Origin of the sequence: Microbacterium resistens NBRC 103078 (assembly GCF_001552355.1) — a bacterium.
Lineage (GTDB): Bacteria > Actinomycetota > Actinomycetes > Actinomycetales > Microbacteriaceae > Microbacterium > Microbacterium resistens.
In genome coordinates this window covers 1-55,626 of the sequence record NZ_BCRA01000021.1, presented here as the reverse complement: position 1 = coordinate 55,626, position 55,626 = coordinate 1, and the positions used below count along the sequence as shown (strand labels likewise).

The following is a 55,626-nucleotide window of genomic DNA, read 5'->3' as shown; positions in this document are numbered from 1 at the left end:
GGTCGAGATCACCTACGTTCGCGACGGACGCGAGCAGAAGACCACGGCGACATTGGGGACGCTGTCGCTGTGACCGGTTGCGGTCCTGTGCTCCCCCTGGGGACCGCTCCGGACTGACCGATGGTCAGAATCGAGGACGCCACCCCGCGATAGGCTCGCGGGGTGGCGTCCTTCTCCTTCCGCACGGGCAACGCCGGCAAGCTGCTGCGCGCGCCGCTGTACGCCGCGGGACGCCTGGCGAACCTGGTGATCCCGCGCAGCGGGGGATGGGTGATCGGCTGCGGGGCGGGGATCGGGGACGGCGCGCTCGCCCTGTGGCGCGTGGCCCGCGCGCATGGCGTGGATCCGCTGTGGCTCACCTCATCGGACCGTGAGGATCGCGAGGCCGCGGCGCACGGGATCCGCACCGCGCGCAAGGGCGGCATCCGCGGATGGTGGGCGACGGCCCGCGCGGGCGTCGTCGTCGTCACCCATGGCCTCGGCGACGTGAACCGCTACGCGTCCTCGGGGGCGTTCGTCGTGCAGCTCTGGCACGGCATCCCGCTCAAGCGCATCGGCCTGGACTCCCCGGCGACCGTGCAGAGCGCGTTCCTCCCGCGCTCCCGGCTGCTCCCACGGCTGCTGGGAGTGCTGTACCGCGAGTCGGTGCGGCGGATCCGGGTCCTTCCCGCCGCCTCCGAACGCGCGCGTGGGCGCTTGGAGTCCGCCTTCGGGCTCGGGGTGGAGCAGGTGCTCGTGACCGGCGAACCCCGTGTGGACGTCCTCTCGCACGGCGACCCCGAGGAGCGCCGTGCGTCGGCCGCCGCACTCCGTGACGCGGCGATCGGGCGGCTCCCCGACGGGGCGCGCACGATCCTCTATGCGCCGACGTGGCGGGACGGGGCCGCGGACCCCGCGGTCCCCGACGAGGCGGAGTGGGCGCACATCGAGCAGGTGCTGCGGGACGAGAACGCGGTGCTGATCGTCCGCTCCCACCCGCTCGGCGCGGGTGTGTACCGGCCGCCGTTCCCCACGGACCGGGTCCGTGCGCTCGGTGCGGACGTCCTCGCGGACGTGACGCCGGTGCTGGCGTCGATCGACGTCCTCGTCACGGACTACTCCTCGCTCGCGTACGATGTGGGACTGCTCGGGATGCCCGTGGTGTATCTGGCACCCGATCCCGAGGACTACGCCCGGACCCGCGGCTTCTACGGCTCCTACCGGGAACTGGCCGGCGACGACTTCGCGCGGGACTGGGCCACCGCGTCGGCGCAGCTGCGTCGTGTCCTCGCCGACCCCGAGGAGCACGCCGCCCGCCGTCGCCGCTCGGCCGCGGTCAGCGCGGAGATGCACGCGTACCGCGACGGCCGCAACGCCGAACGGGTCTACCGGGCGATCCGGGCCCTCGCCCCGCGTACGATGGGGACTTCTGCGCCCGCACGGAAGGGATCCGCATGACCAGCGTCCTCATCGACGAGGAGAAGGAGACGCTCGTCGTCTCCGGCACCGGGAACCGGCCCGCGTCCGCGGACCTCGTCGGCGCGCGCGCCAGGACGGCCGCGAGGATCACCGGGGGAGGGAAGACCTGGAAGGCCGTGTTCCCGCTCCGCATCGCGCGCTGGGGCGGGCCCGCCCTGCCGCTGCCGTCGGGGGACTACGCGCTGACGGTGGACGGTGTCGACCTGGACGCACTGGACCTCGCGGTCACCCTGCTGCCCATCCTCCGGGTGTCGGTGAAGGGCCCTCTCGTGCGCATCGGTGCGCCGGTGGACCCCGTGCACGAGACCGCCGAGGGGCAGGCGGTGCTGGAAGGCCGCTACGCGGCGCAGCCGGGCGGCACGGAGAACGCCGTCTTCTTCGAGAGCTTCTACGGGCAGAGCACCGGGTGCAACCCCGGCGCGATCGACCGCGAGCTGGCGGTCCGCGCCCCGGGCGTCACCCGGTACTGGAGCGTCGTCGACCTGTCGGTGCCCGTGCCCGCCGGCGCGATCCCCGTCGTCGAGGGATCGCCCGAGTGGTGGCGCGCGCGCGGCGCCTCACGTCTGCTCGTGGTCAACGACTGGCTCCGGCGCCGGTTCGTGCGCAAGGACGGGCAGCGCGTGCTGCAGACCTGGCACGGCACGCCGCTCAAGCGCCTGGCCCTTCACCGCCCCGGATTCCATCCGCGGCGCATGCTGGCCGTGCTCCGCGAGGCGCGTCGCTGGGACGTCCTGCTCGCGCAGAACCCCTACGCCGCTCGCGTGCTCCGCAAGGCGTATGCGTTCCTCCGGCGCCCGATCTGGGTCGACGGCTATCCTCGCAATGACGCGCTCGTCACCGGGGACCGGGACGCTGTGCGCCGTGCCCTCGGCATCGACGAGGACGAGAACGTCCTGCTCTACGCCCCGACGTGGCGGGACGACCGGGCGGAGATGGTCGACTTCGTCGATCCGGAGGCGCTCGCCGAGCAGACGGACTCCGTGGTGCTCGTCCGCGGGCACTCCCGCACCATCCGGCCGGGCCGGGACCGCAACGGGGCGCGGGTCGTCGACGTCACCGGGTATCCGGACACCTCGGACCTGCTGCTGGCCGCGGACGCCCTCATCACCGACTACTCGTCGGTGATGTTCGACTTCAGCGTGACCGGTAAGCCGATGTACTTCCTCGTCCCCGACCTGGAGCACTACCGCGGGGAGCTCCGGGGCTTCTACTTCGACCTCGCCGCACGAGCGCCCGGGCCGCTGGTCCGGACCCAGGCCGAGCTCGTCGCCGCGCTCGCTGACCTGGGCTCCGTGGCCCGGCACGCCGAGCAGTACGTGACGTGGCGCGCGCAGTTCAACGCCCGTGACGACGGCGCGGCTGCGGCGCGAGTGGTCTCGCGCCTGCTCGACCTCGGATTCGTGCAGATCTGATCCCGGGCGGGGAGGATCAGGGCAGCGGGGTGTTGCGGGTGCCGAGGCGTGAAGCGTCCACGGTGCCGCGGGCACCGCGGAGGACGCCCCCGAGGAAGCCGAGGCCCCAGGACAGGTGCATGGTGGGCAGGACGGCGAGCGTCCACAGCCGTTCCCGGAAGCTGCGTGGCGGATCGGTCGGGCGTCCCGGGGCCACCGCCATTCCGACGACCAGGAGCACGTAGACCGCCAGGGGCAGGTACACCACGGATGCGAGCAGACTCGCCATGCCCGAGAGCGCCCCGGTGAGCTGCAGAACGGCGACGATCACCGCCAGCGCGAGATCGAGGACCAGGATCGGAGGGGCGAAGAAGCGGACCCCGTTGCGACGGCCGTACCGGCGGACGAGTTCCCCTCGCCATGCCCCCGTCGCGCGGAACTGCCGGGCGAGGCGAGCCCAGCTCTCCCGCGGCCAGTACGTGACCGCCAGCTCCGGGTCGAACCACACACGGTGTCCGGCGCGGCGGATGCGGAGGTTGAGCTCCCAGTCCTCTCCCCGCCGGATGGACTCGTCGAACAGACCGACCTCGTCGAGCACCTCCCGGCGCATCACCCCGAGGTAGGCGGATTCAGCCTCGCCCTCGCGCGTGCCGCCGTGGTACGCCCCGCCGCCCAGGCCGACGGGGGAGTTGTACGCCCGCGCCACGGCGCTCTGGAAGGGGGTCCGCCCGTCGGCGCGCATGACACCGCCGACGTTCGCGGCGTCCGTTCGCCTCAGGGTCTCGAGGGCGCGTCGGGTGTACCCCGGGGCGAGCTCGGAGTGCGCGTCCACCCGCACGATCGTCGGAAAGCGGCTGGCGCGGATCGCGGCGTTCAGGCCGACGGGGATGTGCGCGGCGGGATTGTCCACGATGCGAAGCCGGGGCTCTTCCTCCGCGAGGCGATGAGCCAGCGGCGTGGTGCCGTCGGTGGACGGCCCGAGAGCCAGCACCAGCTCCATGGGCCCGTCGACGTCCTGGGCGAGCACGGAGGCGACGGCATGTTCGAGGTAGTCCCGCTCGTTGAGCACGGGCATGACGAAAGAGACCCCGGTCGGGGAGGAGTCGTCGTGCGCGGTCACGCTCCGATCCTTTCACGGCCGACGTGAACGGCGCCGCAGGCCGGGCCGGGCGGGCGGCGAGCGTGGGGCGCGACCCCTGCCGTGCAGGGGCGCCCCATCCCCGCTCGGTACCCTGGAGGAATGCCTGTCGTGTCCGATGCCCGCAAGGCGTACCGCCTCCTCCGCCGGGCGCTCGCGTCCCGATCCGCCGTGCAGAGGGTCCGCCGCACCATCGCGGCGATGCCGGAGCACCCCGAGGGCGCCTACCAGGTCGCCGTGTACTTCGCCGACGGTGCCGTGAACATGTACCAGATGCGGCAGTGGTACCGGCCGCTGGCGGAGCTCGCGAAGACCCGACCCGTCGTCGTGCTCGCCCGATCCGCGGCCGGGGCCGAGGCGCTTCTCGCGGAGGACGCGCCACCGGTCGCGTTCGTCCCCACGGTCCGTGACCTCGAACGCTATCTCGCCACGCAGGACATCCGCGTCGTCCTGTACGTGAACCAGAACACGCGCAACTTCCAGATGTTCCGGTACGGCCGACGGTGGCACGTCTTCATCAACCACGGTGAGTCCGACAAGATGTACATGACCACCAACCAGTACAAGGCCTACGACTACGCGATGGTGGCCGGCCAAGCGGCGAGGGACCGACTGTCCCGCGTGCTGTGGGACTACGACGTCGACGCGCGCACGATCGAGATCGGGCGTCCTCAGGCCGACCACTACTCGGGGGCGTTGCCGTACACGCCCGACGATCGGACCGTGGTCCTCTATGCGCCGACCTGGGAGGGGGATCGCCCTGCGGCTCACTACGGGTCCGTCCGCACGCACGGCGAGACGCTCGTCGCCGCCCTGCTCGCGACGGGCCGCCATCGGGTGATCTACCGTCCGCATCCGCGCAGCGGTGTCGTCGACGCCGAGTACGGCGCGGCGAACCGGCGGATCATCGAGGCGATCGCGGCGGCGAACACGGCGGACCCCGCCGCTCACCACGTCTACGACGACGGCCCCGATCTCGGTTGGCAGCTCGCCGCAGCGGACGTCGCCGTCGTCGACATCTCCGCCATGGTGTACGACCGGCTGGCGGCGGGGCGCCCGCTGCTGATCACGCGCCCGGCCGACGAGCGCGCGGCCATCGATGCCGGGGGCTACCTGTCCGCGTGCGAGTGGCTCACGACGGACGGCGCCCGGACCATCGTCGACGAGGTCTCGCGGGTTCAGGACGACCAGGAGGCCATCGAACGCCTGCAGACGTGGGTGCGGCACTACTTCGGGGACACCTCCCCGGGCGTCGCGACGGCCAAGTTCCACGCGGGCATCGAGCGACTGCTCGCCGAATGGGACGCCTGGCACGCTCGCGAGGCGGATCGGCCCGATGCCGACGACGAAGGCGAGGAGGCGGACGAGGAGGACGAGCTGGGGCTCTGAATGCGCCGTCCGCGATGACGGGGTGCGCACCCGTATGATGGTATAAAACCTCACGTCTATAACCTTCGCATCGGAGCAGGCCGCGCACAGATGCTTGACGCATGAAAGAACCGCGCTCTCGTGCGTCCGAACGCGTCGGGCGACTCGTCCGGGAGCTCCGTGCCCAGGCGGCACTGAGCCGTGTGAAGCTGGCCGCCCGAGCCGACCTCGACGTCTCGCATCTGGCCCGCATCGAAGGCGGAGAGGGCAACCCTACGCTCTTCGTCCTCATCCAGCTCGCCACCGCCCTCGAGGTGCCGCCGACCCGCTTCCTGGAGGGTCTGAGCGCCGAGGACCTGCCCGACGATATCCGTCCGTACTCCGAGGCCGACTTCCGACGCGAGCTGCGCGCGCGGCACGCCGTCTGAGACCGGATCACACCACGAAGCGCCAGACGTACTCGAGCCCATCCGACGGACGGAACCAGGCCAGGGTGAGCACGGTGTCGTCGACATCGGCCTCGCAGAGGCAGATCTCCAACTGTTGCCCGGGTCGGACGCGCCCCCAGAGCTGCGTCTGCTGCGGGCCGGCCGGGGAACTGGCGAAGACGCGGACGAAATCCGCCGCGGTCGAGAGGTTCGTGATGACCGGGTGGAGTCGGTCACGGCGGTCCACGTCCCACGGCACGGCGTAGGCCGGCGGCGGAGACTGATCGCACGAGCTCGGAGGCATGACCCGATGCTAGGCAGGGGCACGGACGCCACCCCCGTCCCGCAGCCGGCTCCGACGGCGGCTGTGGAAACTCCGCGAGGACCGAGGGCGGTGCAGGAGGAGGGCCTCAGTCGCCGGTGCCGAGCTCCTCGGTCCGTCCGTCGCGCTCCCGGCGGACGACGCCGATCGCCTTGCGTCCGATCCAGCCCGCGCCACGCGCCGCGGAGCCGGCGGCGCCCGCGACGGCGGTGCCGGCGAGCATCGCGCCGCGCTTGATCCTCGCCTCGACGCGCTGTGCCCCGGGGACCGGCTCGAGCTCCGCCGGAAGCGTCGCCGGGGCGACGCCGAAGGCGCGCCGAGAGGCCACCAGGACGCGCCTGCCGAGAATGTTGTTGCCGGCCCCGCCGACGGCGGCTCCGACCCCGAACGGGAGCGCCTTGCCGAGGAAGGAAGCGCCGCCCGCCGCCGCGAAGTGCTTGACGAACATCGATTTCAACCGGTCGACGAGGGGCCCCACCGCCGCGCGCGGCAGTGTCTTCGTCACCAGCTCGCCCCAGTACGCCGGACGTGACGTGCCCTTGCCCGCGGCCTGCCCGGCGAGCTGGGCCACCAGATCCACGCCCTCTTTCCCGAGCATGAGCGTCATGACGAGGGCGCGAGCGCGATCCGGGTCGGTGACGGAGATCCCGTGGACCTCGGCGACCGACTGCGCGAACAGGGCGGTCGACTCGACGAATCCCACGGTCTCGACGCCCGACAGGGCGAGGGTGACCCCGGTCGTGATGCCGGGGATGACCGCGGTCGCCCCGACGGCCGCCCCGCCGGTCGTGACCGCGGCCAGGTAGCGGCGCTCCAGCGAGCGCACGATCTGGGCGGGAGTGGCCTCGGGGTGGCGCAGGCGGATGCTGCGGATGTGCGCAAGGACGAGCGGCCGCTGGACCGCGAGGACGCGGTCGATCCCGCGGACCACCAGCGGGTGCTCCGCGGAGCCCGACGGCGGCAGCCCGGTGTCCCAGGGGGCGTCCTCCGGAAGGGAGTGGATCCGATGCACCTTGCCAGCCATGCGACGATCCTACGGTCGGGATCCGGGAGGAACCCGCAAGCCCGTGAACGCGGAGGCGGCGCCGGAGGAGCGCAGAAGGGCCGTCCCGATCGGGACGGCCCTTCCGACGGTGCGCGGGCTGCGCCGCGTCACACGAACAGGTTCGCGCGCTCGAGATCCTCGGCGAAGTCGACCTCGACCGCGTAGAGGTCCGAGATGTCCATGGGCTCCAGGAGGACTCCGTTCTCGGCGATCGCCAGCTCGAGACCGCGCTCGAAGTAGTCCTGGTCGTCGACGCGCTGGAGCTGACGCATGAACGCGGGCTTGTGCGCGGCGGAGATGTAGTTGATGCCCACCGCCTCGCCGATGCCGCCGACCACCGTCTTCGAGAGCTCCTTGATGTACCCCTCGGCGCTGACGGTGTACTTGACCTCCTCGTCGCTGACCTTCGCGGTGTTGACGGTGACGAAGGACTGGTCGCGCTCGATCAGCTCGATCGCGCGGCCGAGGACGCGCGGGTCGAAGACCACATCGCCGTTCATCCAGAGGACGCCGCTGCGTCCCGTCGCGGCGAGGCCGCGCAGCAGGCTCTTGGAGGTGTTGGTCTCGTCGTAGCGCTCGTTATGCACGTAGTTCACGTGGGGGAAGGCCTCGATGACCGTCTCCGCGCGGTAGCCGACGACCGTCGTCAGCCGCACGTCGCGACCGAACGCGGCCCGGATGTTGTCATGCTGCTGCTGCATGATCGAACGCCCGTCGGCGAGCGGCGTCAACGGCTTCGGCAGCGAACGGCCGAGACGCGAGCCCATGCCCGCGGCGAGAATGATGGTCTGAAGAGTCACAGAACTGCTCCTGTTACGTGTGTTCACGGTTGGTTAACCGGCAAGACACTCCTTCGTGCCGTCGTTCATGCTAGTGACCGCGCCTGGGAATCCCAGGGAAAGCGCAGGCCCGTTGCCGTTTCGTGATCGACTGCACGGGTCGTTCCCAGGAACACGGGCGGCGTGACGACGCGTCTGTCCGAGCACGATGTTACGCGGCAGCAGGGAATTCGCGGATCGCCTCCCGTACGAGCCCGCGCCGATTGATACCGTGTGGGGGTGAGCCCCGCACCGCCTGATCCCGTGTCCGATGACGAGACCCCGACGACTGCGAACGCGGAGACGGCGTCGCCCGGTTCCGCGGCGGCGGCGGGTTCGGCCAAGAAGACGACCAAGCGCACCGGGACGGCCCGCTCCGGCGTGAGCGCTGCGGAGCGAGCGAAGGCGGCCCAGATCCGCGCGGCCGCGCGGGGCTCGGCGGCGCGGACGAGTGAGACGAAGCGGACGGCGGCGAGCACGGCGGCGGCGCGGACCGCTGCGGCGAGAGCGGCGGCGGAGAAGGCGGAGGCGGCGAAAGCCGAGGCCAAGGCCCGAGAGGCGGAGGACGCCGCGGCGAAGGTGGCTGCGGTGAAGGCGTCCTCTCCGGCGCCCGCGCCCACGGGGAGACGGTCCCCGACGGCGAAGAAGAAGGCCGACGCCGCGCCGGTCTCCGAGGCCGTGGCCGACGCCGGATCCGCGGCGACCGCAGAGAAGCCGGCGGCGTCCGGGAAGCCCGCGACGACCAAGAAGCCGGCGACCGCGAAGAAGACGACGAAGACGACGGCGGCGAAGAAGTCGACGACCGTCCGGAAGACGGCGGCGGCGGCCCCGGTGCGCGCCGAGACCGCCCCTGATGCCGCGTCGGCACCGGACCAGCCGGCCCCGGTCCGCAAGACCTCGTCCGCGTCGAAGGGAACGACCGGGCGCACGACACCGGCGAAGAAGACCGCGCCCGCGCGGAAGGCTCCGGCGAAGGCGAGCCCCGCGAGGAAGTCCCCGGCGTCGCGCGCGGCGGCGGCCGCGGACCTGGCCGAGGTGGGCGCTCCCGCACGTCCGACGGAATCGGCCGTCGCCGAGGACGTGGCCGGGATGACACACGCCGCGTCGCAGGATCCCTCGAGCGCGCCGTCCGGGAGCGACGCGGAGAACGTCGCAGCGTCGGCGAGGGAGACCGTCGTGCCGGAGCCGGAGCCGGAGCCGGAGGCGGAGGGGCAGGCGGCCGAGCCCGCGGCGCCGGAGGAGGCGGCGCACCCGGAGACGGCCGGCGCCGTGGCCCAGGACGAATCGCCCGCGACAGACGAGGACACGGCGGCGACCGCGACGGACGGAGCCCCCGAGGACGGCGAGGCCGCCGCCGATGCGGACGGCGCAGGCACCGCGGCGGAGGGCCCGACGACGGACGACGACGGCGCGGAGACCGGCGGCGAGGACGCGCCCGCCGTCGTGGTGTCCTCGCTGCCGGATCCCGACGACGGCTCCGAGCATGCCCTCGTGATCCGTGACCTCGTGAAGTCGTTCGGGGATTCCCGCGCGGTGGACGGCATCAGCCTCACCGTTCCGTCGGGATCGTTCTACGGGATCGTCGGGCCGAACGGCGCTGGCAAGACGACGACCCTCTCGATCGTCGCAGGTCTTCTCAGCGGGGACTCCGGGACGGTCCGGGTGTGCGGCGTCGATCGTGCGGAGGACCCCCGCGGCGCGAAGAAGCTCATGGGGGTTCTGCCGGACCGGCTGCGCACGTTCGACCGCCTCACGGGTCGCCAGCTCCTGCACTACTACGGACTCCTGCGCGGCCTGAGCGCCGACGTCGTCGAAGCGCGCACGGTCGATCTCGCCCGCGCGTTCGATCTCACGGGTGCGCTCAGCCGAGTGGTCTCGGACTACTCCGCCGGCATGACGAAGAAGATCATGCTCGCGGGAGCGATGATCCACTCGCCCCGCGTCCTCGTGCTGGACGAGCCCTTCGAGTCGGTCGACCCGGTCTCCTCCGGGGTCATCCTGGACATCCTGCGCGCTTACGTGGCGCATGGCGGCACGGTGATCCTCTCCAGCCACGGCATGGACCTGGTGGAGCAGGTCTGCTCGCGCATCGCCATCATCGTCGGGGGAGAGGTGCTCGCGGAGGGCACGGTGGACGAGGTGCGCGCGGGCCAGACGCTCGAGCAGCGGTTCGTGGAGCTGTCGGGCGGGATCGCCGAGGTGGAGGGGCTGGAGTGGTTGCACACGTTCTCCGACTGAGGCTGATGCTCCTGGTCGGCGCTCTGCGCGGCGACCGGGAACGCGTCATCCGCTCCGTCGTCGGATTCCTGCTGACAGCCGCCGCGACGCTCGTCACGGTGCTGGCTGTGACGAGTCTGGGCGAGAGCACGCCCAACTCGGCGCGCACCGTCGTGGTCCTGGGCGGATCCGCGATCGTGCTCGGGTACTTCCTCGCCCCGGCTCTCGCGGGGACGGTCGATCAGCTCGACCCCCGCCGGTTCGCGGTGTTCGGCGTCGACGAGAAGAGGATGCCGGCGATCCTCGCGGCGGCCTCGGTGGTCAGCGTCCCGTCCGCGGCGCTGCTGGCGGTCGACGTGGCGGTCGCCTTCGCGGCCGTCTCGCTCGGTGCTGCGTGGTATCTCGCTGTCGCGGGGGCCCTCCTGGCGTTCGTCACCGCCGTCCTGGCCGCGCGCGTCGGTATGGCGCTGAGCGCGTTGATCCTCCCCGAGCGCCGCTCACGGGAGCTGACCGCCCTCTTCGCCCTGGCGATCGTCGTCGTGGCCGTTCCGGTCGGGGTCTTCGTCGCGTCGCTGCGGTGGGACGGCGCTGTGCCGGGAGCGCTGCACACGACCGCCGACGTCCTCGGATTCACGCCGCTCGGCGCCGCGGTCGCTCTCCCGTTCCTCGCCGCGGCGGGGGACGTCGCGGGCGCGTGGGTCGCCGGCGTCGTCGCGGTCGCGACCGTCGCGGGCATCGGCGTCGCCTGGACCGCGCTGGTCCACCGCGCGCTCACCCGGGCCGATCGGGCCACGGCGGTCCGCGAGCGCCCGGGCCTCGGCTGGTTCGCCCTGCTGCCCTCGAACGCCTTCGGCGCCGTCGCCGCGCGCAGCCTCGTCTACTGGCTGCGGGACCGTCGGTACATCGTGAACGTCGTCATCGTCCCGATCGCGGGGCTCCTCACCGTCGTCCCGCTGCTCGTGGCGGGAGTGCCGCTCGCGCTGGCCGCGGCGCTGCCCGTGCCCGTGATGGCGCTGTTCTTCGGATGGCTCCCCCACAACGACGTCGCCTACGACTCGACGGCGTTCTGGACCCACGTGGCCAGCGCGGTGCGCGGACTGCCGGATCGTCTCGGCCGCCTGGTCCCCGTGCTCCTCATCGCCGTGCCGGCCCTGGCGATCGCGGTCCCCGTCACCCTCGCGGTGATCGGACGCTGGAGCCTGCTCCCCGTATTCATCGGCGTCTCGTCGAGTCTGCTGCTCAGCGGGCTGGGACTGTCGAGCATCGCCTCGGTGGTGGCTCCGTACGCGGTCTCCCGGCCCGGCGACAGCCCGTTCCAGCAGCCGCAGCGCTCCGCGTCCCGCGGTGCGGCGGGGCAGGCCGGAACGCTGATCGGAGCGCTCGTCCTCAGCGCACCGACCATCTGGCTGGCCTGGAGCGCCCTGGTCGACCCCGGGCAATCCGTGTTCCCCGCACTGTGGGCGGGGCTCGCGACGGGCGTGTTCGTCCTCGTGGTCGGCGCGCTGATCGGCGCCCGCATCTTCGAGCGCAGCGGAGAGCGCCTGATGGAGTTCGTGGAGACGGCGTGAGCACGGGGATCGCACGGATCGGTTCCCCCGCGGTTCGGCACGACTAGAATCGCCGCTATGAGTACCCCGCTGGATGCCCCCGATCAGGGTGGGATCGCCACCCTCGACCGCGAACTCGAACAGCTCCTCGAGGAGGAGCGGATCGAGCCGGGAGACCACGAGCGGTTCTCCCACTACGTCAAGAAGGACAAGATCCTCGAGTCCGCGCTGACCGGCAAGCCGGTGCGGGCGCTGTGCGGCAAGAAGTGGACTCCCGGTCGCGATCCGGAGAAGTTCCCCGTGTGCCCGACCTGCAAGGAGATCTACGAATCCATGCAGAACTGACGCCCGACGCGTCGAGGCCCCCGCATCCGTCCGGATGCGGGGGCCTCGTGCTCGGGCGGACGCGCGGTCAACCGGCGTCGACGAAGACGGTCGGAATGGCGGGGTCGGACTTGCTCAGTGCGAGGGCGCGCACCGGGAGCTCCTCCCGGACGCGCAGGTGGTGCTCGCGCGCGGCCGCGGTGCCGTCGACTCCCTCGTAGGCGGTGTCGATCTCGCCGTTGTCGACGAGAATGACCTGGAGCGCGCGCCCGTCGGGGTGCTGCTGCACGGTCTCCACCGGCTCGAATCCGTCGGAGACCGCGACCGTCTCCGACCGGGCCACACCGTCCGAGACGATCCGGAACGCGGCCTTGCGTCCGCCGCGAGAGGCCTTGTCCTGGGACGCCTTGGCCACCGCGACCCAACCGCCGTCCGATCCCTGGCGGGCGACGAGCTTGTAGACCATGCTGGCGGTGGGGTAGCCCGACCCGGTCACGACCGAGGTCCCGACGCCGTAGGAGTCCACGGGCGAGGCGGCCAGGGCGGCGATGGCGTACTCGTCGAGGTCGCTCGTGACCGTGATCCGCGTTCCGGTGGCGCCGAGCTCGTCCAGCTGGGCGCGGACCTCCGCGGCCACGATCGGGAGGTCGCCCGAGTCGAGCCGGACGCCGCCCAGGCCGGTGCCGGCGACGCGGACGGCCGTCTCGACGCCGGTGCGGATGTCGTACGTGTCGACGAGCAGGGTCGTCTCGGTGCCGAGAGCGTCCACCTGCGCGCGGAAGGCGTCCTCCTCCGAGTCGTGCAGAAGGGTCCACGAATGGGCGGCGGTCCCCATCGTCGGGATCCCCCAGCGTCGTCCCGCCTCGAGATTGCTCGTGGCCCCGAAGCCGGCGATGTATGCAGCCCGGGCGGCGGCGACCGCGGAGTCCTCGGCTGCGCGCCGCGATCCCATCTCGGCCAGGGGCCGGTCACCGGCGGCGATGCTCATGCGCGATGCCGCGGTGGCGACGGCGGAGTCGTGATTGAGCACGCTCAGCGCCAGCGTCTCCAGGATGACGGCGTCCGCGAAGGTCCCCTCCACCGTGAGGATCGGCGAACCGGGGAAGTAGAGCTCGCCCTCGCGATACCCGCGGATCGTGCCGCGGAAGCGGTATCCCTCCAGGTAGGAGAGGGCCTCGGCGTCGAGGACCTTCGCGTCGCGGAGGAAGCGCAGCTCCTCCTCGCCGAAGCGGAAGTCGCGCAGCAGCGAGAGCAGACGCCCCGTGCCGGCCACGACGCCGAACCGCCGGCCCCCGGACAGCCGTCGGGAGAACAGCTCGAACACGCACGGGCGGGACGCGGTCCCGTCCCGGAGGGACGCCTCCAGCATCGTGAGTTCATAGCGGTCCGTCTTCAGCGCGCTCGAGCCGGTCATGCCCCACAGTGTAGGGGCGGCACGGGCGTCGTCGGCGAAGGCGGCGCGCAGGAGCGGACTAGGCTGGGGGATCATGAACGACGCGCCCATCGGCATCTTCGACTCCGGTGTCGGCGGGCTGACGGTGGCCAGGGCCATCCGTGCGCAGCTCCCGCGCGAGTCCTTCGTCTACATCGGTGACACCGCGCACTCGCCGTACGGACCGAAGCCGATCGCGGACGTGCGCCGCTACGCCCTCGAGGTGCTCGACACCCTCGTGGAACAGGGCGTCAAGATGCTCGTCATCGCCTGCAACACCGCGTCCGCCGCCATGCTGAGGGACGCCAGGGAACGCTACGACGTGCCGGTCGTCGAGGTGATCGGCCCGGCCGTCCGCCGCGCCATGTCGACCACCCGCAACGGGCGGATCGGCGTCATCGGGACGGTGGGGACGATCGCGTCGCGCGCGTACCAGGACATGCTCGAGGTGAACGAGCGGCTGGAGGTCTTCGCGGCGGCGTGCCCCCGTTTCGTCGAGTTCGTCGAGGCGGGGATCACGGACTCCCCGGAGCTCCTGGCCATCGCCGAGGAGTACCTCGCGCCGCTGCGCGATGCCGACGTCGACACCCTCGTGCTCGGCTGCACCCACTATCCGTTCCTGCGCGGCGCCATCGGATACGTGATGGGGGAGGGCGTCACGCTCGTCTCCAGCGACGACGAGACGGCCGCGGACGTGTACCGCCAGCTCCTGCGCGGCGAGCTGCTCGCCGACCGGCACGCCGAGCCGAGCTACGTCTATGAGGCCACCGGGGACTCGGCGGACGACTTCACCGCGCTCGCCAACCGGCTGATGGGGCGCGAGGTGCGCGACGTGCAGCTCGTACAGACGGGCGTCATCGACCTCCCCGCCGCCGCGCGCCTGCAGGATTGATCCGTTCCGAACGAGGAGAACCATGACCGACACCGCCCCTGCTGAGATCGTCCGCGCCGACGGTCGCTCCGTGGACCAGCTCCGACCGATCACGATCGAACGCGGATGGAGCGCCCAGGCCGAGGGCTCCGCGCTGATCAGCTTCGGCGGCACGAAGGTGCTGTGCACGGCGTCGTTCACCAACGGCGTGCCGCGCTGGCTGACCGGCAAGGGCAAGGGCTGGATCACGGCCGAGTACGCCATGCTGCCGCGGGCGACCAACGACCGCAACGACCGCGAGAGCGTGAAGGGCCGCATCGGCGGGCGCACGCACGAGATCTCCCGCCTCATCGGCCGCGCGCTTCGGGCGGTCGTCGACACGAAGGCCCTGGGGGAGAACACGATCGTGATCGACTGCGACGTCCTCCAGGCCGACGGCGGCACGCGCACCGCCGCGATCACCGGTGCGTACGTGGCCCTGGCCGACGCGATCGAGTGGGGTCGGCGCAAGAAGTTCATCGGACAGAAGTCACGCGTCCTCCACGACTCCGTGGCCGCGGTGTCGGTGGGCATCATCGACGGAGAGCCGATGCTGGACCTGGCCTACGTCGAAGACGTCCGCGCCGAGACCGACATGAACGTCGTCGTGACCGGCCGGGGGCTGTTCGTCGAGGTGCAGGGGACGGCCGAGGGTGCGCCGTTCGACAAGCGCGAGCTCGATGCGCTGCTGGACCTCGGCGTCGCCGGGTGCGCCCGGCTCCGCGACATCCAGGCCGAGGTCCTGGCCCCGGCCGAGGGCGCGGAGTGACCGCGCCCTCCCGCACCGTGGTCCTGGCCACGCACAACCCGCACAAGATCGAGGAGTTCGGCGCCATCGTCGCCGCGTCCCGTCCGGACGTCGCCGTGATCGGCTACGACGGCCCCGAGCCGGTCGAGGACGGCATCACCTTCCGGGAGAACGCGCTGATCAAGGCCAGGGCCGCCGCCGCGCACACCGGTCTCCCGGCGCTCGCCGACGACTCGGGCATCTGCGTCGACGCCCTCGGCGGGGCGCCGGGCGCCTTCTCCGCCTACTGGGCCGGCCAGCGCAAGGACGCCGTCGCCAACCGCGACCTCCTGCTGGACCAGCTCCGCGACATCCCGGACCCGCGCCGCCGTGCGCAGTTCGTCTCCACGATCGCGCTCGTCATCCCGGTGCCGGACGCCGACGCCGTCGAGCACATCGTCGAGGGCATATGGCCCGGCCGCCTCGCGCACGCCGCAGCCGGGGAGGGCGGGTTCGGATACGACCCGGTGTTCATCCCGGACGGGCAGCCCGAGGGCGCAGAGCGAACGGTCGCGCAGTGGACCGCCGAGGAGAAGAACGCCGTGTCGCATCGGGCGCGGGCGTTCGCCGCGCTCGTCCCGCTGTTGGCGACGCTCTGACCGGCGTCGCCAGGGGAGTCGGCAACGAGGGCTCGGCGCCGCCGCGGCAAGTGAGAATCATCCCCATTCCCGACATGGCGAAACGGCCCCTGACCGGGTCATCCGCGTCCTAGCCTGGAGGCATGCACGATCACGCGCACGCCCACGGCACGGCTTCCGGCGGCATTCGCTCCGCCGGGCACCGCCGGCTCCTGGCCATCTCTCTGACCCTCACCGCGACCGTCATGGTGGTCCAGGTCGTCGGTGCCATCCTGACCGGCTCCCTCGCCCTGCTCGCCGACGCGGCGCACATGTTCACGGACTCCTCCGCGCTGGTCATCGCGCTGATCGCGAGCGCCGTGGCGGCACGGCCCGCGGACGAGCGGCGGACGTTCGGCTATCAGCGCGCCGAGGTGTTCGGCGCGCTGATCAACGGCGTGATCCTCCTGGTGCTCGCCGGCACCGTCGCCGTCGAGGGCATCGGGCGCCTGGTGAACCCGTCCGAGGTCGAGGTCGCGGGTCCCCTGATGCTCGGTGTCGCCGTGGTCGGCCTCATCGCGAACGCCATCTCGATGTGGCTCCTCAGCGCCGCCCAGCGAACGAGCATCAACGTGCGCGGGGCCTACCTGGAGGTCATGGGGGATCTGATCGGATCCGCCACCGTGATCGTCGCGGCGATCGTGATCGTGACCACGGGATGGATGCCCGCCGACGCCCTGGCCTCGCTGGTGATCGCGGCGATGATCATCCCCCGCGCCATCATGCTGCTGAAGGAGGTGTTCTCCGTCCTCGCCGAGTCGGTGCCGAAGGGGACCGCCGTCGGGGAGATCCGCACGCATCTGCTGGACTATCCGGGAGTCACGGGGGTGCACGACGTGCACGTGTGGCAGCTCACGCGCGGCGCGCCCGTCTTCACCGCGCACGTCTCCGTCGACCCGGCGCTGCTGGAGGAGGGGCGCTCCGCCACTCTCCTCGCGGAGCTGCAGAGCTGTTTGGCGGATCACTTCGACGTGGAGCACTCGACCTTCCAGATCGAGCCGGCCGGCCGTCAGGACTGCGAGGCCGCCCACGCCTGAGGGGCGTGCGGGGGATCAGGACTCGACCCGGACCTGCGAGGGGCTCTTGTCCGGCCGGAGCCCCCGCCATCGAGCGTGACGGACCGAGCCGTCCGGCGTCCAGTTGGCGAACTCCACCTCGCCGACGAGGTCCGGGGAGAGCCACACGGCATCGCCGGCGTCGGCGACGGGGACGCCGTCCACCGCGCGGCGGGGGATGCGCAGAGGCTCGAGGCGCTGCTGGAGATCGCGCAGCGTGCGATCGTTGAACCCCGTCCCGACCCGGCCGATGTAGCGCAGTCCGCTCTCGGTGTCCGGCGCGGGCACCGCGAGCAGCAGCGATCCGATGGTCCCCGACCGCGCGCCCTTCCCGGGTCGTATGCCGACGATCACGGCCTCCTGCGTCCGCGTGTGCTTGATCTTGAGCCACCGCGATGAGCGCGTCCCGGGGAGGTACGCCGAGGCCGCGTCCTTGACGACCACGCCTTCCAGTCGCAGCCGGTCGCTCGCCTCGAGCGCAGCGTCGAGATCGTCGAACACGGGAGGGAGGACGATCGCGTCGTCGGTGCCCTCGACGATGCCCTCCAGGAGCTCGCGACGATCCCGCAGGGGGAGCCGGGTGACGTCATGACCGTCCAGCCGAAGGAGATCGAAGAGGTGGTATCGGACCGGGGTCCGCACCGCCTCGCGTTCGATCTCCCTGCCGCGGGTGAGGTGCATCCGCGCCTGCAATCGCGCGAAGCTCGGCCGTCCGGAGGCGTCGAGGGCGACGATCTCCCCGTCGACGACGGCGTCGGCGACCGCGAACCTCGGTGCGCCGTCCGCGGTGAGCTCCGGATAGCGGTCGGTGATGTCTATGCCGCTGCGGGCATGCAGTCGGAACCGGCCGTCCTCGCCCCGACCGGACCCGGTCCATGTGCCCAGCGCACGGATGCCGTCCCACTTGACCTCCACCCAGCTCGGCGTCCCGAGGCGGCGAGCCGTGCCGGGTGTGCCGTGCTCCGCGAGCATGGGCGCGGGGGGCTCGTCGCCCTCCGGCACCGGGGCGGCGGCACCGGACCGGGACGGGGCAGCGGATGCACGGCGGGCGGGCGGGCGGGGCTTCTCCGTGCGCACGGAGCGGTCGACCATGCGGTGCAACAGCCAGGACGACTTCTCTCCTGCGCCGGAGGTGCGGATGAGCGCGAGCCGGGCGACGCCGAGCGGTCCGCCGGGGCGACCGGTGAACGTCCCGATCACCTCGTCGTCGCGCCATTTCTCCAGGCGGACCGTGCCGGTGTCCCAGACGCTCATCTCGCCGGCCCCGTACTCCCCGGCGGGGATGGTCCCTGCGAAGGTCAGGTACTCGATCGGGTGCGGCTCGGTCATCACGGCCAGGTGGTTGCGTTCCGCGGTGGGCGGCACGCCCTTGGGAACCGCCCAGCTCACCAGCACTCCGGCGTCCTCGATCCGCAGATCGAAGTGCAGGCGCCGGGCGTGGTGCTCCTGGATCACGAATCGGCGCTCGCCGCCCGAGGCCGTCGGCTCCTCGCGGACCTCGTCCGCGCGCGAAGACCGTCCACGCGCCCGAGCGTCCGGGACGGGCTCGGGCGTGCGCGCGGCATCGCGCTTGGCGCGGTAGGCGTCGAGGCGGTCCTCCTCGGTCGGCGCGAGGGCGTGGAAGGGGTCGATCCCGTCGGCGACCCGGTCGAGGACCTCCGTGAACGAGAGCTGGCGCAGCGCAGGGTCGTCCAGCTCCTCCCACGTGCGCGGCGCGGCGACCCAGGGCTGTGGCCGGCCGCGGAGCGAGTAGGGGGCGATGGTGGTCTTCTTGGCGTTGTTCTGGCTCCAGTCGATGAAGACCTTGCCGGCGCGGACCGCCTTGGCCATGCTGCTGACGGCGAGGTCGGGATGGTCCGCCTCGATCGCCCGCGCCAGTTCGTGGGCGACGGCGGAGACCTGATCGCTCGTCTGCCCGCCGTCGAGGGCCGCGTACAGGTGGATGCCCTTGCTGCCGCTGGTGACGGGGACGAGGTCCAGTCCCATGCCGTCCAGGATGCCGCGCGCGATCCGCGCCACCTCGGCGCACTGCGCGAGATCCGCGCCGGGGCCGGGATCCAGATCCAGGACGAGCCGATCGGGATGACGGCGCTCGCCGCCCGGGCCGAATCGCCACTGCGGAACGTGCAGCTCGATGCTGGCGACCTGTGCGCACCAGACGAGGGCGGCCACCTCTTCGATGAGGGGATACTCCTTCGGTCCGCCGGAGTGCTCGATGGGAAGACGCGGGAGCCAGCTCGGCGCGCCGGGCTCGAGCTGCTTGGCGAAGAAGACGGCCCCGGGCTCCTCGGCCGTACCGACGCCGTCCACCCACCGCTTGCGCGTGACGGGTCGGCCCGAGACGGCCGGAAGCAGCACGGGCGCGATCCGGGCGTAGTAGTCGATGATCTCGCCCTTGGTCGTCCCGGTCTCGGGGTAGACCACCTTCTCTAGGTTGGTCACGCGCAGGCGGCGGCCGCCGATCGTCACGATCTGCTCGGTTCCGGCGGCTCCGGCGCTGGCCATGCCCCCAGGCTATCCGCAAGCCCCTCGCCCTCGGCGGCGCCGGTGGTGTTCACTGGTGCCATGAGGACGATCTGGAAGGGCGCGCTCACGTTCGGTCTGGTCAACGTGCCGGTGAAGGTGTACTCGGCGACCGAGGACCACGACGTGCCGCTGCACCAGGTGCACGACGCCGACGGCGGCCGGATCCGGTACCAGCGCACGTGCGAGGTGTGCGGCCAGGTCATCCCGTACTCGGAGATCGATCGCGCCTACGTGGAAGACGGCACCACGGTGGTGCTGACCAAGGACGACCTCGCCGCGCTCCCCGCCGAGCGCAGCCGCGAGATCGACGTCGTGGAGTTCGTGCCGACCGAGCAGGTGGATCCGCTCACGTACGACAAGGCCTACTACCTCGAGCCGGACTCGTCCTCCCCGAAGGCCTACGCGCTCCTGCGCAAGACGCTGGAGCAGACGGATCGCACGGCGATCGTGCGCTTCACGCTGCGGCAGAAGACGCGGCTGGCGGCGCTGCGCGTGCGCGGGAAGGTGCTGGTGCTCCAGACCCTGCTCTGGGCGGACGAGGTGCGCGAGGCCGCCTTCCCGTCGCTGGACGAGGACGTGAAGATCTCCGACAAGGAGCTGGAGCTCTCGGCGAGTCTGGTCGACAGCTTCTCCGGCGACTTCGACGCGGCCTCGTTCGTGGACGAGTACCAGGCGGAGCTGCGCACCCTCATCGACGCCAAGATCGAGAAGGGCGAGGCGTTCGAGGTGGAGGAGACCTTCGCGGCCCCGGAGGAGGGCGGCGGCGAGGTCATCGATCTCATGGAGGCCCTGCGCGCGAGCGTCGAGCGCTCCCGCGCGGCGCGCTCCGGCGGCGACGAGGAGAAGAAGCCGAAGGCGAAGAAGAAGCGGGCCGGCTGAGCCGACCCGCTTCTGCGCGCGAGCGCGCTCGTCAGTGCTTGCCGTCGCCGTCGAGGTCGGGGGCGCGGTCGAAGACCTCCGGGTCGAGCTGCAGGGCGGCGGCGTCGGCGCGTCCGGCCGCGGCCTCCTTCTTGGCCTTGCGGCGCTCGTTGAGGTAGTGCCACAGCGTCACGAGGGCCGTGCCGCCGACGGCGGCGAGGAGGATCAGGTCGATGTACTCCTTGACGAACCAGGCGACCGGCGGGATGAAGCCGATGAGGTAGCCGAACATCGTGAGGCCGAAGCCCCACAGCACGGCGCCGATGAGGTTGTAGAGCGTGTACTTCCGCCAGGGCATGTGGCCCACGCCCGCGGCCACGGGGGCGAAGGTGCGGACGATCGGCACGAACCGGGCGAGGATCACCGTGATGCCGCCGAAGCGCTCGAAGAACGCGTTCGTCCGCTCGACGTTCTTGCGGCTGAACAGTCCGGACTCCTTGCGTTCGAACACGGCGGGGCCGCCCTTGTGCCCGATGACGTAGCCCACTTCTCCGCCGACGAACGCGGCCAGGCCGATGAGGAGAGCCACGATCCAGACATTGATGCCGAACACGCCGTGCTCGGCGGCGCCGATCGGGTGCGACAGCAGCCCGGAGATCACCAGGAGGGTGTCGCCGGGCAGCAGGAAGCCGACGAGGAGGCCCGTCTCGGCGAAGACGATGAAGCAGACGACGAGAAGCGCCCAGGGGCCGGCGGCGCCGATGATCGTCTCGGGGTCGAGCCAGGGGATGAGCGCGGCGTGATGCAAGAGAGTGGTCCCGTCGGTCGTGGGGGTCGGCGGTGCGGTGCAGCCTCGTCGGGCGAGGACGCCCGGGAGCCGTGCAAGCGACGGTCGACGTCGCTCGTGCGGAAGGTGGGACTTGAACCCACACGCCCGGAGGCACAGGAACCTAAATCCTGCGTGTCTGCCAGTTTCACCACTCCCGCGAAGCCCGTTCAGTCTACTGATCCGCGCCCTGCGCGTCTTGGGGGAGCCCCGGAAGCATGCGGAGGGCTTTCCCTACCCCTGCCGACCTCACCCTGTGGATAACTCCTGCATGCGCCACCGCGTCCTTGACAGGATGCTCCCGTGCTCCTCTCCTCCCCGTCCGCCGTCATCGTCGAAAGGGTCCGTGCCCGGCTGCGGGCGGAGCGGACGGATCCCTCCGTGCACCCCGAGCAGGCCCGCCGGGTCGCCCAGTCCGAGATCCGCCGGCACAACGACCGAGCGCTGGTGCAGGGCACCGAGCTGATCGAGGATGAGGCCGCCTGCGTGCGGGATGTGCTGGCCGGCGTCAGCGGATACGGCCCGCTCCAGCCGCTGCTGGACGCCGAGGACGTGGAGGAGATCTGGCTGAACGGGCCCTCCGCCGTGTTCGTCGCGCGCCAGGGCCGTTCGGAGCGAGTGCCTGTCCGGCTGACCGATGCCGAACTGCGGGACGTGGTGGAGCGGATGCTGCACAGCACGGGCCGGCGGGTGGATGTCGGCCAGCCCTTCGTGGACGCCTCCCTGCCGGACGGCTCCCGTCTGCACGTGGCGATCGCGGACGTGGTCCGCGGCGGCTGGGCGGTCAACATCCGCAAGTTCCTCCCGCGCTACCGGGGTCTGAACGCGCTCGTGGATGGCGGGATGCTGTCGGCCGAGGACGCGGCGCTGCTGTCGCGCGCGGTGCGCGGCGGCGGCACCGTGATCGTGTCCGGACCGACGCACGCGGGGAAGACAACGCTGCTCGGCGCGCTGATCGCCGAGTGCGAGCACCAGCGGGTCGTCACCGTGGAGGAGACGTTCGAGCTCGGGGTGGACCTGCCCGACGTGGTCGCCCTGCAGGGCCGCCAGGCCGGGCTGGAGGGGACGGGCGAGGTGACGCTGCGGCGTCTGGTCAAGGAGGCGTTGCGGATGCGACCGGACCGGATCGTCATCGGCGAGGTGCGCGGCGAGGAGGCGCTCGACCTCCTGCTCGCGCTCAACACCGGGATTCCGGGCGCGGGAACCGTCCATGCGAACTCGGCGACGGACGCGGTGGAGAAGCTCGCCCTGCTGCCGCTGCTGGCGGGGCGGAACATCGACCGCGCCTTCGTCGCCCCCGCTCTCGTCTCCGCGGTCGACCTCGTCGTGCACTGTGCCCGCGACGGGTCCGGCCGGCGCACGGTCGCCGAGATCGTGGAGCCCGTGGGGGTGGACCCGGACGGACGGATCCGCACCCGTGTCGTCGGGGCGGCGGTGGCGACATGACGATCCTGCTCGGGGTGATCCTCGCGGCCGGGCTGCTCCTCGCGGTCTCTCCGTGGCTGTGGCCGCTGCGCGAGCCCTCCGCCCCGGTGGCCAGGGCCGGTCGGATCGACCGGCTCTCGCACGAGGCCGGATTCGCGGCATCCGGGCGCATGGTGATCACCGCTTCAGCCGGTGGGGGAGCGCTCGTCGCATCGATCGCGTGGCTGGTGACGACCTCCGCCGCCTTCGCTGTGGTCGCCGGAACGGCCGGGGCGGCCGCGCCGTTCGCGTACCTGCGGGGCCGTCGACACCGACTGCTCCGCTCGCGGCGAGCGCTGTGGCCGGATGTCTGCGATCTGCTGGTGTCGGGCATACGCGTCGGTCTCCCCCTTCCGGACGCGCTCGCCGGGCTGGCCGAATCCGTACCGGCTCCGCTGCGACCGGCCTTCGCCGCGTTCGCCCGCGACCTGCACGCCACGGGCCGCTTCGACGTGGCGACCGCGCGCCTGAAGGACGCGCTGGCGGACCCCGTGGCGGATCGCATCCTCGAAACGGTGCGCATGGCCCGTGAGGTCGGCGGCACGGAGCTCGGGACGGTGTTGCGCAGCCTGTCCGGCTCGGTGCGGGCCGAAGCGGCGCTGCGAGCGGAGGTGGAAGCGCGCCAGTCCTGGATCCGGGGCGCCGCCGTGCTCGGTGCGATCGCACCCTGGGTGATCCTCTGCCTTCTGCTGCTTCGGCCGGAGGGCGCGCAGGCGTACGCCACGGCGGAAGGCATCGCCGTGATCCTCGTCGGCGCCGGTGTCTCCGCCTTGGCGTTCCGGATCATGCTCCGCATCGGACGCCTTCCCGAACAGCGGCGGTGGTTCCGATGAGCATCGTCACGGACGCCGCAACGGCGGTGCTTCTCGGGGGACTTCTCGCCGTCGGCACCCTGATCCTGCTCGCGGCGTTCCCCCGGTGGCGGACCGCGTCCCTCACCCTCCGCGTGGCTCCGCATGTCCGTGACGTCGTGGACCTCCCCGAGGGGCGGACCGAGCGTCGCTGGCGGATGCCGGTCGCCGGACGCGGGCTTGCGATCCTGCGCACCGTGCTCGCCGGCATCGGACCGGGCGATGCCGCCGTCGCCGTCCGCCTCGCGCAGGCGGGAAGCCGCCGTGACGTCGCCTCGTTTCGGAGCAGGCAGCTGGCGGCCGTGGTCCTGGGGCTGCTCGTCGGCGCCCTCGCGACACTCCTGTTGGTGCTTCTCGGCCGGATGAGCGTGCCGGCGCTCCTGCTTCCCGCCGTCTCGGCGGGCATCGCCGGGCTGGGGTCGGATGCACTGCTGACCGTGCGCGCCCGCGCCCGCGTCGATCGGATCGCCGAGGAACTGCCCACGGTCCTGGAGTTCTTCGCCCTCTGCCTGTCCGCAGGCGAGGGGCTGCGCGAGAGTCTCCGTCGCGTGGCCTCCGTCGGCAGCGGCGAGCTGAGCGCCGAGCTCCGAGGCGTCATGCTCGCGGTGGGCACGGGATCCACGCTGGCCGACGCTCTCACGGAGTGCGCGCAGCGGCTGCAGATCCCCGCGTTCTCCCGCGCCGCGGACCAGGTGGTCGCGGCGCTCGAACGCGGCGCCCCGCTCGCGTCCGTGCTTCAGGCCCAGGCGGCGGACGCCCGCGAGGAGACCAAGCGGGATCTGATCGAGCGCGCCGGGCGGAAGGAGATCCTCATGCTCCTGCCGCTCGTCTTCCTCATCCTGCCCCTCAGCATCGTCTTCGCCGTGTTTCCGGGACTGGTGATCCTCCGCATGGGGATCGGATGACGCCGCAACCCCGCTCCCGCACGAATCCGATGACGTTTCCGCCGACAACGAAGACGTTTCCGCCGACAAAGAAGGAGAACCCATGAACACCCTGCGCCTCCTGCGTGACCGCCTCGCCATCCCGACAGAGGCCGCGTCGGGACTGTCCCACGACGATGACCCGGAGCGCGGAGACGTTCCCGGATGGGTCCTCATCACGTTGATGACGGCCGGGCTCGTGGTGCTGATCTGGGCCGTTGCGGGCCCCGCGCTCACCAGCCTCTTCGAGCAGGCCATCGGCAAGGTGGGCGGGATCTGACGTGCGGTGCGGCCGTCGCGAGCGCGCCCGAACGGATCGGACGTCCGGCGTCGTGATCGCCTCGGCGAGACGGGAGGACGGCGAGCGCGGATCCGGCCCGGTCGAGTTCGTGCTCGTCGGCACCCTGCTGACCGCGGTCACGCTCGCCGTGCTGCAACTGGGCATCGCCGTGTACGTGCGCAACGTCGTCCACGACGCCGCGGTCGATGGCGCACACGTCGCCGCGCTCGCCGACACGGACGACGCCGACGGGATCCGGACCGCGCGCGAGGCCATCTCGCGGACGGTCGGCGCGGTCTATGCCGAGGACATCTCGATCACCGCGACCACGGAGCTGGGTGTTCCCACGGTGGAGGTGACGGTCCGGTCGCCGTTGCCGGTCCTGGGCCTCGTCAGCATCCCGTTCGCGTTGGAGGTGACCGGACGTGCTCCCCAGGAGTCCTTCGACCCGGAATGAGCGGAGACGGCGGGAACCGTGGGACCCGATCCTCGGGGACCGGGGTTCTGCGGCGTTGGAGTTCATCGCGGTCGGCACGATCCTGCTCGTCCCCGTGGCCTACCTGGTCGTGGCTCTGGGCGTCGTCCAGGACCAGCTCCTCGGCGTGCAGTCCGCTGCCCGGCACACGGCGCGGCTCGTCAGCACCGCCGCCGGGGCAGAGGAGGCGCAGGAGCGCGCGGACAGGGTGATGGCCACAGCGGTCGTCGAGTACGGGATGGACCCGGAGGCGGTGCAGGTATCCGTGACGTGCACCCCTGCGGGAGCGCCGTGTCCGTCCGCCGGGGCGACGGTCATCGTCACGGTAGGCACCCGGGTCGCGCTCCCGTTGATCCCGCCGATCCTGGGCGGGGACCTCCCCACCGGCGTCCCGATCGAGGCCTCCGCGGCCTACAAGGTCTCCCGGACCTGGGGGAGCGGATGATCCGGGGCGCGGCGGTCGGAGGGGAGCGCGGAAGCACTCTGCCCCTGCTGCTCGGGTACGTCGTGCTGGCCCTCGCCCTGCTGGTCGTGTGCGTCTGCGCGACCGATCTCCACCTCGCCCAGAAGCGTCTCGACGCTGTGGCGGATGCGGCGGCGCTCGCCGGGGCGGACGGCTTCACGGTGGCGTCGGTCGACGGGGTCGCGATTCTCCGGCTCAGCGATGCCGCGGTCCGCGAGCAGGCGGCGGCGGTCCTCGCCGCCGAGGAGCGCGGTCGAGCGGAGCTGGTGTCGGCAGGCACGCCGGATGGCACCTCGGCCCGGGTGACGGTGCGGGCGGCCTGGACGCCGCCGTTGCTCGCCGACGCCATGCCGCCCCTCGTAGAGCTGCGCTCCACGGCGACCAGCCGCACCGTCCTGCGATGACGGACCCGGTCGCGGCGGCCGGCTATTCGGTGGGAGGGCGGGGGACGAACCGCGGGATCCAGCGCAGGAATCCGAGCGCGCCCACGAGCCCGATCGCACCGATGACGCCGGTCGCCAGCGACAGGGAGGTCGCCGCGGCGACGCCGGAGAAGAGGAGTGGGGCGATCGCGCCGCCGGCGTCGGTCAGCGTGCGCCACGAGCCCAGGAACGCCGCCGGCTCGGTGCGGGGAGCCACGTCCGCGCCGAGGGTGAGCAGGATGCCGCTGGACAGGCCGTTGCCGACGCCGAGCACTGCCGCGACCATCCCGAACCACAGGACGGCGGCGTCTCCGTCGTGTGTGAACGACAGGACGAGGAAGCCGGCCCCCATCAGCAGCATCGCGGGAAGGGCGGCCCAGAGGCGCCCGAACCGGTCCATGACCTGTCCGCTCGCGTAGAAGAGCGCGAAGTCGATGGCTCCGGAGACGCCGACCACCAGGGCGATCGTCTGCGCGTCCAGCCCGATCGAGACGCCCCACAGCGGCAGCACCACCTGGCGGGCGGAGCGCACCGCGGACAGGGACGCCGCGGCCAGCCCGAGACGCCCGAGCACACCGCGGTTGCGCCACATCGTGGCGAAGACCCCGACGCGCTCGAAGGTGGGGATCGATCCGCTGACCGCCTCGCCCGAGTCCTCGGCCGGCGCCGGGGGACGCAGCCGGCGTTCCGCGGCGTCCTTCGCCAGCGCCTGCTCCTCCGGATCCGGCCCGAGCAGGACCAGCAGCACGAGTCCGACGAGGCACACGGCGAAGAACCAGAGCGTGGAGATCTCCGTCCCGAACACGCTCAGCAGGACCGCCGCGAGGAACGGGCCGAGGAACATGCCCAGGCGGAAGGAGCCTCCGAGCAGCGACAGCGCCCGAGCCCGGAACTCCAGCGGCACGCGCGTGGTCATGAACGCATGACGGGCCAGCCCGAAGGCCGCCGCGGACATCCCGACCACGAAGACGGCGGCGGTGAACAGGATCAGGCTGGGCGCCAGGGCGCTGGCCACGGCGCCGACGAGCGACAGCCCGCCGGCGATCACCATCGTGTAGCGCTCGCCGATGCGGGCCACGAGCCACCCCGCGGGGAGGTTGCCGCAGAGCTGCCCGACCACGAGGGCGGAGGCGACGAGGGCGGCGGTCGCGAGATCGGCGCCGCGTCCGGCCGCGATGACCGGGATGAGCGGCAGCACCGCGCCCTCGCCGATCGCGAAGAGCAGCGTCGGCAGGTACACCATGGGCCCGTACTGCCGCAGGACGGCGCTCGCGCGGGTTGCCATGGTCCCCACGCTACGCCGTCGGCGCGCGGTCGCCGGGCAGGCGGCGCGGCGAGGCCGCGGTGCCCGGGATACCGCGCGCGGCGGAAGGCCCGCCGGCGCGATAGTCTGAAGTGCCATGCTCGAACTCGATCTCTCCGCCGACATCGCGGCCCTCCGACAGACCTTCGGCGACATCCGCGAGGTCGTGAACACCGACGGTCTGCGCACCGACATCGCCCGCCTCAGCGAGGAGGCCGGCGCGCCGGACCTCTGGGACGACCCCGAGAAGGCGCAGAAGGTCACCAGCGCCCTCAGTCACAAGCAGGCCGAGCTCAAGCGGGTGACCGAGGTGGAGCAGCGCCTCGACGACCTGGAGGTGCTCGTCGACCTCGCCAACGAGATGGACGACGAGGACTCCGCCGCCGAGGCGCGCAGCGAGCTCGCCGCGCTCACCGAGACGATCAACCAGCTCGAGGTGCAGACCCTGCTGGACGGCGAGTACGACGAGCGCGCCGCCATCATCACCATTCGCTCGGGCGCCGGCGGCGACGACGCCACGGACTTCGCCGAGATGCTCCTGCGCATGTACCTGCGCTGGGCCGAGCAGCACAAGTACCCCGTCAAGGTGATGGACACCTCCTATGCGGAGGGCGCCGGCATCAAGTCGGCCACGTTCGAGGTCGATGCCCCTTACGCGTTCGGCACCCTGTCCGTCGAGGCCGGCACGCACCGTCTCGCACGCATCAGCCCGTTCGGGTCCGCCGACAAGCGGCAGACCTCGTTCGCCGCGGTCGAGGTCATCCCGCTCATGGAGGAGGCGACCGAGGTCGACATCCCCGAGGGCGACATCCGCGTCGACGTCTTCCGCTCGTCGGGCCCCGGCGGCCAGTCCGTGAACACCACGGACTCCGCGGTGCGCATCACGCACCTCCCGACCGGCATCGTCGTCTCGATGCAGAACGAGAAGTCCCAGATCCAGAACCGCGCCGCCGCCATGCGCGTGCTGCAGACGCGGCTCCTGCTCCTCCAGAAGGAGGAGGAGGCGGCCAAGAAGAAGGAGCTGGCGGGCAACATCACCGCGAGCTGGGGCGATCAGATGCGCTCGTACTTCCTCTACGGACAGCAGCTCGTCAAGGACCTGCGCACCGGATATGAGTCGGGGAACCCCGCGACCGTCTTCGACGGCGACCTGGACGGCTTCATCTCGGCGGGGATCCGCTGGCGAAAGCGCAAGGACGACGACGACTGATCCTTTCGTCGTCCGACACGGCGCGATTCTGTGAGTCCGCTGAACGGAATCTCGCCGGGCGGTCGTAGGGTGGTCTCTCGATGGCTTGGACACGGAGAATAGCGGCGTCGTCCGCGATAGCGACCCTGATCGTCCCCTTCGCCGCAGTGGCCGCACACGCGGCGCTCCCGGGGGAGGCTCCGCCGCCCGTCCACACGGTGTCGCTCGCCGTGCCCGCGCAGACGTACATCGTGGCCTCGGCCGCTCAGGATCGTCCGCAGCCGGCCCGCGAGGGATACACGGTCGAGGTTCCCCCGCCGCCGGCGCCGGAACCGGTCGCCGCCCCGGAGCCCGGACTCGCCTCCGTGCCTGACGGTGTCGACGAGGAGCCGTCCGCCGACGAGCAGCCCTCCGAGGAGTACGTCGCGCCGCCGGTCCCACAGGGGTACTCCGGCGCGAACATCGTCGCCTACGCGGAGTCCTTCGTCGGCGTCGTTCCCTACGGGTACGGCAACGACCCGTCCGACTCCTTCTCGTGCGACGGGCTCGTCCAGTACGTGTTCGGGCAGTTCGGGATCAGCCTGCCGCGCGGCGCCGACAGCCAGGCGGCGCTCGGTACCGTCATCTCGCCGGCCGAGGCCCAGGCGGGGGACCTGCTGTGGTGGCCCGGCCAGCACATCGGCATCTACGACGGCGCCGGCGGCATGATCGACTCGCCGGACTTCGGCCGCTACGTCGAGCACCGCGGGATCTGGGGATCCCCGGTCTACGTGCGCCTCTGACCGTCCGTCGCGATCCCCGGGTCTGTGCGTGTCCCGGGTGCGGGGTGTCGCTCGCGGGCACGGCCCGTCGCCCGCTTAGGCTCAAGACGCCATGATCCGATTCGACAACGTCACCAAGCGCTACCGCGGGACGAAACGCCCCGCGCTGTCCGGAGTCGACTTCGAAGTGCAGCGGGGCGAGTTCGTCTTCCTCGTCGGAGCCTCCGGATCCGGGAAAAGCTCCTGCCTTCAGCTCATCCTCCGTGAGGAATCCCCGACCTCCGGTCGCGTCGCCGTGCTCGGCCGCGACCTGAAGACCATCGCGAACCGCAAGGTGCCGTATTTCCGGCGCAACATCGGCTCGGTCTTCCAGGACTTCCGCCTGCTCCCGTCCAAGACCGTGTTCCAGAACGTCGCGTTCACACTGCAGGTCATCGGATCCTCCCGCGGGTTCATCCATCAGGCCGTTCCCGAGGCACTGGCCCTCGTCGGGCTCGCCGGCAAGGAGAAGCGGCTCCCGCACGAGCTCTCCGGAGGCGAGCAGCAGCGCGTCGCGATCGCCCGCGCCATCGTGAACCGGCCGGCCATCGTCCTCGCCGACGAACCCACCGGAAACCTCGACCCCGCCACGTCCGTGGACATCATGCAGCTGCTGGCCCGGATCAACGCCGGCGGCACCACCGTCCTCATGGCGACCCACGAGGCGGGCTTCGTGGACCAGATGCGCCGGCGCGTCATCGAGCTGCGTGACGGAGAGCTGGTGCGCGACGAGGTCCGCGGCGGCTACGGCGACACGTCCAACGTGCCGCGGCTGACCCCCGAGGCGATCAAGGGCGCGGCGGCGACCGCGGCGCTGACCGCCGCACTGGAGGTGCAGCGCGAGACCGCGGCCCAGATCGCCGAGCCCGTCGTCCCCGCTGCCGAGCGGCCCGCCGAGGCCCCGCACACCGCGGGCGCCGCCGCCGACGTGTCCGCTGAGCAGCGACCGGTGGAGAAGCCGGCGGAGGAGAAGGACCCGGTCGCGCCCGCAGCCCCGGCGCCGACCGTCGAGGTCGCCGAGCTGGGAGTCGCTGACCGCCTGGGGCTCGACCGGGGCGACGACGAGGAAGTGGGGCCGACGTCATGAGGTTCGGACTCATCCTCTCCGAGGCCTTCACCGGGCTGCGGCGCAATGCGTCGATGGTCATCTCCGTGGTGCTCGTCACGTTCGTCTCGCTCACCTTCGTCGGGGCGGCGATCCTGATGCAGTCCCAGATCGGCACCATGCGCGCCTTCTGGGAGGACCGGGCGCAGGTCGGCGTGATCATGTGCTCGGCCGTGTCGACGAACGAGGAATGCGTCGACGGCACCGCGACCGAGGAGCAGCTGGCCGCGGTCAAGGCAGAGCTGGAGAGCCCGACGCTCGCACCGCTCATCTCGGATGTGCGCTTCGAGAATCGCGACGAGGCTTACCAGAACACCCTCGCGCTCGTCGGCGAGGACTACGCCGACGTCATCACTCCGGAACAGATGAACGAGACGTACTGGGTGAGTCTGAAGGACCCCGCCCAGTCGCCGGTCATCACGGAGGCCTTCCAGGGGGTGAAGGGCGTCGAGGAGGTCAAGGACCAGCTCGAGTACCTGGACCCGCTGTTCTCGGCGCTGACCGTCGCCACCTACATCGCCGTGGGCATCGCGGTGCTGATGCTCATCGCCGCCGTGCTGCTGATCGGGACGACGATCCGGCTGTCCGCCTACGCGCGGCGCCGGGAGATCGGGATCATGCGCCTGGTCGGCGCGTCGAACCGCTTCATCCAGACCCCGTTCGTGCTCGAGGGCGTCTTCGCCGCGGTGATCGGATCGATCCTGGCGAGCGTCGCGGTGGTGCTGGGGGTCCACTTCGGAGTGAACCAGTACCTGGCGGGGAGGGTCCCGTTCATCACCTCGTGGGTGACGATGCAGGACGCCTTCCTCGTCGTGCCGGTGCTCATCGCGATCGGGATCGTGCTGGCGGCGCTGTCCGCGGGGTTCGCCATCCGTCGCTGGCTGCGGGCCTGATCCGGTAGGCTGACAGGCTGGCCCGCTGAGGATGCGGGCCGCAGTCAGGAGAGAGCCATGCCCAGGGAACGCGGGGAGAAGGTCGTCGCGACCAATCGTCGTGCCCGTCACGACTACAACCTCGAGAAGTCGTACGAGGCGGGGCTGGTGCTCACCGGCACGGAGGTGAAGTCGCTGCGTCAGGGACGCGCGAACCTCACCGACGGCTATGCGTTCGTCAAGGGCGGCGAGGCGTTCCTCGACGCCGTGCACATCCCGGAGTACTCGCAGGGGCACTGGACGAATCACTCCGCCAAGCGGATCCGGAAGCTCCTGCTGCACAAGGAGGAGATCGCCAAGCTCTCGCATGCGGTCTCGGCGGGCGGCTACACCCTCGTGCCGCTGCGACTGTACTTCTCCGACGGCCGCGCCAAGGTCGAGATCGCCCTCGCCAAGGGCAAGCGCGAGTTCGACAAGCGCCAGACGCTGCGCGAGCGTCAGGACACGCGCGACGCGGAGCGGGCCATGCGCCTGCGCAACCGCCTCGGAGAGTGACGCACCACCGCTGACTCGCCCGCCCGGCAACAGGCGAACGCGCGAGAACAGGCATCGAGCGGAGCACGTCGCCTGTTCTCGCGCGTTTGCCTGAGCTCGCGCGGACGCTCGGGATTCGGATTCGGGGTCAGGGGCGCGGATCGAAGCCGAAGACGGAGCCGAGGAACCGGAGCTCGCGCTCGGCGGCGTCGGCGATGGTGGCAGCCTGCCGGAACCCATGCCCCTCTCCGGGGTACAGCACGTACTCATGGGGCACCCCGCGCGCAGCCAGGGCGTCGCGGATCGCCTCGGACTGCGCGGGCGGCACGACCCGGTCCTCCTCGCCCTGGAGCAGGAGCACCGGGACGTCGATCCGGTCGACGTGCGTGAGCGGCGAACGCGCGATGTAGACGTCCTCGGCCTCCGGAAGCGGGCCGACGAGGCCGTCGAGGTAGTACCGCTCGAAGTCGTGCGTGTCCTCGGCGAGGGCGCGCAGGTCGCTCACGCCGTACCGGCTGATGCCTGCGGCGAAGACGCCTCCGCGGACGAGCGCCGACAGCACCGTCCACCCGCCGGCCGAGCCCCCGCGGATCGCCAGGCGCGCCGGATCCGCGAGACCGGAGGCCGCGAGCCCCTCGGCGGCGGCCAGCACGTCGTCGACGTCCGCGATGCCCCACTGCCCGTCCAGGCGCTCCCGGTACGCGCGGCCGTATCCGGTCGAGCCGCCGTAGTTCACCTCCAGCACGCCGATCCCGCGGCTGGTCAGGTACGTGATCCACATCGCCACGGCACCGGAGACATGCGCCGTCGGGCCGCCGTGCACCGAGATGACGAAGGGCGGGAGCTCGTCCTCCGGGGCCGCGGCGTCCGGGTTGGCCGGCAGGTGGGCGAAGGCATGGACCGGACCGTGCGGTCCGGAGAAGGTGAGCGGCCGGGCGCCGGGCACCCACCTCGGGTCGACCGGATCCCCGCCGCGGACGACCTCGGCCGTCGCGGCGTCCAGGTCCACGCGCCACAGCCCGGGCGTGACCTGCGCGCCCTGCCCGGTGAGGAGGAGGTGGGCGCCGTCGGCGTCGACGAGGACGTCCTCGAGGCTGAGGTCTGCCGTCGCGGGGATGTCGAGGAGGCGGACGACCGGATCCTCGCCGGGCTCGATGACGACGAGCTCGTCGGCGCCGTTCGTCCGGACCGCCACGATGCGTCCGTCCTCGAGCGGGCGATACCAGCGCTGACCCAGCACCCACAGGCCGCCGCCGGTGTCCGCGTCGGCGGGGGCGACGGCGGACGGCCCGCGGCGCACCTCGATCCCGTCCAGGCGCACGCGCTGGAGGTTCCAGCGGCCGCCGGCGTCGTCCGAGAACAGCAGCTCGTCCTCGCCGGTCCACTCCGGCTGCAGCGCGGCGTGGGTCCGCAGCGCGGCGACATCGCCCCCGCCGGACGCGGTCACGCACAGACGGGCGCCCTCCCAGGGCATCTCGTGCCCGCTCCACTCCACGAAGGCGACCCGGGAGCCGTCCGGCGACAGGGCGGGATGCGCCCAGAACGCCGAGCCGCGCACGTGCCAGACGAGCGCGTCCTCGTCGTCCGCGGCGGAGCCGTCCCGGGGGATCTCGACGATGCCGCGCCGGTGCGGATCGGGACGGAGGTCCTCGGCGACGGCCAGCAGGCGTCCGCCGCGGACGGAGAGGCCTCCATAGCGGATCCCCGGCGCCGTGAGCGGCACGGGGTCCGAGGCGGGATCGAGCCGGTACACCCGCTGGTCGGAGTCCTCGACGAAGTAGAGGGCGCCCGCGTCGTCGACGGTCCAGGCACCGCCGCCGTACTCGTGCACGCGCGAGCGCGCGCTCCACGGGGCCGGGAGCACGTCGACGATCCCGCCGTCGGCGCGCCGGCGCACCGCGACGCGTCCCCGCTCGGCGGGGATCGACTCGCCCCACCAGATGTCACCACCGACGAAGCGCGCACCGTCGAGGCGGACCCCGGCGACGGCGAGGTCCGCGGCGGACAGCAGGGAGGGCCAGGATCCGTACGGGTCAGACATGCTTCGAGCGTATCGGGGAGCACCGGCCGGATCGCGGCACGGCGAGGTCGGGCGGCTTCGGGGGCCCTGCGGGCCTGCGGTCGCGGCGCGATGACATACGGCGTCACAGAGGATGCGCGGTCGTGGCGTCGCGCTCTACCGTGAGGGTCGAGCACGCGGAGACGTCCTTCGTCCTCCGGGTGCGGTGCGACAGCCGAGCCCGGCACCCGCCCGCGAACGACCAGGATCTGGCGTGCGCGGCCGCCGTCCGACTGCCACCCCGGGAGAGCGAATGTCCTTCGATCCGTCCCTCGGCGTCCCCGCTCCGGAGCCGAGCGAGAGCGTCGACGCCTCGTCCGTCCCCTTCTCGTTCGAGCTGTACCCGCCGCGCAGCGACTCGTCCTCCGAGGCCCTGCACGACACCGTCCGCCATCTCGCGGCAGCCGGGCCGCAGTTCATCTCCGTGACGTACGGTGCCGGCGGTTCGACGGGCGGCCGCTCCCTCGAGGTGCTGCGGTTCATCCGCGAGCACACCGACGTCGAGCCGCTCGCCCACCTGACGTGCGTCGGCAACACCTACGCCGGCGCGACCCGGCTCATCCGCGAGTTCCTGGACGCGGGGATCCTCAGCTTCCTCGCCCTGCGGGGGGACCCGCCGGCGGACGCCGGGGACGGCCCGTTCCTCGGGGACCTGGAGAGCGCCGCGCAGCTCGTGCAGCTGATCGACCGGGTGCAAGCGGAGCGCGCGCCGTACGAGGAGCAGCCGGTCCCGGGCGCGCCGGGAGCGGTCCGCGTGTCGCCGAGGCGACGCGTCCGGATCGCCGTGGCCGCGTTCCCCAAGGGGCATCCGCGGTCCGCCCACCGCACCCAGGACGTCGAGGCACTGCTGGCGAAGCAGGCCGCGGGCGCGACCGTCGCCATCACGCAGCTGTTCTTCCACGCGGACGACTATCTGGCGTTCGTCGAGCGGGCGCGTCGCGCCGGCGTGACCATCCCGATCCTGCCCGGCATCATGCCGATCACCTCCCCGGCACGGTTGAACCGCGTGCTGGAGCTGACGGGCGAGGACCTGCCGAGCGAGCTCGCGATCGCCCTGGAGGTGGAGCCCACCGCGGAAGGACGACGTGAGATCGGGATCCGGTGGGCCGCCGACCTCGTCCGGGACGTCGTCGCCGGGGGAGCGCCCGGCGTGCACCTGTACGCGTTCAACCAGCACACGACCGTCCTGACCGTGCTGGAGGACGCCGGGCTCCTCCGCCCCCGGGCGACCCTTCCGACCCGGCCTGCGCGCTAGCCGCCGGCGACCCAGACCTTCGAGACTCCCACCCAGAGAGAGGACCGCCATGACCGCATTCCCCGTAGGAACGATCCTCGGCTACCCCCGCATCGGACCGCGTCGAGAGCTGAAGAAGGCCGTCGAGGCGTTCTGGGCCGGGCGGATCGACCAGCAGGAGCTGGAACGGACCGCCGCGGAGCTGCGCGCGAAGACCCGTGACCGGCTGGCCGCACGCGGCCTCGGTCGCGCCGACTCGGCCATCCCGGAATCGTTCTCGTTCTACGACCACGTCCTGGACGCGGCGGTGACCGTCGGGGCCATCCCCGAGCGCTTCGAGGACCTCCGCGACGCCGACGGGTCGATCGGTCTCGCGGCCTCGTTCACCATCGCCCGCGGCGAGGGCGAGCGTGCGCCGCTGGAGATGACCAAGTGGTTCGACTCGAACTACCACTACCTCGTCCCGGAGATCGGCCCGCAGACCTCCTTCTCGCTGTCGAGCGAGCGTCTCGTCCGCGAGGTCGAGGAGGCCCGCGCGGCGGGCTTCGTGACGCGTCCCGTCGTCGTGGGGCCGGTGACCCTGCTCGCTCTCGCCAAGGCGGCGGAAGGCGCGCCCGAGGGCTTCGACCCGCTCACCCGCCTCGACGACCTCCTTCCCGTGTACGGGGAGCTGCTCGCGCGGCTGCGGGCCGCGGGCGCGGAGTGGGTCCAGCTCGACGAGCCGGCCCTCGTGAGCGAGTCCCTTCCCGCCGCTCCGACGATCCTGGGCGCGGCGGCGTCGCGGGCGTACGCGGCGCTCGGCTCCGCGACGGACCGGCCGTCGATCTTCGTGGCCGCTCCGTATGCCTCGCTGGGGGAGAACCTCGCCGCCCTCGCCACGGCCCCGATCGAGGCGATCGGGCTGGATCTCGTCCGCGGGGAGGTCCCGGCGGCGGTTCCGGGGCTGGCGGAGAAGACCCTCGTCGGCGGCGTCGTCGACGGGCACAACATCTGGCGGGGCGACCTCGCCGGGGCGTTCGCACGCCTCGAGGCGCTCCGAGAGCTCGGTGCCGCAGCCGTCTCCGCGTCGACGTCCACCTCGCTCCTGCACGTCCCGCACGATGTCGACGACGAGTCGAAGCTGGATGCCCGCCTGGTCTCGTGGCTCGCCTTCGCGGATCAGAAGGTCGCGCAGGTCGTCACGCTGGCGCGGGGCCTCGTCGAGGGACGCGGCGCCATCGCCGCGGAGCTGGACGCCGCCTCCACGGCCCTGGCCGACCGCCTCGGGGCTCCCGGCGTCCGGGACGGATCGGTGCGGGAGCGCACGGCGGCGCTGACCGCCGAGGACTTCTCCCGCGGCGACTACGAGACCCGCGTGGCCGCGCAGGAGGCCGCCCTGGTTCTGCCGAGCCTGCCGCTGACGACGATCGGGTCCTTCCCCCAGACGGGCGAGATCCGCCGGGCCAGGGCGCGCTACCTCCGGGACGAGGTCACGAAGGAGGACTACGAGGACTTCCTGCGCGAGGAGATCCGCCGCGTCATCGACCTCCAGGAGGACCTCGGTCTCGACGTGCTCGTCCACGGGGAGCCGGAGCGCAACGACATGGTCCAGTACTTCGCCGAGCACCTCGACGGCTTCGACGTCACCGAGCACGGGTGGGTGCAGTCCTACGGCTCGCGCGCGACCCGTCCGTCGATCCTCTGGGGGGACGTCTCGCGCCCCGCGCCGATCACCGTCGACTGGTCCGCCTACGCGCAGTCGCTCACGGCGAAGCCCGTCAAGGGGATGCTCACCGGACCGGTGACGATCCTCGCCTGGTCGTTCGTGCGCGACGACCAGCCGCTGGCCGAGACCGCGAACCAGGTGGCCCTGGCGCTGCGCGACGAGATCGCCGACCTCGAAGCAGCCGGGATCGGCGTCATCCAGGTGGACGAGCCGGCGCTGCGCGAGCTCCTGCCGCTGAAGAAGGACGATCAGCCGGCGTACCTGCGGTGGTCGGTGGACTCCTTCCGTCTGGCCACGGCCGGCGCCGCGCCGGCGACGCAGGTGCACACGCACCTCTGCTACTCCGAGTTCGGCGTGGTCATCGACGCGATCCGCGCCCTCGACGCCGACGTCACCTCGATCGAGGCCGCGCGCAGCCGCATGGAGGTCGTCGCGGACATCGCGGGCTCCGGATTCGATCACGGGATCGGTCCCGGCGTGTACGACATCCACTCGCCGCGCGTCCCCAGCGCGGACGAGGTCGAGGCCCTGCTGCGCCGCGCCGTCGCGGAGATCCCGGAGCGTCAGCTCTGGGTCAACCCGGACTGCGGGCTGAAGACCCGCGGCTACGAGGAGACCAACGCCTCCCTGCGCAACATCGTGGAGGCGACCCGTCGCGTCCGTGCCGAGGTCCCGGCCGCGGTCTGAGCGGTCACAGGAAGAGGCGCCCTCCCGCGGGAGGGCGCCTCTTCTCGCACCGGGCCGGCGCGCGGATTCAGACGGCGCGCAGGACCGCGACGACCTTGCCGAGCACCATGGCGTCGTCGCCGAGGATCGGCTCGAACGCGGAGTTGCGCGGGAGCAGCCACGTGTGCCCGTCGCGCTGGCGGAACGTCTTCACCGTCGCCTCGCCGTCCAGCATCGCCGCGACGATCTCGCCGTTGTCGGCGGTGTTCTGCGACCGCACGACGACCCAGTCGCCGTCGCAGATGGCCGCGTCGATCATGGACTCGCCGGACACCTTGAGCATGAACAGGTCGCCCTTGCCGACCAGCTGGCGCGGGAGCGGGAAGATCTCCTCCACCTGCTGCTCGGCGGTGATCGGGATGCCCGCGGCGATGCGGCCGACCAGCGGCACGAGGGCGGCGTCGCCCACGGACGGCGCCGCGTCCGCCGGGTTCTCGCCCGCCGTGCCGGGGAGGTCGATCAGCACCTCCATCGCCCGGGTCTTGCCCGGGTCGCGCCGCAGGTAGCCGCTCAGCTCGAGCTGGCCGAGCTGGTGCGTGACGCTGGAGAGGGACTTGAGCCCCACGGCGTCGCCGATCTCGCGCATGCTCGGCGGGTAGCCGTGCCGCGCGATCGAGGTCTGGATCACCTCGAGGATCGCCATCTGCTTGGCGCTGAGGCTCTTGCGGCGTCGCGTGCGGGGGATGTCTGCGTCGGTCGTGGCGCCGTCGCTCATGGCTGATCCTCCAGGTGCTTGCGGGCGTCGGGACCCGAGGCGGATTCGAATGTCGGTGGTCCGTGATGGGCTTCCGATATCGAAACCGTATCCGAGTATTCGCCGGATGCGGAAGATCTGTTCGAGCGTGTCGGGATCCCGTCCGAAGGTTTTCTCGAAGAAGGGTTGACAGATGTTCGAATTCGAAGATAGATTCGGTACGTAGGTTCACTTCGACGGTGGACCAGACGTCGAGATCCCCGAAGGAGCAGACGACATGAGCAGCATCACCCTCACCCCGGCCCCGCGCACCCAGCTGCGTCTCACCGTCCGGGGTCGTCGCGTGCTGGCCGGTCTCGTCGCTGTCCCGGTCGCCGCGGCGATCGGCTTCGCGGTCCTCAGTGGCGGCTCCGCGCTCGCCTCGGGAGAGGCGTCCACGCCGGGGTCCTTCGCCACCGTGACCGTCATGCCGGGTGACACCCTGTGGTCCATCGCGGCCGAGGTCGCCCCGGAGTCCGATCCTCGTGACGTGGTGGACGCCATCGCTCGCCTCAACCTGGTGGATCCGGGCGCCCTGGTGGTCGGCGACGAGCTGTCGATCCCCGCGGAGTACGCGGCCGGCCGCTAGCCGGTCGCCGACTCAGGCCTCTGTCCGAAGCGTCATCTGGAGTCCCCGGCTCGGCTCCGCGCCTACGATGGTGAGGGTGACCGTCTCCCTCGATGACCTGCCGCTACGCGAAGACCTCCGCGGCCTCCGCCCCTATGGTGCTCCGCAGGCTCCGCTTCCTGTCGCGCTGAACGTGAACGAGAACACGCATCCGGTCCCGGATGCGGTGGCCGACGACATCCTCGATGACATCGCCGTCGCGCTTCACGAGGTGAACCGGTACCCCGACCGGGAGTTCACGCCCCTGCGCGAGGCGTTCGCGTCCTACCTCGGGCACGATCTCGACGCCGCGAACATCTGGGCGGGGAACGGGTCGAACGAGGTGCTGCAGCACATCCTGCAGGCCTTCGCAGGACCCGGGCGCACCGTCTTCGGCTTCGCGCCGACGTACTCGATGTACCCGCTGCTCGCACAGGGGACCGGGGCGCGGTGGGTGGCGGGGGAGCGTCAGCCCGACTACACCGTCTCGGTCGACGACGCGGTCGCGCAGGTCGCGGCCGCCGATCCCGATGTCATCCTGCTGTGCGCGCCGAACAACCCCACCGGGACCCCCCTTCCGCTTGAGCTGATCGAGGCGGTGTACGAGGCGTCCCGCGGTGTCGTGGTGGTGGACGAGGCCTATCAGGAGTTCGCGCCGCACGAATCGCCGTCCGCGCTGACCCTGCTGCCGGGCCGGGAGCGCCTCGCGGTATCGCGGACGATGAGCAAGGCGTTCGCGTTCGCCGGCGCGCGGGTCGGGTATCTGGCCGCCGATCCCGCGTTCATCGACGCGCTGCGGCTCGTGCGTCTGCCGTACCACCTCAGCGGCCTCACGCAGGCGGCGGCGGTGGCCGCGCTGCGAAACGCCCCGACGATGCTCGCGATGGTCGACGAGATCGTGGTCCAGCGGGATCGGATCTCGGCGACTCTCGAGGCTCTCGGGTACCGCCCGCACGAGTCCTGGACGAACTTCGTGCTCTTCGGCGGCGTCGCGGATCCGGCGGCCACGTGGCGGGCGCTGTACGACCGCGGCGTCCTCATCCGCGACGTCGGGATCCCCGGGCACCTGCGCGTCACCGCGGGGACGGAGGCCGAGACGACGGCGTTCCTGGACGCCCTGGCCTCGGTAGGATCGGCAGCATGACCGCCCGCACCGCCCGCCGCGACCGCGCGACCTCGGAGTCGACGGTGGAGGTCGAGCTGAACCTCGACGGCTCCGGCCGCAGCAGCATCGACACGTCCGTCCCGTTCTTCGACCACCTGCTGACGGCGTTCGCCAAGCACTCGCTGACGGACCTGACCGTGCGCGCCTCCGGGGACACGCACATCGACGCGCACCACACCGTGGAGGACGTCTCGATCGTGCTCGGTCAGGCGATCCGCGAGGCGCTCGGCGACAAGAGCGGGATCTCCCGCTACGGCGACGCGCTCGTGCCGTTGGACGAGGCGCTCGCGCAGGCCGTCGTCGACATCTCGGGACGACCGTATCTGGTGCACGACGGCGAGCCGAGCGGGTTCGAACTGCACCTCATCGGCGGCCACTTCACGGGTTCGCTCGTCCGGCACTCCTTCGAGGCGATCACGTTCCACGCCGGGCTCACCGTGCACGTGCGGGTGCTCGGCGGACGCGATCCGCACCACATCGCCGAGGCCGAGTTCAAAGCGTTCGCGCGGGCGTTCCGTCAGGCGAAGGCCGTCGATCCGCTCGTCGACGGCATCCCCTCGACGAAGGGCGCGCTGTGACGCGAGCCGGTGCCGCCCCCCGGGTCGTGGTCTTCGACTACGGCTCCGGCAACGTGCACTCCGCGGTCAAGGCGCTGCAGGAGGCCGGGGCGGAGGTCGAACTGACGGGCGACCGCCGGGCTGCCCAGGAGGCTGACGGGCTGGTCGTCCCCGGTGTCGGGGCGTTCGCGGCGGTCCGTGAGGCCCTCGCGGCGCAGCGCGGCGACGAGCTCATCGAGCGTCGCCTGGCCGGCGGGCGTCCGGTGCTCGGGATCTGCGTCGGCATGCAGGTGCTCTTCGAGCACGGCGTCGAGCGCGGCGTCGACGTGGAAGGGCTCGGGGAGTGGCCGGGTGCGGTCACGGAGCTCGAGGCGCCCGTGCTGCCGCACATGGGCTGGAACACCGTCTCGCCCGGCGAGGGCAGCGTGCTGTTCCGTGGTCTGGAGGACGAGCGGTTCTACTTCGTGCACTCCTTCGCCGCGCAGCGCTGGGAGCTGGAGGCGACGGGACCGTTCGCGTCGCCCGTCCTGACCTGGACGACGCACGGCGTGCCGTTCCTGTCGGCGGTGGAGAACGGTCCGCTGTCGGCGACGCAGTTCCACCCCGAGAAGTCGGGGGAGGCCGGGATCCGGCTGCTGCGCAACTGGCTCGGAAGCCTCTAGTTCTCACGGCGCCGCCATGGCGCCCGCGTCCCTCGCTCAGAGCCCTCGTGCGACGGCGGCCCCGGCGGCCAGCCATGCGCGCTGGGTCGCCGGTGCCAGCGCGCCGTAGCGGAGGTGTCCGTCCACCATCTCGTGGTCGAACGGAATGCTGACGACCTCCCGCGCGAGCGGACGATATCCCTCGACGACATGACGGACGTCGCCCGAGGTCGCCTTCGGGTCGGCCTGCGACACGACCACCACGGACTGGCGCGCCAGCCGTGCGGATCGGTCGTCCCGCTCCTCCAGCGCCTCGAGCAGCAGCGCCCCGGCCTCGGCGTGATCGTCGCGGGTGGTGGTGGCGACCACGAGCTGGTCCGCGTGGTCCACCATCCGCAGCCACATCGGGTCCGACTCGTCGTTGCCGGAGTCGATGATGATGAGCCGGTAGAACTTGGCGGCCACGGCGTGGATCGCGTCCACGTCTGCCGGGTGCAGCCGGTTCTCGTGCGCGAGCCGGATCGGCTTGGAACGCAGCACGTCGTACTTCTCCCGGGGCTGGTGGTGCACGAAGTCCGTGAGATCCGCGGACCGGGCCCCGAGGCCGAGGAGACGCTCGGTCTCCGGCAGCATCTCCAGCAGGGTGCGATCGTGGTCGCCGCCCGCCGTGCGCCAGCCGAGGGTTCCGCGCGTCTGGTTGTTGTCCCAGGCGAGGACACCGGCTCCGCCGAACCGGGCGAAGACCGCGGAGAGGAGCACGGTCGTCGGGGTCTTTCCCGCCCCGCCCTTGCCGTTGACGACGGCGATGGTGCGGGGACCGGACCAGTGGCGGCTGACGGCCTTCTCGTCGTCGCGCGCGGACTGCTCCGCGGCGCCGGGCCGCAGCCGCAGGCCCAGTCGGTTCAGCGTGCCCCGCACGCCCTCGCGCGCGGGCTCCTCGGGACGCGGATCGGTCTGGAGGAACGATGCGCGCTCCCCGGCCTCGCGCTGCTGGCGGCGGGTCGGCTGCTCGGGAGTCCCCGTCGGGACGGCGTCGACCGGGGCGGCCGGCATCGGCGGGGTGGCGGTCGGCGGCTCGGTGTCCGGCGTCTCGTCGGCCACCGGCGCGCTCCGCCGGTAGCGAGGAACGTCCGCCGAGGTCACCGGTGCCGGTGCGGAATCCGGTCCGGCGGCGGACGGCGAGGACCCGGACGGGACCGGGGGAGCCGAGGGAAGGGGAGCAAGCGGGGGCTCACCCGTCGGACCGGGGGTGCCGTCGATCGGCGTCTCGTACTCAGGCGCTTCGGACATTTCTGAGAGCCTAGCGGCATTTGAGGCGCGACCCACGCGGGGGTACCCTCGGTTCTCGTGCCCGCACCGGGCGTTTCCCTCCCTTTCATCAAGGACGACATGAACGACTTCGCGTCAATCCCCTCGCTGACCCTCCTCCCCGCCGTGGATGTCGCCGGCGGACAGGCCGTGCGTCTTACCCAGGGGGAGGCCGGCTCGGAGACGAGCTACGGCGACCCCATCGACGCGGCGGCGGAGTGGGCCGACCAGGGGGCGCAGTGGATCCACCTCGTGGATCTGGACGCCGCCTTCGGGCGAGGCAACAACGCCGCGCTCCTGCGCAAGGTGATCAAGCGCTTCCCGAGCGTCAACGTCGAGCTCTCCGGGGGCATCCGCGACGACGCGAGCCTGGAGGCCGCTCTCGACAGCGGTGCCGCGCGCATCAACCTCGGAACGGCGGCGCTGGAGAACCCGGAGTGGGCGGCGGACGTCATCGCCCGGTTCGGCGAGGCGATCGCCGTCGGCCTGGACGTGCGGGGCACGACGCTCGCCGCTCGCGGATGGACGAAGGAGGGCGGGGACCTCTGGACCGTGCTCGATCGTCTGGAGGACGCCGGATGCAGCCGCTACGTGGTCACGGACGTGACCAAGGACGGCACGCTCAAGGGCCCGAACCTGGAGCTCCTCCGCGAGATCACGGCGCGCACCCCCAAGCCGATCGTGGCCTCCGGCGGCATCGCGACTCTGGACGACATCGCCGCCCTTCGCGAGCTGGTGCCGCTGGGCGTCGAGGGCGCCATCGTCGGCAAGGCCCTGTACGCCGGGGCGTTCACCCTGGCTGAGGCGCTGGATGTCGCCGGAGACTGACGCGCACGGCTGCGAGCACGGTTCTCCCGGCGAGGATCACGGCTCCCCGGGCGGCACGGCGGACTCCGCAGGCGTCCCATGGGCGGGGCGTCGCTTCGAGGACAACGCCCACGCCGCCGACGACGGTTCCGCGGATCCCGCGCTGCTCGCCGCTCTCACCGGCTTCCGTGCCGGTGAGCTCCCGCAGGAGGCCGTGGTCGACGCCTTCCGTCAGGCGCGCGTGCTCGTGCCGCTCGTCGCCGAGAAGGGCGACGAGGGGATCGGGCCGACCGGTCTGCGGGTCGACAAGACGCAGGAGCTCTCCCTGGTGACGGTCGCGGCGCCGGACGGCCGTCGTGTCCAGCCGGTGTTCACCTCGGTCGAGACGATGTCCCGATGGGACGCCAAGGCGCGTCCCATCCCGGTGGCGGCGACGCGCGTGGCGCTCGCGGCGTCCTCGGAGGACACGGAGCTGATCGTCGTCGATCCGACCTCGGCGACCGAGTTCGTCATCCGGCGCCCCGCCGTCTGGGCGATCGCGCAGGCGCAGCCGTGGGAGCCGAGCCCCGTGTCCCCGGAGGTCTTCCAGGGGCTGCAGGACAGCGTGGCCGCGGAGCTCGCCGTGATCGACGTGGCTGTGTCGCCGGGGGACCCCGAAGCGAGGCTGAGAGGCCCCGAGCTGGTCGTGACGCTGGATCTCGTGGACGGGCTGGATCGCGAGGTGCTGGACGCCGTGCTCGCGCGGCTGGCGCAGCGGTGGGCCGCCGACGATCGGATCGCCGTTCTCGTCGACTCGCTCACCGTGAAGCTGCGCAAGAGCGCCTGAGTCGCCTCGCTCCGCGGTACCGGCGGGGTCAGGTGACCGGGCCGGTCCACTTCTCGCCGGGGCCCTGACCGATCGGATCGGGGATCGTGGACGCCTCGCGGAAGGCCAGCTGCACCGAGCGCAGTCCGTCGCGGAGAGAGCGCGCGTGCATGTCGCTGATCTCCGGTGCCGCCGCGGTGATGAGTCCGGCGAGGGCGTTGATGAGCTTGCGGGCCTCGTCGAGGTCCATCTGGGACTCCGGGTCGTCGGCCAGTCCGACCTTCACCGCGGCCGCGCTCATCAGGTGGACCGCCGTGGTCGTGATGACCTCGACCGCTGCGACGTCGGCGATGTCGCGGGTCGCGGCTCCGACCGATTCGTCGCCCGCCGTGTCGGCGGGTGCGTCGTCATGGTGGTCGTGGTCGGCGTGAGTCGTCACGGAGGGCTGCCTTCTGGTAGACTTCTGCGGGCTCCGGGGCGTTCCGCTCCGGCACGAAAGAGGATTCGATTCCCACCCGCGCTTGCCGCTCCAGGCTACCGGGTCCAGCACTCCGCCGGCGCGAGCCGGTAGGCCTCGACAAGAGGCAAGGGTGCGGCCGATGTCTGAACGTCGGCCGGGTGGGGAGACTCCGATTTCGCCCGCGATCTCCGATCGCGGTGGCCGAAACCCTCGTCTAAGGAGTTCCGCATCAGCGATCCCCGCACCAATGAGCGCATCCGCGTCCCCGAGGTCCGCCTCGTCGGGCCCGCGGGTGAGCAGATCGGCGTCGTCCGCATCGAGGCGGCGCTGCGTCTCGCACAGGAAGCCGACCTCGACCTCGTCGAGGTCGCTCCGAACTCGAAGCCGCCCGTGGTCAAGATCATGGATTACGGCAAGTTCAAGTACGAGGCTGCGCAGAAGGCCAAGGAGGCCCGTCGCAACCAGGCCAACACGATCCTCAAGGAAGTCCGCTTCCGTCTGAAGATCGAGGCGCACGACTACACGACCAAGCTCAAGCGCGCCGAGGGCTTCCTCAAGGCCGGCGACAAGGTCAAGGCGATGATCCTGTTCCGCGGTCGCGAGCAGTCGCGTCCGGAGCAGGGCGTGCGCCTGCTGAAGAAGTTCGCCGAGGACGTGGCCGAGTTCGGGACCGTCGAGTCGAACCCGACCATCGACGGACGAAACATGGTCATGGTCATCGCCCCGGTCAAGAACAAGTCCGAGGCCAAGGCCGAGCAGAACGCCGTCCGCGCCGCCAACAAGCAGGCGGCGCGCGAGGCCAAGGCGGGCGCGCCGACGCCGGCCGAAGACGCGGAGTGACCGACCGGTCGCCTCGCCCACAGACCCCCGCGTCCACGCGGGTGAACCCTGTCGCCTGACACAGGCGCCATACGAAGGAAGAGAAGATGCCGAAGCAGAAGACCCACTCGGGGGCCAAGAAGCGCTTCAAGATCACCGGTAGCGGGAAGCTGAAGAAGCAGCAGGCGAACATGCGCCACAACCTCGAGCACAAGTCGAGCCGCCGCACCCGTCGTCTGAACCAGGACCAGGTGCTCTCGAAGAACGACACCAAGGTCGCCAAGAAGCTCCTCGGCCGCTGACGCGCCGAACGCAGGAATAGGAACACAGGAAAATGGCTAGAGTCAAGCGCGCCGTCAACGCGCAGAAGAAGCGTCGCGTCATCCTCGAGCGCGCCTCCGGTTACCGTGGGCAGCGTTCGCGCCTGTACCGCAAGGCGAAGGAGCAGGTCACCCACTCGCTCGTCTACGCGTACCGCGACCGCCGCAAGCGCAAGGGCGACTTCCGTCGTCTGTGGATCCAGCGCATCAACGCTGCTGCCCGCCAGAACGGCATCACCTACAACCGCTTCATCCAGGGTCTCGGCCTCGCCGGGGTCCAGGTCGACCGCCGCATGCTCGCCGAGCTCGCGGTCAACGAGCCGGCCACGTTCGCCTCGCTCGTCGAGACGGCGAAGAAGGCTCTGCCTTCGGACGTGAACGCTCCGAAGTCGGCTGCGTAAGCACCTCTCTCCGAGACGGGCGCTCCCCTGTGCGGGGGCGCCCGTCTCGTCATCTGTGTGGGGGAGGGGGGCGGCCACGGCGCGGGATGTCAATAGACTGTCCCCGTGCTGGAGAATCCCCGGTCCCCGCGCGTCCGAGCCGTCGCGAAGCTCACCAAACGCAGTGCCCGTACCGAGACCGGGCTGTTCCTCCTCGAAGGACCGCAGGCGGTGCGCGAGGCGCTCGCGTACCGCGCCGACGCGATCGTCGACCTGTTCGCGACTCCCACCGGCTGGGAGAAGCACCCGGACATCCGCGCTTCCGCGGAGGAGCACGGGGTCGGCGTGGAGTACGTCACCGAGTACGTGCTGGGAGCGATGGCGGACACCGTCACGCCGCAGGGACTGGTGGCGGTCGCCCGGCAGACCCCGACGTCCGTGCGCGACATCTTCGCCGCGGGCCCACGGCTGCTCGCGATCTGCGAGGAGGTCCGCGATCCCGGGAACCTCGGCACGATCATCCGCGCCGCGGACGCGTCCGGCGCGGACGGCGTCGTGCTCACCGGCCGCACGGTCGACCCCTACAACCCGAAGGTCGTCCGGGCGACGACCGGGTCGCTGTTCCACCTGCCGATCTCGGTCGGCGGCGATCTCGCCGACGTGGTGAACCGCGCGCACGAGGCCGGTGTCCAGGTCCTCGCCGCGGATGTGAAGGGCGAGGATCTGCTCGCCGCGCGTGCCGAGGGCGTGCTGGACGGGCCCACGGCCTGGCTCTTCGGGAATGAGGCGCGCGGGCTCGAGCCCGGGGCGCTGTCCCTCGCCGACCGCGCGCTCAAGCTGCCCATCTTCGGCCGCGCCGAGTCGCTCAACCTCGCCACGGCGGCGAGCGTGTGCCTGTACGAGAGCGCATTCGCCCAGCGCGCCGGCTCGGACTGACCGTCGGGGGCGCCGGCCGGAGCCGGCGCTCAGGGGCGTGCGAGCCGCCGCGCGTCCGCCGCGCGCTCATTACAAGTTTGTAAACGGCGCGTGGGTGGTTGGCGGATCGGATCCGCGCCCGTAGGTTTATGGCATGGCAGAGAGCAATGGCGCTGCGCGCCTGGAGACCCCCTCGGCAGGTACGGGCGCCGGCTCGCCCCTCGTGGTGGTGGAGAACGTCCAGAAGCACTACGGCGATTTCCAGGCCCTCACCGACATCGACCTGCAGGTCGCGAAGGGCGAGGTCGTGGTCATCATCGGGCCCTCGGGGTCCGGCAAGTCCACGCTCTGCAGGACGATCAACCGGCTCGAGACGATCACGAGCGGCTCGATCCGCATCGACGGCAAGGAGCTTCCGGCCGAGGGCAAGGGACTCGCGCACCTGCGCGCCGAGGTGGGGATGGTGTTCCAGTCCTTCAACCTGTTCGCCCACCTGACGATCCTCGAGAACGTGACGCTGGGGCCGATCAAGGTGCGCGGCCTCAAGAAGGCGGATGCCGAGAAGGAGGCCATGCAGCTCCTGGAGCGCGTGGGCGTCGCACAGCAGGCGTCCAAGCTTCCCGCGCAGCTGTCGGGCGGCCAGCAGCAGCGCGTCGCGATCGCCCGGGCGCTGGCGATGCACCCCAAGGTCATGCTGTTCGACGAGCCCACCAGCGCGCTGGACCCCGAGATGATCAACGAGGTCCTGGACGTCATGGTGGAGCTCGCGCGCGAGGGCATGACGATGATCGTGGTCACGCACGAGATGGGCTTCGCCCGCAAGGCCGCCAACCGGGTGGTCTTCATGGCGGACGGACGCATCGTCGAGGAGGCGACGCCCGAGGAGTTCTTCACGAACCCCCGGAGCGACCGCGCCAAGGACTTCCTGTCCAAGCTCCTCACCCACTGAGCCCCCGGCACGGCCGCGGGGGGAAGACCGGACACCGAGACTCAGCACCGAGAGAAGGAGAATCACATGCGACGTACACGAGGACTCGCCGCGGTCGGCATCGCGGCGGCGGCGCTGCTCGCCCTGACCGCCTGCAACAGCGGCAGCCCGGCAAGCCCCGGCGGCGGAACCGGCGGCGGTGAGGAGACCGGTGGCAGCGACAAGCCGCTGTTCGAGGTCGCCACCGACGTGACGCTCGAGGGCAGCCCCACCTTCGACAAGATGACGAAGGCGGGCAAGGTCACGATCGGCGTGAAGGAGGACCAGCCGGGACTCGGCTACTTGGACGCGACGACGGGGGAGCGCTCGGGCTTCGACATCGACATCGCTCGGTGGATCGCGGCTTCCCTGGGCTTCGGCGACGACAAGATCGAGTTCAAGCCGATCGCCTCCGCCAACCGTGAGCAGGCGATCGTGAACGGGGACATCGACTACTACGTCGGCACCTACTCGATCAACGACAAGCGCAAGGAGCTCATCGACTTCGCGGGCCCGTATTTCGTCACCGGCCAGGGGCTCCTGGTCGCGAAGGACGCTCCCGAGGCCGACAAGATCGAGGACTTCAACGGGAAGACGGTGTGCTCCGCGACCGGCTCCACGCCGATCCAGAACATTAAGGCCAACTTCCCCGAGATCAAGACGCAGGAGTACGACCTGTACTCCGCCTGCGTGCAGGACCTGCTGGACGGCAAGGTCGACGCCGTGACGACGGACCAGGCGATCCTCATCGGCTACGCGGCGCAGTACCCCGACGAGATCAAGGTCACGGGCGGTCTCTTCACGGAGGAGCGCTACGGCGTGGGCCTCACCAAGGGCGACACCGCGCTGAAGGACCACATCAACGCCCTCTTCACGGACGGCGGCGACACGTGGAAGGCGATCTTCGACAAGAACCTGGGCTCGTCCGGGATCGAGGTCGAGCAGCCCGCTGTCGACAAGTGACCCGCGAGGGCGGTCCGAGCCGGTCTCGGGCCGCCCTCCTCTGACATCGAGAAGGGGAGGGTGACGTGGACGTCATCTTCGGGAACCTCGACCTGTGGGGCGAGGCGATCGGCAACACCCTGCTGGTCTTCGTGATCGGCGGGATCATCGCGCTGGTGCTGGGCATCATCGTCGGCGCGATGCGTGTCTCGCCGGTGCCGATCGCCCGCGGCGTGGGCACGGTCTACGTGAACACCGTGCGGAACACCCCGCTGACGCTCGTCTTCTTCTTCTTCGTCTTCGGCTACCCGCAGCTCGGGCTGCCCGACCTGTCCAACACGGTCCTGGGCATTCTCGCCATCGGGATCTACACGGCCACGTACGTCGCCGAGGTCCTACGGGCGGGGATCAACACCGTGCCGGTCGGCCAGGCCGAGGCGGCCCGGGCGATCGGACTGCCCTTCGGCCAGGTGATGACCCTGGTGGTCCTGCCCCAGGCGTTCCGCTCGGTCGTGCCGCCGATGATGAGCGTGTTCATCGCCCTGCTGAAGAACACCACCGTCGCCGCCGGCTTCTCGATCGCGGAGCTCGCCGCGCTGCGGGCCACGATCAACGACGCCGCTGATCGTCCCGGCAACCCGATGGAGGTCCTGCTCTGGGTCGCCGTCGTGTTCGTCCTGCTCGTCCTGCTGATGAGCTGGCTGCAGCGTCATCTCGAGAACCGATGGAGGATCGCGCGATGAGTTCCGTCCTGTACGACGTCCCCGGGCCCCGGGCCGTCGCCCGCAACCGCATCCTCGCCGTGGTCACGATCCTCGTGGTCCTCGCCGCCATCGGCTTCGTCGTCTACCGGATGTTCGTGACCGGGCAGTTCGACGCGCAGAAGTGGTACGTCTTCACCTTCACGAACGTCTGGGCCGGCATCGGCAAGGCGCTCGGGGCGACGCTCGGCGCGTTCGGGCTCGCCGCCGTGCTGAGCCTCGTCCTGGGGTTCCTCCTGGCGATCGGGCGCCTGTCCGATCACGCGTGGGTCCGCGTGCCCGTCACGGTCGTCACCGAGCTGTTCCGCGCCGTCCCGGTGCTCGTGTTCATGATGCTGCTGTACTACGGTCTCCCCGTCGTGGGGATCCGGATGGAGCCGTACTGGGCGGTCGTGATCGGCCTCATGGTCTACAACGGCTCGGTCCTCGCCGAGGTTCTCCGCGCCGGTGTCGAATCGCTGCCGAAGGGGCAGAAGGAAGCCGGCTACGCCATCGGTCTGCGAAAGAGCGGGGTGATGCGTCTGGTGCTGCTGCCGCAGGCCATTCGCGCCATGCTGCCGGTCATCGTGGCCCAGCTCGTCGTGACGATGAAGGACACCGCGCTCGGCTTCATCATCACGTACCCCGAGCTGCTGTACTACGCGAAGCTCCTCAGCTCCCAGCAGGGACGCCCGATCCTGCAGTCGGCGTTCGTGATCGGCGGCATCTACATCGTGATGTGCCTCATCCTCTCCGGCGTGGCGAAGTGGCTGGAGATCCGCACGCGCCGGTCGCCGAAGCTGCGCGCCATCGCCGGCGGGGGGACGGAGGACGATCCGCGGACGCACGGGGAGGGCACCGTCACGGAGCTCATCGCCCTGCAGAAGGGCGCAGGAAGGCACGACGGGACCTCGATCTGACCCCCGGACGGGCCCACGCCTCGCGCTGAGCGGGCGGGCGCGGGCGCGCCGGTAGACTCGTGTCTCGTGTCTGACGTTCCCCACGCTCCTGCAGAGATCACCCCGGAGGCGGTGGAGTCCGCCGTCGCCGCCGCGCTGGAGGCGATCGGCGCGGCGTCCGATTCCGCCGAGCTGAAGGCGGCCCGCACAGCGCACGTCGCGGAGGGGTCGCCGCTGGCGGTCCTGAACGCGTCGATGCGCCAGGTCGCCCCCGAGCACAAGGCCGCGTTCGGAAAGCTCATCGGCCAGGGGCGCGGGCGGGTGACCCAGGCGCTGGCGGCCAAAGAGGCCGAGATCGCCGCGGCCGAGACGGCCGCGCGGCTCGAGGCCGAGCGCGTGGACATCACCGCGCTCGCCGCGCGCACACGGCCCGGTGCCCGTCATCCGCTGGGGCTGCTGGAGGACGAGGTCTGCGACATCTTCGTCGGCATGGGCTGGGAGATCGCGGAGGGGCCGGAGCTCGAGCACGAGTGGTTCAACTTCGACGCCCTGAACTTCGACGAGGACCACCCGGCGCGTCAGGAGCAGGACACGTTCTACGTGGATCCCGCCGCGCGCCACCTGGTGATGCGCACGCACACGAGCCCGGTCCAGGTGCGCTCGATGCTCGACCGAGAGGTCCCCATCTACGTGCTGTGCCCGGGGCGCGTCTACCGGACCGACGAGTTCGACGCCACCCACCTCCCCGTCTTCACGCAGTTCGAGGGCCTGGTCGTGGACAAGGGGATCACGATGGCCCATCTGAAGGGCACGCTCGACCACTTCGCGCGCCAGCTCTTCGGTCCCGAGGCGAAGACGCGACTGCGCACCAACTACTTCCCGTTCACCGAGCCCTCGGCGGAGCTCGACCTGTGGCACCCGACCTTCAAGGGCGGTGCCCGGTGGATCGAGTGGGGCGGCTGCGGCATGGTGAACCCGAACGTGCTGCGCGCGGCGGGGATCGACCCCGAGGTCTACAGCGGCTTCGCGTTCGGGATGGGGATCGAGCGGGGCCTGATGTTCCGCAGCGATGTGAAGGACATGCGCGACATGGCCGAGGGCGATGTCCGCTTCAGCGAGCAGTACGGGATGGTGGTGTGATGCGCGTCCCGCTTTCGTGGCTGCGTGAGTACGTGGACGTGGCGGCCGACGCCACGCCGGAGGACGTCCTGGCGGCGCTGGTGCGCGTCGGCTTCGAGGAGGAGGACGTCCACCGCTTCGAGATCTCGGGGCCCGTCGTCGTCGGTCAGGTGCTGTCCTTCGACGAGGAGCCGCAGTCCAACGGCAAGACCATCCGCTGGTGCCAGGTGGACGTCGGCGAGGCCGAGCCGCGCGGCATCGTCTGCGGTGCGCACAACTTCGCCGTCGGGGACAAGGTCGTCGTGACCCTGCCCGGTGCGGTCCTTCCCGGTCCGTTCCCCATCGCGGCGCGCAAGACCTACGGTCACGTCTCGGACGGCATGATCGCCTCGGCGCGCGAGCTGGGCCTGGGCGACGAGCACAACGGGATCCTCATCCTGTCCGAGCTCGGCGTCGACGCGCCCGTCGGCACGGACGCGATCGGCCTGCTCGGCCTGGACGACGTCGCGGTCGAGATCAACGTCACCCCGGACCGGGGATACGCGTTCTCGCTCCGCGGCGTCGCCCGAGAGTACGCCCACGCGACCGGCGCGGCCTTCCGGGACCCCGCCGAGCGGGACTTCGCCGAGCTGCAGCCCGGCTCCGGCCATGCCACCGTCGTGGACGACCGCGCCCCCATCCGCGGACGCGTGGGGGCGAGCGAGTTCGTCACGCGCGTGGTGCGGGACGTCGACCCCTCACGCCCGACGCCGCCGTGGATGATCGCCCGGCTCGCCCTGGCGGGGATGCGCTCGCTGGGCGTGCTGATCGACATCACGAACTACGTCATGCTCGAGCTCGGCAACCCCATCCACGGCTACGACCTGGACAAGCTCCGGGGCGACATCACGGTGCGTCGCGCCCGGCCGGGAGAGAAGCTGACGACGCTCGACGGACAGGAGCGCACCCTCCATGGGGAGGACCTGCTGATCACGGACGAGTCCGGTCCCATCGGCCTCGCGGGCGTGATGGGCGGTGGCACGACCGAGATGGGCGACACCACCCGGAACGTTCTGATCGAGGCGGCCACGTTCGACCCGACGACGATCGCGCGCACGGCTCGGCGGCATAAGCTGCCGAGCGAGGCGTCCAAGCGGTTCGAGCGCGGCGTCGATCCGCTCATCCCGTTCGTGGCGGCGCGTCGCGTCGCCGATCTCATGGTCGAGCTCGCCGGCGGAACGCTCACCGACGAGGGCGGTGCCCTGTTCGCCGAGGTGGCCGTCGAGGGCATCGATCTGCCCGCAGGGTTCGTGCCCGGACTCATCGGCGTGGCGTACTCGGACGACGAGATCGTGGGCGCTCTGGAGACGATCGGCGCGGAGGTCACGGCCACGGACACCGGGTGGCAGGTCATCCCGCCGACGTGGCGGCCCGACCTCACGGACAAGTGGACGCTGGCGGAGGAGGTCGCGCGCATCCACGGCCTGGACCGGATCGGCTCCGTGCTGCCCACCCCGCCGTCCGGCCGCGGCTACACCCCGCTGCAGCGGGGACGACGCCGCGTCCTGAACGCCCTGGCCGCGGGCGGCTTCGTCGAGACGCCGTCCTTCCCGTTCACGACGCAGGAGCAGAACGACCTGCACGGATCCGCGGACGGCTCCCGCATCGCGGGGGTCCGCCTGGCGAACCCGCTGGACGGACAGGCGCCGTACCTGCGCCGCTCGCTCGTCCCCGGCCTGCTGCAGACTGCGCATCGCAACATCTCGCGCGGCCTCACGGACCTCGCGATCTTCGAGGCGGGGGCGGTCTTCCTGCCCGTGGACGGGGTGACCTACGGCACCGACGCCGTCCCGCCGCTGGGGGAGCGGCCCTCGGACGAGACGCTGGCGGCGCTGAACGCGTCGATCCCGCCGCAGGCTCGGCACCTCGCTGTGCTGCTCACCGGCAACGTGTCCCCGCGTCAGCCGGGCCGCCCGGCGGAGGCGGCGGGGATCGCGGACGGCCTGGATGCGGTGCGCCTCATCGCCGTCGCGGCAGGCGTGGAGATCGAGGTCGCACAGGGACGCCGAGAGGCGCTGCACCCCGGACGGACCGGTGTCCTCACCGTGCGCGGCGAGGAGGTGGGCTATGTCGGCGAGCTGCACCCGCAGGTCGCCGCCGACGCGGACCTCCCGGGGCGCGCGGTCGTGCTCGAGATCGACCTGGACCGCGTGCTGTCCCTGACCGGTGAGCGGATCGTGGCGGCGTCGCTGTCCACCTTCCCGGCGGCGACGCAGGACGTCTCGCTCGTCGTCCCCGTAGAGACGCCCGCGGCGCACGTGCGCGCCGCGCTCGCGGAGGGCGCCGGCACGCTGCTGGAATCGCTGCGTCTCGTGGACGACTATCGCGGCGAGGGCGTGGGGGAGGGCGAGAAGAGCCTGACCTTCGCGCTCCGTTTCCGTGCCGACGACCGCACGCTGACCGCCGCTGAGGCGACGGAGGCGAAGCTGGCCGGCGTCCGCGTCGCCGCCGAGCGATTCGGGGCGACCATCCGCGACTGATCCCGTCCGTCGGGCGCGGTGCTGCGGCCGGTGCCCGTGTGCCGCGGATACGGTCGGGGGATGACAGATCTCGTCCCTCACGTGACCGCGCGCACGGCGCCGGACGGTGCCCGTCCCCTGGGGCGGGCGCCCTTCCTCGCTCCCGGCACCCAGGTCGACTGGCACTACCGCAAGCCCGGTTGGCGGGACGGTGACGCGTCCAGCATCGCCCCGATGCGTGTCGTCCGGGACGACGAGCGCGGGCTGGTCGCCTGGCTCGCCCCGGGGACGCTCCTGGAGGGGATGGGCGGACCGGACGGCCGACGGATCCGCACGGTCCCGCTGGAAAGGCGCTGGCTGGAGCCGCGCACGCGGATCGTGGAGGAGTGGTGGGGCAACGGCGTCCTGCGCATCGCCCCGACGGCCACACCCTGGTCCGTCTGGCTGTTCTGGGCGGTGGCCGGGACGGCGGACGACCCCGATGCGTGGGAGTTCGCGGGGTGGTATGTGAACCTCGAGAACGCCCATGAGCGGGTCGGCGCCTCGACCTTCAGCTCGGACCATGTGCTCGACGTGGAGATCGGGGCGGACGGCACGATCGGTCTCAAGGACGAGGACGAGCTGGTGGAGGCGATCAGGCAGGGGAGGATCGCGCCGGACGAGGCGGAGCTCATCCGTGCGCACGCGGACGCCGCCATCGCGTCGTTCCGCGAGGGGGCGTGGCCGTTCGACTCCGAATGGACGCGCTGGCGTCCCGATCCGGACTGGACGACCCCTCGGCTCACGGACCTCCCTCCCGCGCGGTCGGTGTGAGGCCCGCCCCGCCGACTCCTCGGGATCGCTAGACTGCGAGCAGTGACACGGGGTGCCGCATCGCGCGGCTGAGATCACACCCGTCGAACCTGATCTAGTTCGTACTAGCGAAGGGATGTCGCGTGAGCGATCGTCTGCGTCCATCGTCCGCCGGGCCCGTGGCCGAGGCCACCGGGGACCTCCTCCGCGCTCTGCGCGAGAGCCCGCCTCTGACCCAGTGCATCACCAACGCGGTCGTGACGGGGTTCACCGCGAACGTGCTGCTCGCGCTGGGAGCCGCTCCCGCCATGACCGACATCGTCGGGGAGGCCGGGATGTTCGCCGGGATCGCCTCCGGACTCCTGGTGAACCTCGGCACGCCGACGCCGGAACAGCGCGCCGCGAGCGTGGAGGCCGTCGGCGCCGCACGGGCCGCCGGGACCCCGTGGGTGCTGGACCCGGTCGCGGTCGGCGCACTTCCGGTCCGCACGGCGCTGGCGCGCGACCTGGTCGCGATGCGTCCCACGGCCGTGCGCGGGAACGCCTCGGAGATCCTCGCCCTCGCCGGCCGCGGCGGCGGGGGACGCGGCGTCGACGCGATCGACACGACCGAGGCCGCGGCGGATGCGGCCGCCGACCTCGCGAGGCAGCACGGATGCGTCGTGGCCGTCTCGGGCCCC

At 71.5% G+C, this 55,626-nt stretch carries 57 protein-coding genes, 1 tRNA gene and 1 riboswitch (1 of these 59 only partly in view); of the genes, 45 read left to right on the top strand and 13 right to left on the bottom strand.

The window, feature by feature from the left end:
• From MR1_RS04750 to MR1_RS04740, 3 genes are all read left to right on the top strand, one after another.
• Positions 1 to 73: the end of a S1C family serine protease gene (locus MR1_RS04750; protein ID WP_067243530.1), read on the top strand. Its footprint begins 1,424 nt before the window's first position; only the last 73 of its 1,497 coding nucleotides appear in the window; its start codon lies off the left edge, out of view; the stop codon is at positions 71 to 73.
• Between the two features lie 89 nt (positions 74 to 162).
• Complete coding sequence (locus MR1_RS04745; RefSeq protein WP_067243529.1) at positions 163 to 1,437, top strand: CDP-glycerol glycerophosphotransferase family protein; 1,275 nt, start codon at positions 163 to 165, stop codon at positions 1,435 to 1,437.
• Positions 1,434 to 2,870 (top strand): CDP-glycerol glycerophosphotransferase family protein, encoded by a 1,437-nt coding sequence (locus MR1_RS04740; RefSeq protein ID WP_067243528.1) that lies wholly within the window; start codon positions 1,434 to 1,436, stop codon positions 2,868 to 2,870. The genes MR1_RS04745 and MR1_RS04740 overlap by 4 nt, the downstream gene beginning before the upstream one ends.
• Before the next feature lie 16 nt (positions 2,871 to 2,886).
• Here MR1_RS04740 and MR1_RS04735 read toward each other — a convergent pair whose 3' ends face one another.
• The gene (locus tag MR1_RS04735) at positions 2,887 to 3,924 is read right to left on the bottom strand and encodes a glycosyltransferase family 2 protein (protein WP_067243544.1); all 1,038 of its coding nucleotides are present in this window, start codon (positions 3,922 to 3,924) and stop codon (positions 2,887 to 2,889) included.
• 165 nt (positions 3,925 to 4,089) lie between these two features.
• On the opposite strand from MR1_RS04735, the gene MR1_RS04730 reads away from it, so the two are divergent.
• A complete protein-coding gene (locus MR1_RS04730; RefSeq protein ID WP_067243527.1) occupies positions 4,090 to 5,376 on the top strand; it encodes a CDP-glycerol glycerophosphotransferase family protein in 1,287 nt (428 codons plus the stop codon).
• 101 nt (positions 5,377 to 5,477) lie between these two features.
• The gene (locus tag MR1_RS04725; RefSeq protein WP_067243526.1) at positions 5,478 to 5,783 is read left to right on the top strand and encodes a helix-turn-helix domain-containing protein; all 306 of its coding nucleotides are present in this window, start codon (positions 5,478 to 5,480) and stop codon (positions 5,781 to 5,783) included.
• A gap of 7 nt (positions 5,784 to 5,790) precedes the next feature.
• Here MR1_RS04725 and MR1_RS04720 read toward each other — a convergent pair whose 3' ends face one another.
• The 3 genes from MR1_RS04720 to MR1_RS04710 form a co-directional block, all read right to left on the bottom strand.
• Entirely contained in the window at positions 5,791 to 6,087 is a 297-nt protein-coding gene (locus MR1_RS04720; RefSeq protein WP_067243525.1) for a hypothetical protein, read from the bottom strand.
• A gap of 106 nt (positions 6,088 to 6,193) precedes the next feature.
• A complete protein-coding gene (locus MR1_RS04715) occupies positions 6,194 to 7,129 on the bottom strand; it encodes a hypothetical protein (RefSeq protein ID WP_067243524.1) in 936 nt (311 codons plus the stop codon).
• A 128-nt stretch (positions 7,130 to 7,257) separates the two neighbouring features.
• On the bottom strand, positions 7,258 to 7,950 hold the full coding sequence (locus MR1_RS04710) for a phosphocholine cytidylyltransferase family protein (RefSeq protein ID WP_067243523.1): 693 nt from the start codon (positions 7,948 to 7,950) through the stop codon (positions 7,258 to 7,260).
• Between the two features lie 258 nt (positions 7,951 to 8,208).
• Here MR1_RS04710 and MR1_RS20490 point away from each other — a divergent pair, with 258 nt between their 5' ends.
• The 3 genes from MR1_RS20490 to MR1_RS04695 are packed head-to-tail and all read left to right on the top strand — an operon-like array spanning position 8,209 to position 12,077.
• Entirely contained in the window at positions 8,209 to 10,206 is a 1,998-nt protein-coding gene (locus MR1_RS20490) for an ATP-binding cassette domain-containing protein (protein ID WP_255218092.1), read from the top strand.
• Complete coding sequence (locus tag MR1_RS04700) at positions 10,182 to 11,753, top strand: hypothetical protein (RefSeq protein WP_067243522.1); 1,572 nt, start codon at positions 10,182 to 10,184, stop codon at positions 11,751 to 11,753. Before MR1_RS20490 ends, MR1_RS04700 begins: the two co-directional genes overlap by 25 nt.
• A 57-nt stretch (positions 11,754 to 11,810) precedes the next feature.
• The gene (locus tag MR1_RS04695) at positions 11,811 to 12,077 is read left to right on the top strand and encodes a DUF3039 domain-containing protein (RefSeq protein ID WP_067243521.1); all 267 of its coding nucleotides are present in this window, start codon (positions 11,811 to 11,813) and stop codon (positions 12,075 to 12,077) included.
• Between the two features lie 67 nt (positions 12,078 to 12,144).
• On the opposite strand, the gene MR1_RS04690 is transcribed toward MR1_RS04695, so the two are convergent.
• Positions 12,145 to 13,470, bottom strand: coding sequence for a nicotinate phosphoribosyltransferase (locus MR1_RS04690; RefSeq protein ID WP_067243520.1), 1,326 nt, complete (start codon positions 13,468 to 13,470; stop codon positions 12,145 to 12,147).
• A 73-nt stretch (positions 13,471 to 13,543) separates the two neighbouring features.
• On the opposite strand from MR1_RS04690, the gene murI reads away from it, so the two are divergent.
• The 4 genes from murI to MR1_RS04670 all read left to right on the top strand — a co-directional run bounded on the left by murI (position 13,544) and on the right by MR1_RS04670 (position 16,839).
• Positions 13,544 to 14,380, top strand: a complete 837-nt coding sequence (murI, locus tag MR1_RS04685; RefSeq protein ID WP_067243519.1) for a glutamate racemase — start codon at positions 13,544 to 13,546, stop codon at positions 14,378 to 14,380.
• Positions 14,381 to 14,402: 22 nt separating this feature from the next.
• Complete coding sequence (gene rph / locus MR1_RS04680) at positions 14,403 to 15,167, top strand: ribonuclease PH (protein ID WP_067243518.1); 765 nt, start codon at positions 14,403 to 14,405, stop codon at positions 15,165 to 15,167.
• On the top strand, positions 15,164 to 15,784 hold the full coding sequence (gene rdgB, locus MR1_RS04675) for an RdgB/HAM1 family non-canonical purine NTP pyrophosphatase (protein ID WP_067243517.1): 621 nt from the start codon (positions 15,164 to 15,166) through the stop codon (positions 15,782 to 15,784). The genes rph and rdgB overlap by 4 nt, the downstream gene beginning before the upstream one ends.
• Before the next feature lie 122 nt (positions 15,785 to 15,906).
• Entirely contained in the window at positions 15,907 to 16,839 is a 933-nt protein-coding gene (locus MR1_RS04670) for a cation diffusion facilitator family transporter (RefSeq protein WP_067243516.1), read from the top strand.
• A gap of 15 nt (positions 16,840 to 16,854) precedes the next feature.
• On the opposite strand, the gene MR1_RS04665 is transcribed toward MR1_RS04670, so the two are convergent.
• Entirely contained in the window at positions 16,855 to 19,362 is a 2,508-nt protein-coding gene (locus MR1_RS04665; protein ID WP_067243515.1) for an ATP-dependent DNA ligase, read from the bottom strand.
• Between the two features lie 60 nt (positions 19,363 to 19,422).
• Between MR1_RS04665 and ku the strand changes: the two genes are divergently transcribed.
• The gene (gene ku / locus MR1_RS04660) at positions 19,423 to 20,262 is read left to right on the top strand and encodes a non-homologous end joining protein Ku (protein ID WP_067243514.1); all 840 of its coding nucleotides are present in this window, start codon (positions 19,423 to 19,425) and stop codon (positions 20,260 to 20,262) included.
• 31 nt (positions 20,263 to 20,293) lie between these two features.
• On the opposite strand, the gene MR1_RS04655 is transcribed toward ku, so the two are convergent.
• Positions 20,294 to 21,049, bottom strand: a complete 756-nt coding sequence (locus MR1_RS04655; protein ID WP_067243513.1) for a DedA family protein — start codon at positions 21,047 to 21,049, stop codon at positions 20,294 to 20,296.
• Between the two features lie 97 nt (positions 21,050 to 21,146).
• Positions 21,147 to 21,228 (bottom strand) — tRNA-Leu (locus MR1_RS04650).
• A gap of 142 nt (positions 21,229 to 21,370) precedes the next feature.
• Between MR1_RS04650 and MR1_RS04645 the strand changes: the two genes are divergently transcribed.
• The 7 genes from MR1_RS04645 (at position 21,371) to MR1_RS04615 (ending at position 25,927) form a co-directional block, all read left to right on the top strand.
• Complete coding sequence (locus MR1_RS04645; protein WP_067243512.1) at positions 21,371 to 22,513, top strand: CpaF family protein; 1,143 nt, start codon at positions 21,371 to 21,373, stop codon at positions 22,511 to 22,513.
• Positions 22,510 to 23,364 carry a type II secretion system F family protein gene (locus MR1_RS04640; RefSeq protein WP_067243511.1) on the top strand — a complete coding sequence of 285 codons (855 nt, stop codon included), beginning with the start codon at positions 22,510 to 22,512 and terminating at the stop codon, positions 23,362 to 23,364. The genes MR1_RS04645 and MR1_RS04640 overlap by 4 nt, the downstream gene beginning before the upstream one ends.
• Complete coding sequence (locus tag MR1_RS04635; RefSeq protein ID WP_067243510.1) at positions 23,361 to 24,287, top strand: type II secretion system F family protein; 927 nt, start codon at positions 23,361 to 23,363, stop codon at positions 24,285 to 24,287. The genes MR1_RS04640 and MR1_RS04635 overlap by 4 nt, the downstream gene beginning before the upstream one ends.
• 82 nt (positions 24,288 to 24,369) lie before the next feature.
• Positions 24,370 to 24,585 (top strand): hypothetical protein, encoded by a 216-nt coding sequence (locus tag MR1_RS04630; RefSeq protein ID WP_067243509.1) that lies wholly within the window; start codon positions 24,370 to 24,372, stop codon positions 24,583 to 24,585.
• Between the two features lie 52 nt (positions 24,586 to 24,637).
• Complete coding sequence (locus MR1_RS04625; RefSeq protein WP_255218091.1) at positions 24,638 to 25,042, top strand: TadE family protein; 405 nt, start codon at positions 24,638 to 24,640, stop codon at positions 25,040 to 25,042.
• 55 nt (positions 25,043 to 25,097) lie between these two features.
• Positions 25,098 to 25,505 (top strand): TadE family protein, encoded by a 408-nt coding sequence (locus MR1_RS04620; protein ID WP_255218090.1) that lies wholly within the window; start codon positions 25,098 to 25,100, stop codon positions 25,503 to 25,505.
• Positions 25,502 to 25,927 carry a pilus assembly protein TadG-related protein gene (locus MR1_RS04615; protein ID WP_067243508.1) on the top strand — a complete coding sequence of 142 codons (426 nt, stop codon included), beginning with the start codon at positions 25,502 to 25,504 and terminating at the stop codon, positions 25,925 to 25,927. The genes MR1_RS04620 and MR1_RS04615 overlap by 4 nt, the downstream gene beginning before the upstream one ends.
• 22 nt (positions 25,928 to 25,949) lie before the next feature.
• Here the strand turns inward: MR1_RS04615 and MR1_RS04610 are convergent, their stop codons facing one another.
• The gene (locus MR1_RS04610; RefSeq protein ID WP_067243507.1) at positions 25,950 to 27,230 is read right to left on the bottom strand and encodes an MFS transporter; all 1,281 of its coding nucleotides are present in this window, start codon (positions 27,228 to 27,230) and stop codon (positions 25,950 to 25,952) included.
• A 115-nt stretch (positions 27,231 to 27,345) separates the two neighbouring features.
• Between MR1_RS04610 and prfB the strand changes: the two genes are divergently transcribed.
• From prfB to smpB, 5 genes are all read left to right on the top strand, one after another.
• Positions 27,346 to 28,458 carry a peptide chain release factor 2 gene (gene prfB / locus MR1_RS04605; protein WP_067243506.1) on the top strand — a complete coding sequence of 371 codons (1,113 nt, stop codon included), beginning with the start codon at positions 27,346 to 27,348 and terminating at the stop codon, positions 28,456 to 28,458.
• Positions 28,459 to 28,604: 146 nt separating this feature from the next.
• Positions 28,605 to 29,219, top strand: coding sequence for a C40 family peptidase (locus MR1_RS04600; protein ID WP_067243505.1), 615 nt, complete (start codon positions 28,605 to 28,607; stop codon positions 29,217 to 29,219).
• 91 nt (positions 29,220 to 29,310) lie between these two features.
• On the top strand, positions 29,311 to 30,324 hold the full coding sequence (ftsE, locus tag MR1_RS04595) for a cell division ATP-binding protein FtsE (protein ID WP_067243504.1): 1,014 nt from the start codon (positions 29,311 to 29,313) through the stop codon (positions 30,322 to 30,324).
• The gene (ftsX, locus tag MR1_RS04590; protein ID WP_067243503.1) at positions 30,321 to 31,235 is read left to right on the top strand and encodes a permease-like cell division protein FtsX; all 915 of its coding nucleotides are present in this window, start codon (positions 30,321 to 30,323) and stop codon (positions 31,233 to 31,235) included. The genes ftsE and ftsX overlap by 4 nt, the downstream gene beginning before the upstream one ends.
• Positions 31,236 to 31,292: 57 nt before the next feature.
• The gene (gene smpB / locus MR1_RS04585) at positions 31,293 to 31,769 is read left to right on the top strand and encodes an SsrA-binding protein SmpB (RefSeq protein WP_067243502.1); all 477 of its coding nucleotides are present in this window, start codon (positions 31,293 to 31,295) and stop codon (positions 31,767 to 31,769) included.
• A 127-nt stretch (positions 31,770 to 31,896) separates the two neighbouring features.
• Here the strand turns inward: smpB and MR1_RS04580 are convergent, their stop codons facing one another.
• Positions 31,897 to 33,789, bottom strand: a complete 1,893-nt coding sequence (locus MR1_RS04580; RefSeq protein WP_067243501.1) for a S9 family peptidase — start codon at positions 33,787 to 33,789, stop codon at positions 31,897 to 31,899.
• 271 nt (positions 33,790 to 34,060) lie between these two features.
• Between MR1_RS04580 and MR1_RS04575 the strand changes: the two genes are divergently transcribed.
• Together MR1_RS04575 and metE are read left to right on the top strand one after the other, a co-directional pair.
• Positions 34,061 to 35,062: a methylenetetrahydrofolate reductase gene (locus MR1_RS04575; protein WP_084344374.1), complete on the top strand. Its 1,002-nt coding sequence runs from the start codon at positions 34,061 to 34,063 to the stop codon at positions 35,060 to 35,062.
• 49 nt (positions 35,063 to 35,111) lie between these two features.
• Positions 35,112 to 37,433 (top strand): 5-methyltetrahydropteroyltriglutamate--homocysteine S-methyltransferase, encoded by a 2,322-nt coding sequence (gene metE / locus MR1_RS04570; protein ID WP_067243500.1) that lies wholly within the window; start codon positions 35,112 to 35,114, stop codon positions 37,431 to 37,433.
• A gap of 67 nt (positions 37,434 to 37,500) precedes the next feature.
• Here the strand turns inward: metE and lexA are convergent, their stop codons facing one another.
• Entirely contained in the window at positions 37,501 to 38,187 is a 687-nt protein-coding gene (lexA, locus tag MR1_RS04565) for a transcriptional repressor LexA (RefSeq protein WP_067243499.1), read from the bottom strand.
• Positions 38,188 to 38,443: 256 nt separating this feature from the next.
• Between lexA and MR1_RS04560 the strand changes: the two genes are divergently transcribed.
• The 4 genes from MR1_RS04560 (at position 38,444) to hisH (ending at position 41,196) form a co-directional block, all read left to right on the top strand.
• A complete protein-coding gene (locus tag MR1_RS04560) occupies positions 38,444 to 38,794 on the top strand; it encodes a LysM peptidoglycan-binding domain-containing protein (protein WP_067243498.1) in 351 nt (116 codons plus the stop codon).
• A gap of 67 nt (positions 38,795 to 38,861) precedes the next feature.
• On the top strand, positions 38,862 to 39,956 hold the full coding sequence (locus tag MR1_RS04555; RefSeq protein ID WP_174522508.1) for a histidinol-phosphate transaminase: 1,095 nt from the start codon (positions 38,862 to 38,864) through the stop codon (positions 39,954 to 39,956).
• Positions 39,953 to 40,555 (top strand): imidazoleglycerol-phosphate dehydratase HisB, encoded by a 603-nt coding sequence (hisB, locus tag MR1_RS04550; protein WP_067243496.1) that lies wholly within the window; start codon positions 39,953 to 39,955, stop codon positions 40,553 to 40,555. The genes MR1_RS04555 and hisB overlap by 4 nt, the downstream gene beginning before the upstream one ends.
• The gene (hisH, locus tag MR1_RS04545) at positions 40,552 to 41,196 is read left to right on the top strand and encodes an imidazole glycerol phosphate synthase subunit HisH (protein ID WP_067243495.1); all 645 of its coding nucleotides are present in this window, start codon (positions 40,552 to 40,554) and stop codon (positions 41,194 to 41,196) included. Before hisB ends, hisH begins: the two co-directional genes overlap by 4 nt.
• Positions 41,197 to 41,232: 36 nt before the next feature.
• Here hisH and MR1_RS04540 read toward each other — a convergent pair whose 3' ends face one another.
• Entirely contained in the window at positions 41,233 to 42,465 is a 1,233-nt protein-coding gene (locus MR1_RS04540) for a MinD/ParA family ATP-binding protein (protein ID WP_084344373.1), read from the bottom strand.
• Positions 42,466 to 42,564: 99 nt separating this feature from the next.
• Between MR1_RS04540 and priA the strand changes: the two genes are divergently transcribed.
• On the top strand, positions 42,565 to 43,311 hold the full coding sequence (priA, locus tag MR1_RS04535) for a bifunctional 1-(5-phosphoribosyl)-5-((5-phosphoribosylamino)methylideneamino)imidazole-4-carboxamide isomerase/phosphoribosylanthranilate isomerase PriA (RefSeq protein WP_067243493.1): 747 nt from the start codon (positions 42,565 to 42,567) through the stop codon (positions 43,309 to 43,311).
• Positions 43,295 to 44,116: an SseB family protein gene (locus MR1_RS04530; RefSeq protein WP_067243492.1), complete on the top strand. Its 822-nt coding sequence runs from the start codon at positions 43,295 to 43,297 to the stop codon at positions 44,114 to 44,116. The genes priA and MR1_RS04530 overlap by 17 nt, the downstream gene beginning before the upstream one ends.
• Before the next feature lie 28 nt (positions 44,117 to 44,144).
• Here MR1_RS04530 and MR1_RS04525 read toward each other — a convergent pair whose 3' ends face one another.
• Positions 44,145 to 44,534, bottom strand: a complete 390-nt coding sequence (locus tag MR1_RS04525) for a DUF1844 domain-containing protein (RefSeq protein WP_067243491.1) — start codon at positions 44,532 to 44,534, stop codon at positions 44,145 to 44,147.
• A gap of 249 nt (positions 44,535 to 44,783) precedes the next feature.
• On the opposite strand from MR1_RS04525, the gene infC reads away from it, so the two are divergent.
• From infC to MR1_RS04465, 12 genes are all read left to right on the top strand, one after another.
• Positions 44,784 to 45,395, top strand: coding sequence for a translation initiation factor IF-3 (gene infC, locus MR1_RS04520; protein WP_084344372.1), 612 nt, complete (start codon positions 44,784 to 44,786; stop codon positions 45,393 to 45,395).
• Between the two features lie 86 nt (positions 45,396 to 45,481).
• A complete protein-coding gene (gene rpmI / locus MR1_RS04515; protein ID WP_067243489.1) occupies positions 45,482 to 45,676 on the top strand; it encodes a 50S ribosomal protein L35 in 195 nt (64 codons plus the stop codon).
• Positions 45,677 to 45,708: 32 nt separating this feature from the next.
• Positions 45,709 to 46,095, top strand: a complete 387-nt coding sequence (gene rplT / locus MR1_RS04510) for a 50S ribosomal protein L20 (RefSeq protein ID WP_067243488.1) — start codon at positions 45,709 to 45,711, stop codon at positions 46,093 to 46,095.
• A 105-nt stretch (positions 46,096 to 46,200) separates the two neighbouring features.
• Positions 46,201 to 47,010, top strand: coding sequence for a TrmH family RNA methyltransferase (locus MR1_RS04505; protein ID WP_067243487.1), 810 nt, complete (start codon positions 46,201 to 46,203; stop codon positions 47,008 to 47,010).
• A gap of 133 nt (positions 47,011 to 47,143) precedes the next feature.
• A complete protein-coding gene (locus MR1_RS04500; RefSeq protein WP_067243486.1) occupies positions 47,144 to 47,938 on the top strand; it encodes an amino acid ABC transporter ATP-binding protein in 795 nt (264 codons plus the stop codon).
• Positions 47,939 to 48,004: 66 nt separating this feature from the next.
• Positions 48,005 to 48,919, top strand: coding sequence for a glutamate ABC transporter substrate-binding protein (locus MR1_RS04495; protein ID WP_067243485.1), 915 nt, complete (start codon positions 48,005 to 48,007; stop codon positions 48,917 to 48,919).
• A gap of 65 nt (positions 48,920 to 48,984) precedes the next feature.
• A complete protein-coding gene (locus MR1_RS04490; protein ID WP_067243484.1) occupies positions 48,985 to 49,641 on the top strand; it encodes an amino acid ABC transporter permease in 657 nt (218 codons plus the stop codon).
• Positions 49,638 to 50,558 (top strand): amino acid ABC transporter permease, encoded by a 921-nt coding sequence (locus tag MR1_RS04485; RefSeq protein ID WP_067243483.1) that lies wholly within the window; start codon positions 49,638 to 49,640, stop codon positions 50,556 to 50,558. The genes MR1_RS04490 and MR1_RS04485 overlap by 4 nt, the downstream gene beginning before the upstream one ends.
• A 66-nt stretch (positions 50,559 to 50,624) precedes the next feature.
• Positions 50,625 to 51,677 carry a phenylalanine--tRNA ligase subunit alpha gene (gene pheS / locus MR1_RS04480; RefSeq protein WP_067243482.1) on the top strand — a complete coding sequence of 351 codons (1,053 nt, stop codon included), beginning with the start codon at positions 50,625 to 50,627 and terminating at the stop codon, positions 51,675 to 51,677.
• Positions 51,677 to 54,175 carry a phenylalanine--tRNA ligase subunit beta gene (gene pheT / locus MR1_RS04475; protein WP_067243481.1) on the top strand — a complete coding sequence of 833 codons (2,499 nt, stop codon included), beginning with the start codon at positions 51,677 to 51,679 and terminating at the stop codon, positions 54,173 to 54,175. Before pheS ends, pheT begins: the two co-directional genes overlap by 1 nt.
• 60 nt (positions 54,176 to 54,235) lie before the next feature.
• Positions 54,236 to 54,967, top strand: coding sequence for a DUF402 domain-containing protein (locus MR1_RS04470; RefSeq protein ID WP_067243480.1), 732 nt, complete (start codon positions 54,236 to 54,238; stop codon positions 54,965 to 54,967).
• A gap of 38 nt (positions 54,968 to 55,005) precedes the next feature.
• Positions 55,006 to 55,100, top strand: a riboswitch (TPP riboswitch).
• Positions 55,090 to 55,626, top strand: a 537-nt coding sequence (locus tag MR1_RS04465) for a hydroxyethylthiazole kinase (protein ID WP_174522507.1), incomplete at its 3' end; no start/stop codon positions are given. (Overlaps the previous riboswitch by 11 nt.)

Coding starts and splice junctions, on each gene's coding strand:
- MR1_RS04740 (WP_067243528.1), top strand. CDS start 1,434: ATGACCAGCGTCCTCATCGACGAGGAGAAGGAGACGCTCGTCGTCTCC.
- MR1_RS04735 (WP_067243544.1), bottom strand. CDS start 3,924: ATGCCCGTGCTCAACGAGCGGGACTACCTCGAACATGCCGTCGCCTCC.
- MR1_RS04730 (WP_067243527.1), top strand. CDS start 4,090: ATGCCTGTCGTGTCCGATGCCCGCAAGGCGTACCGCCTCCTCCGCCGG.
- MR1_RS04725 (WP_067243526.1), top strand. CDS start 5,478: ATGAAAGAACCGCGCTCTCGTGCGTCCGAACGCGTCGGGCGACTCGTC.
- MR1_RS04720 (WP_067243525.1), bottom strand. CDS start 6,087: ATGCCTCCGAGCTCGTGCGATCAGTCTCCGCCGCCGGCCTACGCCGTG.
- MR1_RS04715 (WP_067243524.1), bottom strand. CDS start 7,129: ATGGCTGGCAAGGTGCATCGGATCCACTCCCTTCCGGAGGACGCCCCC.
- MR1_RS04695 (WP_067243521.1), top strand. CDS start 11,811: ATGAGTACCCCGCTGGATGCCCCCGATCAGGGTGGGATCGCCACCCTC.
- MR1_RS04690 (WP_067243520.1), bottom strand. CDS start 13,470: ATGACCGGCTCGAGCGCGCTGAAGACGGACCGCTATGAACTCACGATG.
- murI (WP_067243519.1), top strand. CDS start 13,544: ATGAACGACGCGCCCATCGGCATCTTCGACTCCGGTGTCGGCGGGCTG.
- rph (WP_067243518.1), top strand. CDS start 14,403: ATGACCGACACCGCCCCTGCTGAGATCGTCCGCGCCGACGGTCGCTCC.
- MR1_RS04670 (WP_067243516.1), top strand. CDS start 15,907: ATGCACGATCACGCGCACGCCCACGGCACGGCTTCCGGCGGCATTCGC.
- MR1_RS04665 (WP_067243515.1), bottom strand. CDS start 19,362: ATGGCCAGCGCCGGAGCCGCCGGAACCGAGCAGATCGTGACGATCGGC.
- ku (WP_067243514.1), top strand. CDS start 19,423: ATGAGGACGATCTGGAAGGGCGCGCTCACGTTCGGTCTGGTCAACGTG.
- MR1_RS04640 (WP_067243511.1), top strand. CDS start 22,510: ATGACGATCCTGCTCGGGGTGATCCTCGCGGCCGGGCTGCTCCTCGCG.
- MR1_RS04635 (WP_067243510.1), top strand. CDS start 23,361: ATGAGCATCGTCACGGACGCCGCAACGGCGGTGCTTCTCGGGGGACTT.
- MR1_RS04630 (WP_067243509.1), top strand. CDS start 24,370: ATGAACACCCTGCGCCTCCTGCGTGACCGCCTCGCCATCCCGACAGAG.
- MR1_RS04615 (WP_067243508.1), top strand. CDS start 25,502: ATGATCCGGGGCGCGGCGGTCGGAGGGGAGCGCGGAAGCACTCTGCCC.
- MR1_RS04610 (WP_067243507.1), bottom strand. CDS start 27,230: ATGGCAACCCGCGCGAGCGCCGTCCTGCGGCAGTACGGGCCCATGGTG.
- prfB (WP_067243506.1), top strand. CDS start 27,346: ATGCTCGAACTCGATCTCTCCGCCGACATCGCGGCCCTCCGACAGACC.
- ftsE (WP_067243504.1), top strand. CDS start 29,311: ATGATCCGATTCGACAACGTCACCAAGCGCTACCGCGGGACGAAACGC.
- ftsX (WP_067243503.1), top strand. CDS start 30,321: ATGAGGTTCGGACTCATCCTCTCCGAGGCCTTCACCGGGCTGCGGCGC.
- smpB (WP_067243502.1), top strand. CDS start 31,293: ATGCCCAGGGAACGCGGGGAGAAGGTCGTCGCGACCAATCGTCGTGCC.
- MR1_RS04580 (WP_067243501.1), bottom strand. CDS start 33,789: ATGTCTGACCCGTACGGATCCTGGCCCTCCCTGCTGTCCGCCGCGGAC.
- MR1_RS04575 (WP_084344374.1), top strand. CDS start 34,061: ATGTCCTTCGATCCGTCCCTCGGCGTCCCCGCTCCGGAGCCGAGCGAG.
- metE (WP_067243500.1), top strand. CDS start 35,112: ATGACCGCATTCCCCGTAGGAACGATCCTCGGCTACCCCCGCATCGGA.
- lexA (WP_067243499.1), bottom strand. CDS start 38,187: ATGAGCGACGGCGCCACGACCGACGCAGACATCCCCCGCACGCGACGC.
- MR1_RS04560 (WP_067243498.1), top strand. CDS start 38,444: ATGAGCAGCATCACCCTCACCCCGGCCCCGCGCACCCAGCTGCGTCTC.
- MR1_RS04555 (WP_174522508.1), top strand. CDS start 38,862: ATGGTGAGGGTGACCGTCTCCCTCGATGACCTGCCGCTACGCGAAGAC.
- hisB (WP_067243496.1), top strand. CDS start 39,953: ATGACCGCCCGCACCGCCCGCCGCGACCGCGCGACCTCGGAGTCGACG.
- MR1_RS04540 (WP_084344373.1), bottom strand. CDS start 42,465: ATGTCCGAAGCGCCTGAGTACGAGACGCCGATCGACGGCACCCCCGGT.
- priA (WP_067243493.1), top strand. CDS start 42,565: ATGAACGACTTCGCGTCAATCCCCTCGCTGACCCTCCTCCCCGCCGTG.
- MR1_RS04530 (WP_067243492.1), top strand. CDS start 43,295: ATGTCGCCGGAGACTGACGCGCACGGCTGCGAGCACGGTTCTCCCGGC.
- rpmI (WP_067243489.1), top strand. CDS start 45,482: ATGCCGAAGCAGAAGACCCACTCGGGGGCCAAGAAGCGCTTCAAGATC.
- rplT (WP_067243488.1), top strand. CDS start 45,709: ATGGCTAGAGTCAAGCGCGCCGTCAACGCGCAGAAGAAGCGTCGCGTC.
- MR1_RS04500 (WP_067243486.1), top strand. CDS start 47,144: ATGGCAGAGAGCAATGGCGCTGCGCGCCTGGAGACCCCCTCGGCAGGT.
- MR1_RS04495 (WP_067243485.1), top strand. CDS start 48,005: ATGCGACGTACACGAGGACTCGCCGCGGTCGGCATCGCGGCGGCGGCG.
- MR1_RS04485 (WP_067243483.1), top strand. CDS start 49,638: ATGAGTTCCGTCCTGTACGACGTCCCCGGGCCCCGGGCCGTCGCCCGC.
- pheT (WP_067243481.1), top strand. CDS start 51,677: ATGCGCGTCCCGCTTTCGTGGCTGCGTGAGTACGTGGACGTGGCGGCC.
- MR1_RS04470 (WP_067243480.1), top strand. CDS start 54,236: ATGACAGATCTCGTCCCTCACGTGACCGCGCGCACGGCGCCGGACGGT.